Below are 57,671 nucleotides of genomic sequence, written 5' to 3'. Positions count from 1 at the left end.
AGCTTCGACGGGAACGTGCGCCGGGCGGGTGGCCACCCCGACGGGACCTACACCCGGGAGCAGGCGCGCGGCCAGCGCGATACCAGTAGTGACGCGTTCAAGAGGCGGCTGACCGGGGAGGACGAGACTTCGTACTCCTACACCTGGCCGGTCTGGTTCCAGGTCGAGATGTACCGCTCCTGGGTACCGAACGCGGCGCTGAACAGCTTGCTGCTCACGGCCCCGAAACGGGGCATCGAGCTGTGGTCGGCGATGCAGGATTCCGCCCGGACACCGCAGCAGCGGCGGTTCGTCGGAGACGGGACAGCGGTGTTCACGATCCCGGCCGGCCTGACCACCACGGCGCCGCCGGTGCCGCGGCCGGTGCGGATCAGCGGCAAGGCCGTACCGGCGGGCGGCGCGATGGAGATGGGACCGCTGCCGGTGGACCTGCGGGGCCTCGACATCATCCCGGTGGCGTTGCCCGGAAGTGAGCGGTTGTTCCCCTGGCTGGCCGCCACGCTGGCACGCCCGGACCAGCAGCCGGGCGACGACGCCACCGTGGTGGACACGTCGATGCGGGCACCCAGCGGAAACGGCTGGGTCCGTCCGGCCACCCTGCCGGGGCACCTCGTGTGGCAGCTCGGCGGGGAAGAGGGCCTGACCTCGATGATGCCGGAGCTGCTCGACGCTCCGGTGCTGATCCCGGACATGGTCGACAGCGGGATGGTCTGGGATGACGAGCACGGCCTGGCGGTGCGGCTGCGGTTCGCCGACATCGAGTACGTCGGCTCCCTCACCGCGACCGGCGAGCTGACCCACGAGGAACGATCCGAGCACGAACTCAACCACCTGGCCAACAGCACCCTGAGCGCGTCACTGCCCGCGATGGCGCAGTTCATGACCAGCAGCTCCGGTTCGCAGCGTCAGAACCTGATCCTTCCGGGCGAGGTAAGCACGCTCGACCCGTCGGCAGGCGTCGCGGGCGGTAGTACGAAGGTGGACAGCCAGGTCGCCACGGGCAGCGCCGCCAGGGAGGTCACCACCGAGAAGAAGGGGACCTTCCACCTGTACCGGGCGGGCAAGGCGCTCTACACGCTCACCGACCGGACCCTGCATCGCAACTTCTTCCACTCCCTGCGGGGCAAGCCGGCCGAGGTCGAGGTCACCATCGACAACGGCGGCTACTTCATCGTGGAGGCCGACCAGGCGGCGGCGAAGAACCTGCCCCTTCCGCCTTCGGAGCCGTCCCAGCCATCCGCCGTACCGGCTGCGGCCTCGTCGGGGATGCCGGAGGCATGGACGCCTGGCGGCGATGCCGCCGACCAAGCCGCGCTGGCGCTGCTGCCCAAGGTCCCCGGACACCTGGTCGTCGGCCTGACCGCCGATGCGGTTGGCGCCATCTCCGACGGAGCGGGCGGCACGCTCACCATCTCCGAGCTGGCGTTGAGCATCGAGCGACTGCCGGGCTGGGCACGACGGCCGATCGTGCTGGTCGGCTCCTCCGGTCTCGCCGACGCGACCGAGCTGCGTGACACCCTGGGCGTCGACGTCATCGCGGCCGACCACGAGGTCTGGCAGGCGGCTGACGGCCGGGTGGTGTCCGGTGACCTGTCGTTCGTCCGCCGCGGAACGCAGACGTGGGCCCAGTGGGCCGACTCGGTGTTCGGAGGGGACGGGCGGACCGCGACAGCCGGGCATTGGCATTTGCTGCCGTCCACAGGTGGAGCGCGCCGGCTGGCCGGCGCGGATCTCGTATCGGCGCTGGCGAGTTCCGGTGTCAAGGCCCAAGGCGGGCGTGCGCCACGCTCCGACTTCCGCTGGGGCATGCGCAGCGCACCGGTGGCCCTGCCTTTCCACGGGTCTCGCGAAATCGCCGAGTACCCCGCCTGGACCCGGTCACCGCGCCACGCCGCAGCTGCCCCGCAAGCAGCCCGTCCGCTGGTGGTCATCGGCCACGGAGGCACCGTCGTCTCCGCCGAGGCCGTCACCAAGCTTGGGGATACGGGCGCGGACGTGCTGGCGAGGGTGGACCGGGGCCGGGGCGCGAAGTGGATGCTGCACCGCGCGGACGGGAGCCGGCCACGACCGGTCGACCCGCCCACCGAGATGATCCAGGCGCCGCGTGCGGAACCGTTGCTGTTCCGAGGACCGGAGGATGACGAGGGGACCCTGGACCGCGCAGCGGAGCTGGCGCCGGAGCTCCCGCGCACCCAGGTCGTCGGAGTGCACCTGACACTGGACGGGCGGCGTGCGTTGCTGGACGGACGGGAGGTCGCCCCGGAAGAGTTCGCCGAGGAGGTGCGGCGGCACCGGGGTTACGTACCGGGATCGGAAATCGCGTTGCTCGGCTGCGCGGCACACCGGCGGGCGCCGGGTGAACTGACGTTCGCGGAACGGTTCGCCCGCACGCTGCGTACGCGGGTGTGGGTATCGAATGCGACTGTCAGTCAAACGCCGGACGGCGCCGTGCACGCCACGGAGGTGTCGGTGACCGAAGACGGCCGACTGGTGCCGGAATTCGTCGACGGATTGGGTACCGGCCAATGGTTTTTGCTGGATGGCCAGGGGCGGGAGCTGGTGCGGTCCGGTCCGGAGCTGCGGGCCGCGGTGAACCGTTCCGAGCCGTCGAGGTATCCGGACGATGCGCGGATCGAGGCTGTGATCCGGTGGGGTGGTCGTGGCGGACTCAAGATCAGCTCGTATGTCCCGCCCAACGTCGCCAGGCTGTTGTCCGACTGGAAAATCAACATCGAATTCGATGATGCCGGTTTGAAACGACTGGCCGGTGAAATTGGCTATGACGAGGACACCAGCGACCCGGATGAATGGCGGTGGGTGCGCAAGAGGCTCTTCAACACCCTTGCGCTGACCGCGGAACTGGCTGAGAGACCGTCTATCGAGGACGCGTCGGCGGCTCAGGCGCTGGACGACTGGCTCCGCGACACCGATCGAGTGGTGAGGAGGACCGCCTCTGCCGAGGACGCCCATCCGGTGGTTCGGGAATTGACTGGCAGTACCGCGGCGGTTCGTCCGGAGGAGGTGCGGTATCTGGGCGAGTTGCTTTTGGATGCTGAGCGGCGTCTCGGTGGGGGGTGGCCGCCGACGTTGGAGGAGTTGCGTGTGTTGTGGCATGAGCGCACGCGGGCTGTGGCGGTGCGTTTGGGTGGTGGTGTCGAGAACACCGTTGTGTATGCGGTGGATGATGTGTCTGCGCAGTGGTGGGAGGGTTTCCATGGTGGTCGGGTGGATCTGGGTCAGGTGCGGGGCGAGTTGGGTATTGGCCCTGGTTTGGATCCGGTCATCGTGGTGGTTCAGTCGAGGAGGGAGAGTTCCGGGACTGATCGGCTCTTTTTGCTGACTGATGGGGCCAGCGGCGAGCAGTTGACGATCGCTACGCCGCGGGAGCTTGGTCGGCGGGTGGCCAAGACCGCGCAGTATCGGCGGGTTGCGGGTCGTAATGGGTCGGGTCCGGTGGTGCTGGTGGTGATGGGTGGGAGCGCGGGTCTCGGTGCGCTGAGTCGTGAGCAGCTCGTGCGGCGGTTCGCTGAGGGTTTGCGTGAGGGTGGGGACCGTGTTCGGGATGGTCTGCTGGCGTATGGCTACATTTCACATGATCCGCGCGGTTTCGGTCTGGTTGCCGCGCGGGAGCGGACCGAGGTCGAGGGCACGGGACTTGTGCTGAGGTCTGGCTTGGAGCCGAGCGTGCTCCCCCTGCAGCTCGACTCGGCGAAGTTGAACGCTCTGGCTTATCCCACTGACAGCGACAAGGTGGACGAATTCCGAAGAATCGCGGCCGGGATGCATAGCATGAAGGCCGCGCGGGACGCGGTTGGCTCTCGGTCGCCGGCCTTCGTGCTGGCGTGGATCACTCCAGGGGGCAGGTTCACCGTCGCCGACAGCCACCCCTGGAGAACGGAAGACCTGCGCCCGCGTGAGTTCGCTCGTCAGGTGGTCGAGGATCTCCGGTCCCACCGGATCGGCGGACGAGCCAGCAACACTCGTGCTGTCGTTGTCTTCACCTACTTCTGGGGGGGTGCGGAAGCGCTGACGGAGCTGGGCCGGCAGGAGTTGCTCGCGGGTTTCCGGGAGGCGGGACATCGCGGGCCGATCCACGTAGCCGCATACGACGGGCTTTCGCACGGCCCCCAACTGGACAGCGAGAACAACGCCGTTCTGGCTCAGTCCTTCGATCGAGTGGTCCCCTGGTCGCCGGTGCTGGGCATGATCGCGGGCACGGATACGACGACACCGAACCTGGTCGCCTACCCGACGAGCCCCGTACGCGCGCAGAGCTGGCAGCAATGGCTCGATGCGGGTGTCGATCTCCAGGAGGTGCGGACAGCGGTCGGCCATCCGTCACCGATCCTCGTGCTCGCGGCGTGGAAAGGCCGCGAAAGAGTATTTCACACTGTCGATCCGCGCACGTTCGAGGACGACCACCTGAGCCCCGGTGAGCTCGCCCGCAGCGTGGTGGAAGGTGATTTGTTCCGCCAAGCCGCAGCGGGCAATCCCACAAGGCCCGTGGTGCTGTTGACGATTCTGCCGGGCGGTGGGAGTCCCATGGACGAGCGGGCCCGGCAGGAGTTCGCCAGGGCCGTTCGCCGTGCGGGACACGAGGGCCGGGTCTGGGTTTCCAATCAGGTGGAACTGCAGGTCAGCGATGAAGGGCAGGGCCGCAACCGTTTCCGGATCGCGGGAGATCCGGCCTTGCGTCCTGTCGGCGGACTTCCGTACGCCATTGATGAAGATGACGCGCTTCCGGTTAGGGATCTGGGTCTCTTCGGGCAGCAGCGCCTACTAGCGGCGAACGCGACGACGGCGGATCTGGACTGGTGGATGAACTGGTCTCTGGACGGGTTCAACGCACCGGCCACTCTCGGCCTGGGGGCGGCGACCGTAGTGCTCGCGCGGTTGTGGGGAGACGAGTTCGTCACGCACACCGGCAACGTCGACGCCTATGAGTTCGGCCGCCGGCTGGGGCTCAGTGAGCACTACGTCTCGACTGCCATTCAGCAGGGGCGCGGACCTGTCGTGTTGGCGACCATTGGATCGCCAACCGGTCTCAGTGAAGAGGCCGGGCGGCAGTTCGCCCGAGGTTTGCGGTCCAACGACACGAACAGGGATGTCTTCGTCACCGACCGAGACTTCCGACTGCTGAGAGACGATACGGGCGCAGGTCGCCTCGATCTCCGCACGAACCCACCGCGCTTCGTTCCACCCCCGGGATGGACACCGATGGGCGATGAGGCGGACCGCCCAGAAGGCGCCGATCACGCCCACGCGCGGGGAATCGTGGTGCAGTATCGCGCGTCGGCCTCGGTGCGGTCGTTCAACGTGAATGTGGACTGGATCCCCGCGGAGATCGGCGGTGACAAGCCCGCCTTCGTCCTGATGGTGCGCCCAGAGCGCGGGCGCTTCCACGTGGTTGATCCGTCGACTCGTAGAATGTTGGTTGTCGGTCCTTCGGACTTCGGTTTCAGCGTCGCTGGAAGCGCGCGTTTCCAGGAGTTCGTCAACGGCGATAAGACTCGTCCGGTTGTGGTCCTTTTCAGCAGCTGGCCGACCGGTTTGACAGAGCAGGACGTCCGGTCGCTCGCGGCGGGTCTGCGCGGCGACGGTGTCCAACGGCCAGTATTCCTGGCGGTAGGGCCACTCGGCTTCAACGGGGGGCGGTCGCAGGCGCTGGTCGAGGTTCCGTCGGGTGTCGGCCAGCGTGGTGGTTCGGGTTTGAGGCGGCGGCCGCGGCTGGTTTCCTTTGTGCGGGATGCCGATCTGGACGTTGTGGAGCGGATTCGCGAGTTCGGTGTTTCGAGGTTGCTATCGCAGTTGGGGTATGGCGGTGGTCGGCAACCGGTGGTCGTGGTGGTGAGCCAGGCGGGCAACAAGATCGTCGACCCCATCACCGGTGACCTACCCGCCGCACGGTTCGGACGGAACCTGGCGCGGGAACCGGAATACCTGGATGCGATTCGAGGTGACTGGCGGCGGCCGGTGGTGATCGTCAAGGTGGGTGAGGCGGGAGAGCCCGTTGAGAGCGAGGACCTTGACGGGTTGGTGATGGGGCTGTTGGGTACGCCTGATCCTGATCGGGCTGTCTATGTTTCGGAGCACCGTGTTTCGCTCTTGGGGGGCAAACTCTTGGTGCGGGCGGGTCTGAGGGTGCTGGCGCCCAGCGGCATGGTCGCTCCCCGACTGGAGGCGAGGGTCAGGGCTGTGACGTTGCGCGTGGGGGAAGGAGAGGCGGACAACGCCATCGGTTTGACCACCGCCCAGGAGCAAGGAGATCGGTGGGCGAGGTGGGGCAAATGGGATCTCTACGGGGGAATGCTGCGACGCGCGGTCGAGGTTCTGGACCCGGACCCCGTGTTCGTCTTCGTAAACGTCGAGGACGAGGAAGTTCCGGTGCTCAACAGCCAGAACGAGCGGGCGTTGGCGGAGCAGCCCGTCGTGCTCGGCATGGATCTCCTGGCGTCCCCTCAGTTCGCGGCGGTGGGTGGCAACCGTCCGGGGCGCACGGTGGCTATCGTGGCATACGCGCGAGACAACACCTCGCTCCCGGACTGGTATGCCACCGCATTGGCCGAGGGGTTGCGTGAGCTTGGTGGCCCGCCGCGGCCCGTCTTCGTGTACGACGGCTACCGCACCCCGGCTTTCGATATTGACACCGCGTTGGATCAGTTGCGCGGTGTCACGGCGGGGTTGCATTGGCGGCGGGGTGGTGAGGTCGGTGATCCTGAGGCGCTTGGTGAGGTTTTGCCGGGCTATGAGGGTGGTTCGGTGCCGGCTTATGGCGGTGCTGGTGAGGTCGCGTCCGCGGTCTCTTCCGCGGACGGGCAGCGTGCGGAGGCTGGTGGTTTCGTCGCTGGTGAGGGTGTCGGGTCGGATGTGTTGCGGTCGGTGGGTTCTGGCGAACGTCGCATGTTGGTGGCTGAGTTGGGCCGGGAGGCGGCGGTTGCTGGTGTGGAGCGGCGGTGGAGAGGGGAGTTCGAGGAGAGCGAGCGGTATTTGGGGGGCTTGTCGGCTGATCAGGTGGCGGTATTGCAGCAGCGGGCTGAGAGGGTTTTGGAGAGTGTGTGGCCGGGCCCTCCGCGTTCCAGTAGACGGGTTGGGATGGTGTTGCAGGGTGTGTGGGGGCGGATGGTGCAGGTGGTTGCTGCTCGGTTGCACGTGGATGGTTCGTCGGAGTTGGGGGCGTGGCGTGTTGCGGCTGTGATGGCGGCGTCGGTGCCTGTTGAGGTGCGGGGTGGGCGTCCGTCGGAGTATGAGACTGCGGAGTCTGCTGATGCCGGTGGTGGTGTGGATTCGGCGGAGGCGGTGACGGATTCCGACATCGAGATGGTCGATGCCGGGTCGGTTGGTGCGGGCAGTGGGACGGTGATCGACGGTGATACCGAGATGGTGGATGCCGAGTCTGCTCGGTGAGGTCGATGTGGATGTGTCTTCGGCGCCGGCGGATGCGGGCGTTGTCGGCGCTGCGGAGCCGAGGCCGCTTGTGCTGTGGTTGCCGGGACGGTCTGAGCCTGTCGAATACCGGGAGTGGACGAGGTCGTTCAACTTCGCGGTGGCTTCGGATAATCAGGATGGGTTGTTGCTGGTGTTGGGTCATGACGGTGAGGTCGTGTCCGGGGAGTGGGTGGCTCATGTGCGTGGGGTGGGTGTGGATGTTTTGGCGCGGGTTCCTGGTGGGCAGTGGGTGTTGTATCGGGGGGATGGGAGTCGGCCGCGGTTTGTGGATCCGCCGGTGGAGGTGACGTCGGTTCCGGTGCCGGAGCCGCTGATGTTCTTCGGCCCTGAAGACGAGCAGTTGGTGGTTGATCGGGTGCGGGCGTTGGTGCCGGTTCTGGCGGGGACGCAGGTGGTGGGTGTGCATGTGACGGCGGAGGGGCGTGCGGTGTTGCCGGATGGTCGTGAGGTGGGGGCGGAGGGGTTCGCGGAGGTGGTGTTTGGGGATCGGCGGTTTGTTCCGGCGTTTCGGGTGGCGTTGTTGGGGTGTGGTGCGGGGCGTCGGTCGGGGTCGGGTGAGGCGTCGTTCGCGGAGCGGTTGGCGGTGGCGTTGGGGGTGGAGTTGTGGGCGACGGATGCTGGTGGTGTGTGGCAGACGGCTGATGGTGGGGTGCATGCCACGGAGACGGTGGTGACGCGTGATGGCCGGGCGTTGCCGCGGTTCGTCGGCGGGGTTGGTACCGGTCGTTGGTTTTTGCTGGGCAGTCAGGGTCAGGAGCTTGTCCGCTCCGGTCCGGAACTACGGGCGGCCGCCGCCTTGTCGTTCCAACAACGGTACGCGGATGGCGCGCATCCGGCCCCCGTGTTCAGGTGGGCGGGAGCGCGTTCCGAACCGCGGGAAGCGGCCGGTGAACCGCTTGCACATGGTGAAGGCCCGGTCGTTACACCGATGGGATTGGTTCCGCACCCGATGGACTACCCGGCCGGCAAGGACCAGGGGAAGGGTGGGGCCTGGAGGGATCCGCTGCCGGAAGTGCTGCATCGGTGGGAGTCCATCGAGAAGCTGCGGTCCTTGCGGGACGAGCGGAGCGAGAAGTTCTTTACTGAGACGATCAGTCCGCACATCGACAAGGAGCTTTCGCATGCCCGTGACCCTGAAGAGCTCGGAGGTTTCATCTATCTGGCGAACAACGCCGATCTGGTGCGTGCCATCGTGGCGCGGACGACGGAGATCGCTCGTCTGACAGCGCGACGAGACGGGTTGGTCGAGCGCGACGGACGGGCGTGGCGATCCGCGCACATCGATGAGCAGATCGAGCAGTTCACCCGGGAACGGGATGTACTGCGAGAGGAGCTTTCCAAGCGGGAGCTGGTGAACCGGCCGCACCAGTGGATGGTGCCCAGCGCGAAGGATGCGGAGGTCGTGCACTGGCTGCTGAACCGGGACCGCGGGGTTGAATGGCTGGGTGAGCGGTTGCGCGGTGCCAGTGCCGAGCAGCGTGCGGTGTTCGACGCACTGGCGAGCCGCCCGATGAACTGGCGTGACTTGGACGTCTCGCAGGTCGCGGCGCTTGTGCTGGCGGAGCGTAAGGGGCGCATGTACGCACAACGCGATGAGAAGCGACTGCTGGACCGGTTGCGCGATGCGGCCGGGAACATGGCATGGGCGAAGCGCTATGCGGGCGGACTGAAGACGGACCAGGACGCCAAGGAGCTCTTGGCGTCCGTGCGCGCACACATGGAACACGGCATGCTGCTGGCGACCAACATCGACTTCAGCAAGCGGATCGCCGGCGATCAGGGACCGCGCATGCACCGCACCCTTCTGGACGCGCTGATGGCCGACTCGTCCTCGCGCATCAAGAACGCCTGGGAGACCGCGGATTCAGCGCCGGAGTACTACTCGAAACGCGGTGGTGTCGAGGAAAACCTGGGCTACGCGCCGGAGCTGCGGCGGGATCGATACGCGGACGGCGATGGGAAGTTCCTGGATGTCACAAGTCTCGACAACGTGTTCAACCCGACGCGCGACGGGAGTCGCAGGCTGCCGAAGTACGGTGAACTGTCGTCGTCCTACAGGTCTCTTGAAGTCGTACCGCAATACGGTTCCTCTGTGATCTATTGGGATCCGGGTGTGGCTAACCGGAGCACTTTCACGCCTGGCGACAGCATCTATCCGGACGCGGCCGGTGCGAGGGGGGTTACAGGTGCTGGTCACCGTCTGGGGCTACTGGCTGATGCCGATCCGCGTCTGGTGCGCCTGATCTTTGCTGAGGCGACCGGATTCCGGCACGACGAGGAGTTCGGCAACCAGATCCGTGCCAAGGGATATGTGGAGGACCGTTCGTATCTGGAGGTGCAGTTCCACGGGGACATGACCCTGAACGATGCCCGGGTGATCGTCATCAACTATCGCGCCGAAGACGGCAAGCGCTTCGCCAGAGTCCCCGCACTTGAAGAAGCCGAGAAGATCCAGGAAAAGCTGCGAAAGCACGCGCTCAAGCACGGCTACGGCTACAAGGTGCTTCTGCACAGGGACGGTGATGCGCCGCTGGGACCGGAGTTGCTGAAGCTGATCAACGATCAGCGGACCCATCGATAGGGACCCGGGTTCGGATTCGCACGGAGGTCTGCGTTACCGGTCAAGTATGCGCCGCCGCCCACTGGTATGAGCGGCGCCGGAAATGTCTCAATCGACCAGTCGGCGAACCGGGGCGTCGATCACCTTGACGGTTCTCTCGTCGTCCTCACGACAGTCGACCCGTATCGGCGCGGTGATTCCCATTACGCGCGCGAGTGTCTCGCACATCGGCAGAGCCTCGCGAAGCACGTGTTCGTCGCGCTCCGGATCCGCCCCGGCCGTCACCGGCTGCGGCGAGGCCGCACCCGCACCGGATCAGCGCAGGGGCCGCCCAGCGAGAACCTGGAGCCCTGCTTGCCGGCCGTGCGCGATTCGAAACGGAACCGATGCGCCAGCACGGCGAGCATCAGCAGTGCGTGTTCCATGGCCACCAAGGCTCCGGGGCAGTCGTTGCGCCCGATGCCGAAGGGAACGAAAGCCATCGCCGGTCGGCTGTTCTGGGGCGCAGTGTCGAAGCGATCGGGGTCGAACTCGTCCGGTCTCGGCCACACCCGGGGGTTCATGTGCACCGCGCGGATCGCGTAATGGACGACTGTTCCGGCGGGAATCCGGTAGGCGCCGAGAGCGATCCCGTCGGGCGCGCGGCGCGCGATGCCCGGCACCGGCGACGCCAGCCGGACCGACTCGTTCAAGGTCCTCCGCAGGTAGCGAAGGCACGGCAGCTCGTGGAAAGCAGGAGCAGCCTTGCCGCCGAGGACCGTCTTGAGCTCCGCACGCAGCCGCTTCGCCACGTCGCGGTGCCGCATCAACTGCCGCAGCGCGTGCGAGACGACGGTACCCGTCGTGCGATGAGCCCCGATCAGAATCGCGAGGAGGGTGTTCACTAGGTCCTTCGACGATTGCCCCGCCCGCCGGGCTGCGGAGATGAGATCAGACGGTGCGACCTCGTCGACCAGGAAGGTGACGACGTCGCGCAGTGTCGTGAGTGCGGAATCCACAGCCGGCTCCTGGCTCGTGGTGCGCACGCCGTACACCTGGCCGAGGAAGAACTCCGGCAGCCTCTCGAAAGCATCGGTCACCCGCTCGACGATGGCCGCCTGACCCGGCGTGGACCCCAGCACGCTCGTGCACATCAAGCGAAGCGCGAGGGTGTCGAGCTCGCGCTCGAGCGCTACCGGTTCCCCGGTCGACGACCATCGTTGCGCCGACTCCTCGATGATGTCGATGAACCGGGGGTGGTCCGACTCGGCCCGGTGCGGGCAACTCAGCGCGGGGATGACCGTGCGACGCCATCGTGCGCGGTCCTGTTCGCCGCTCAGCAGGACGTTCGCGGCGTCGGCCAGCGGTGTCAGGAACGGTGCGAGCTCCATCGGGCATTCGGGCAGGTCCAGTGTGCTCTCCAGCACTTCCGGCGACGCGACGGACACGACCTGGGCGTTCGGCATGGCGAAGTGCGCGATCTCGCCGTACGTGCGGTGCAGCCGGACCTGGAAGCCGGGCAATCCCCCGGCCTCGGCGATATCGCGCAGGTTGTGCCCTCCAGCGGAGGGGGGCGGACCGGGGATATCGGACGACGACAGCACCGGACCCGCCATGAGCACCCCTGTCTCATTCGATTCAGCAAAGTGCGTCCATGCTCCACCGCGATCCGGTGCGTGTGGCCTCTGGCGGGACGTTCGCTGCACCCGAGTGCCTAGATCAAGGTACGAAGGGGCGGTCTTGTGAGCAGGACGCGTCGCTGGCCAGGCACGTCCCGGTAGCCCTCGTTCCAGCATCCGCGCACAGGTGAACGTTCCCCCGGGGGACAACCGTGACCAGCGGTAGACCGCCAGCACGGCCACCGGGTGACTCGCCATGCGAGTCACCGCGATGCGGCGCCGACCATCCACGTGTTGAGGAGCAGAACATGACCGCACCTGACCGCCAAGCGGCCGCCAGGGCAGGGATGCACGACCTCTTGCTGCGGCAGGCCGGTCTCGCGCCGGACGAGTTGGTGGCCGAGGCGCGTGGGTGGCTGTCCGAAGACCGGTTGGGCGAGGTCGCCCGGGCGGTGGCGTTCAGCGCCACCCGGTACGGCCTTGCGCTCAGCGAAGACGACCTGGGCATGCTCTCGGCGGTCCTCCAGGCCGACGGCGCACCGCTCGACGCGCTGCAAGGCATCGAGCCCGCGGTCGATGACCAGCCGCTGGTGTGGCAGTTCAGCGCCGAGGGGCCGGAGGCGCCGGGCGCCGAGGATGATCCCGCCGCGGCGGCTCTGATCGACCTGCTCGGTGCGGAGCCCGCGGCGCACGGGCTGTGGCGGGCGTGGCGGGCTCCCGCGGACGGGTCGCCCTACCCGCCGCCGAAAGCCATCTACGTCGTCGAGGCCGACGACGACGCCGAACTGCCCGCGCTGACCGCCCGGCTCCAGCAGGCGCTCGCGGCGGCCGGCGAAGTCGCTCCCCAGGTCGAGGTCACTCCGGTGGACGGCGATGTGCCCATCTACCAGCGTATGGCCCGCGCTCACGGTGTGCTCCTGTGGGCCGCCACGGAGGCACCCGACGTCAAGGTTGCGCGCGTGTTCGACGTGGTGCACCCCACGTCCGGACCGGGCTTCCTCCCGGACCACCCCCTGATGGACGACGAGGCCGAGCGCGGTCAGGTGCTGGACTACCTGCGCTCGGGCACCGCGCTGATGATCACGACGGCGACTCTGGGCGATGTCGTCGAGCCCGACCGCGGGTCCGTCGTGCCGATGAGCTTCCGCACTGACGGCAGCTGGATCTGGCCGGACACCGTGACGTACTACCTGGAGCACCACCGGTTGGCGCCGGATCCGGAGCTGCTGGCGCACATCAGGGAGTCGGGCCTGCTCCCTCCGGAACTGGATGCCGTCGCGCTGCATCGCGCGATGGAGGCGTTGCGTCGTCCTCCGGAAGACGAGCCGGTCTGGAGCACCGGAAACGGCTGATGCGAGACGTGAACCCTCAGCGTTGGGCCGAACGTGGAAGAACTGACGGGTTTGGTGCGGAGGTGGGTTGCGGATGGCTGCGATCGTGGTAGAGCGGGCGGGTACATCGGTGTTGGTGCGCGCCGGCGGGGCCCGGGACCCGGGTCTGGCCTTCGCGGACAAGATGGCGGCCGAGGACCATCGCAGAGCTGTCGTCCTGGACCAGTCGGGCTACGCGGCGCTGCACGGACTCGACTCCGGCGTGCTGAGCGATCTTGCCGGTGCGCTCTCGCGCGGTCGCGGCCGACGCCCGGACAACGTGCGGCTGGTGGCCAGCGGCTCTGGCAGGACCAACCCGGACGGCACGCCGTCACTGGCTGCGCGCCTGGCGCAGGAGCTGGGCGTCGAGGTGATCGCACCCGATGGCGAGCTGGTCATCCTGCGCGGCGGCGAGCTTTTCTCCGCGGGCCCCGGTGCCGGGTGGCTGCGTTTCCGCCGCGGGCGCAAGGCCAAGCACGACGGGCCTCGATTTCCCAGTCCGAAGTGGGAGTCGGCCTTGCCGGCGGACCTGGGGGAAAGGGTCGCCGGCCGGGCCGGCGTGGTCGCCATCCCGGCTGGTCTCTGGGTGCGGATCGGGGGTGCCAAGCCCGCGTCGCTCGCCGACACCGGCTTCGGTGTACCGCCGGGCGAACGGCCGCGCATCCTGGTGGGAGCACCGGGCGAGGACCTGCCGGAGGTCGCCGACGTCGCGAAGATCGTCCAGGCCCTGCCGGAGCCGCTCAGGCAGAACTTCGTGCTCACCGTCTACGGACCCGAGCCGGCGTGGGCGGTGCCGTTCGCCCAGCGGCTCGCCGGCTATCTCGGTGTTCCGGTGCGTGCGAGCCATGCCATGCCGTACTACGCCGGTACCGGTGTCCGCAGCATGGTCGCGATCGACCGCGCGGGCCGGCCGACCTGGCGACCGTTCCTGCACGAGAGCATCTACCTCCCGCAGGGGGCTCCGACCCCGTGCAGCGGCGTGGCTCCGGCCCCGGGCCTGCACAGCGCGGGTCCCGGTCGTTACTGGCTCACCGAAGGCTGGTTGGTGAACGCGATCCCGTGCGGGTTGCTGGTGCGCCCGGCCGCGGCCACTCCGGAGTCGGCCGCCACTCGGCTGCCCGTCGACCCGGACCGGGTCAGCATCGTGGTCACCGCGGTCACCCGGTCGCCCGACGAGGTGCCGGCGCGGGTTCTCACCGCGATCGAGAAACTCGCCCGCTCCCTGCCGGCGGACGCCCAGCAGCGGCTGCGCCTGGTGGCTTCGCCCTGGGTCGATCCCGCTTCTCTCGCTGGGGTGGGCGCCGCGCTGCAAGTGCCCGTGCAAGTCCTGACCTCGGCCGGTATCGAGCCCACCCGGCCCGCGGCGAAGGAGCTGCCGGAGAGGACTCGACCGAATCTGGGAACCCCGGCGCGGGGTGGGACGACCGGTGAACGCAAGCCGGGCAACGGCGAGAAGTACGCCGAGGCGTCAACAGTGGAAATCGACCGTGCTGCCACAAGGAGACCGTCCGGCTCAGCGCCGGCCCCGGCCACCATTGGCCGGCCCGACGCCGAGGCACCCTCCGGGGCGGCTGATCCGCGGCCCGTCCCGCCGCCCACGGACACCGAGCGCCCCATCAGCACCCCGGTCGACCGGCCGACCGTAGCGATTCCCACGTCGGCGGGCGAAAATCCGACTACCCGCACGGCGGAGCCGGTGCGTCCCGATACGACCGGCGGGGCGGACGGAAAACGCGCTGAAGCGGCGTCGTCCTCGGATGTCCCGACGCCGTCCACCTCTTCCGCGACCGGGCACCGTGCCGGCCGCACCGCGCCGGTCACAGTGGACGTTCAAGGCCGGATGCGGCCGTTCGGGGAGAACTGGCGCCGCAGAAGCCGGTCCGCTCCGATCGCTTCCGAGCCGGCGACGCCGCCGCCTTCGCAGCCGGTGACCGAGAACTCGCCCGAGCCGCAGGACGCCCCGTCCCCGCCGACTTCGGTGTCCGGGCTGGCGATGCTGGGATCGACCGTCTCGGTCCCGACCGTCATGCGCCCCGGCCGGGGGCCACAAGCCGCGACCACGGCTCGCACGGCAGGCGGACAGGCGCCGGTGCCGCAGTCGCAGTCGGTGCCGCAGTCGCAGCCGCCATCGCACTCGCAGCCGGCGCGGGAGGTACGCCGGCAGCCGTCACAGTCGGCACCGGACCCTGCGCCGGAGCCCAGTACGCCGGGCTCCGGCGGCTACTACGAAGGGCCGACCCTGGTTATGCCGGCGCTGCCCTCGGTCCACGCGGCGCCGGACGCGGCCGGGCGGACGAGGACCCCGCCATCGCCCCCGGCGACGCAGGCGTGGTCCGTTCCGGCGGCACCGCAGCAGCCGATGCCGCCGGTGGCTCCGGGCAACGGTGCCGGCGCCCGAACCCAGCCGGGTGGCCATGCCGCCCCGGCCCCGGCGCAGTCGGTCCCGCCGGAACACACCGGGACACCGGCGCGCGAGGTGCGGGAATCCCAATCCGAGCATGCGGCGGAGCCCGCAGCGAACCCGGGGCCAGCAGCAAGGGCGCAGGAGTCCGCACCGGAGCCTGCTCCAGAACCCGAGCCCGCTCCAGAACCCGAGCCCGCTCCAGCGGCCAGCCCGCTGCGGCTGGCCGACCGCACCAGCACCGACGAGGACCGCAAGCAGTTCCGGCAGGGGCTCGGCTGGCGGTTCGACGCGGCGACGCAGATGGTGAGCCGGATGCTGGCCGAGCGTCCCGGGATGCGGACGTCCTCCGGAGCCGACGACGCGATGATGACCGAGCTGGCCGCCGTGCAGGTGTTCGCCTCCTCCGAACAGACCGACGTGGTGGAGGCCGTGCGCAGCGGTGGCGGACAGATGCACCCGGCGTACTTGTACTGCCTCGCCAGCGGTCTCCGGCGGTTGCCGTCGTTGCAGGGGGTCGTCGTTCGCGGCGGGCCGGCCGACCCCGCTTCGGTGGACGACTACGAGGTCGGCGCCGAGCTCTGCGAGCCCGCCCCGATCGTGGCGAAAGCCGATGCCGAAGCGGTGGTGCCGGGAGCCGTCGAAGTGCTCATCTGGTCGGTCACGGCTCGTCGCCTCGGGGGGCTGGTCGACGGGGCGCGAGAGGCCGACGTCGTGTTCCTGCCGGGCACGGTCTTCCGGGTGATGGGTGTCGACAGCGGCCCGCGCAAGAGCCGGGTCCTGCTGGCCGAGGTCCCGCCCGGCTGGGACATCAGCAGCGAGAGCGGCGAACGGCGCGCCACTCGCATCCGGACGAAGCTGGATGCCGCGGCCACCGCCCGCGAGAGCCTGTACGCGGCGGACCCCGTCGCAGAGGACCAGGAGCGATTCGCCGCTCTGCCCGGCGTGCTCGCCATCCCAACCGCCACGAATACGAGGAGCGCGTCGTGAATCCCGAGACCTCCGTCGTCGAGCGCGACGACCTGCACGACCTCCTGCTGAACCTCGCAGGCCGGGTCCCCGACGACGGCCTGGCCATGATGCGGACCTGCCTGGCCGACGGCGAGGACGACCAGGTCGCATCGATGCTGGTCACCGCTGCCAAGACCGGACGGCTCACATTGACTCGCGAGGAGGCGCAGCTGATCCGCGCGGTGGCCGAGGAGCACGGAGAGGAAGTCAGCGGGGTTGAAGAGGCTCCCCGCGCGGAGGAACTGCCGCCGCCGCCTTTCGAGTTCAGCGCGGAGGACGACGACGCGATGGACGAACAGGACCTGATCGTCGTCGACGCGGCCAACCGCGTCGGCGGCCTTCTTGGCCTGTGGCGGGTGATGCGCATCTCCGAGGCCGAGGAGGTGCGGATCTACCTCGGGGAGACCGAGGAGACGGCCGACGTCGTCGAGCTGGTCGCCGAGGTGCAGCACAGCCTGGCCGAGGCGGGTGCCGAACCTCGGGTGGAGATGTTCACCGAAGGCACGGTCCTGGTTCCCTACCACGAAGCGGCACTCGCGGCGGCCGAGCTGGTGTGGACCGCGGAGCCTCCGTCCCCGATCCGCCTGGCCCGCGTTTTCGACGGTGCGGACCCGGAGACCGGGCCGTTCTTCGAATCCGACCACCCGCGGCTTGATGGTGACCGGTCCCAGCGTGTCCTGGACTACCTGCGAGGCGGCGAGGTCGTGCTGACTACCGACGGGCTGATGGACGACGTGGTGAGCCCCGAGCAGGTCGCCAGCGTGCCGGTCGGCTTCCGCTCCGACGGCACGTGGATCTGGAGCGACTCGACGATCTACTACCTGGACCGGTACCGGCTCGCACCCGAGCCCGCCCTGGTCGAGCACGCGCTGGCCGCCGACGGCCCGCCTTCCGCGCTGAGCTGGCGCGCCTACCACCACGTCCTCGCCGAGCTGTCCGCGCCCGCACCTGAGGAGCCGATGTGGCAGGCAAGCTGATCAACGCGGGCAGCACGCGGTCGATGCTGACCGTCTCGGCCACCGAACCCGACTGCTACCGAACCATCGGCGACGCGGTGGCCGCCGCCAGCACCGGCGACGTCGTCTCGATCCAGCCCGGCACGTACCAGGAGTCGGTGGTACTGCACCGCGATGTGACCCTGTCGGCCGCTGGCCCGCCGGGGGCCGTCCGCATCGAGTCCAGCGGCGACCCGGCGATCCAGATGACCAGCGAGTCGGCCGCGCTGTCCGGCATCGTCGTCGTGCACAGCGGTTCCGAGACCTCGGCGGTCGACGTGCCCACCGGGCGCCTGCGGTTGGACGAGTGCACCGTGGAGGCCCAGTCGGCCACCGCGCTGTTCGTGCGCGGCCAGGGGGAGGTGCTCGCCAACGCCTGCACCTTCGTCAATCCCGCGGGCGCCGGCGTGATCGTCGTGGACCGCGGTAGCGGCGGTTTCGACAACTGCACGCTGCGGGAGATGAAGAACTCCGCCGTGGTGCTGCGCACCGGCGCGAATCCGCAGTTCGTGGGCTGCACGATCACCGAGGTGGAGGGCACCGCCGTGCTGGCCGCGGAACGCTCGCGCGGTACCGTCCGCGGCTGCCGCATCGTGCGGGCCGGCAACCCGGCGGTGGTCGTCGAGAGCGGCAGCACTCTGCAGGTGACCGGCACGGCCGTCGTCGAGAGCACCGGTGTCGGTGTGCTCGTCGCGACCGGCGCCACTCCGCTGCTGGAGGACTGCTCGGTCGACGATGCGGCGGCGCAGGGCATCGTGCTGGTACAGCAGGGCGCTCCGGAGATGCGACGCGTCCGGGTCAACCGTCCCGGCGGATACGGGGTCCACGTGCTGGAAGGGTCGGCCGGAACTTTCAGCGAGTGCGAGGTCAGCGACCCCGGCGACATCGGGGTGTGGATCGCCGAGTCCAGCACGGCGTTCGACGGGCTCCGCGTCGAAGGCAGTGGGGGAACGAGTGTCCTGGTCCGCGACTCCGCCGCCCCGTCCTTCTCCGACCTCCAGATTCAGCGGTCCGGTGGCTGCGGCCTCGAAGTCCGCTCCGGTGCCTCGCCCCGGGTGACCGGAGCGGTCATCGCGACGACGGCTGAGGACGGAGTGCTGGTGGCCGAGCAGGGCCGCCTCACGGTCGAGGACATGTCGGTCACGGGCTCGGAAGCCGTGGGCGTGCGGACCACCGATGGCGGCCACCTCGACCTGCACGGCGTCACGGTGTCCGGCAGCGCCGAGAACAACGTGCTGGTGGCCGACAGCGAGGCGGTGCTGCGCGGATGCGACCTGTCCGGCGCCGGCCAGCAGGGTCTGCTGATCTCCGGCGAGTCGTCGGTGGAACTGTCGCAGACCCGAGCCAGCGGTTCGGAGGGCTCGGGTGTCGAATGGGCGGCCGGCACCTCGGGCACCATGGCCGAGTGCGAGGCGTCCGGCAACGGCGGCGACGGCGTCGTGATCGGCTCCACCGAGCCCATCTCGGTCCGGGACTGCCTGATGGAGGCCAACGGCGGTGTCGGGCTGCGCATCTCGGTGCGCCGGGACAACCTCAAGCTCAACGGTATCGAGAGCAAGCGCAACAAGGACCCGGAAAGCGACACTTCCGGCAGCGGCACGCGGTTGTCCGAACAGCTGAAGCAAACCGGGAGTACCCGGACGGCTCGGCCTCCCAAAGCCGCGGACGGGGAGAACGAGGAAGCACCCAAGGACGTCCCGTCCCGCAGGCGGGAGGGGCCGCTGGGCGAGCTCCTGGACGAGCTCAACTCACTGGTCGGGCTGGCGGACGTCAAGCGGGAAGTGGAGATCCTGACCCGGTTGGAGCAGATGGCCGAACGGCGGGCGGCGGCCGGTCTGCCGATGCCACCGATGAGCAGGCACCTGGTCTTCACCGGTTCGCCGGGTACCGGTAAGACGACGGTGGCGCGGCTCTACGGCAAGATCCTCGCGGAACTGGGAGTGCTGCGCAGCGGGCAGCTCGTCGAGGTGGGCCGGGCCGACCTGGTCGCCAGCATCGTCGGCGGGACGGCCATGAAGACCACCGAGTGCTTCGAACGGGCGCTGGGCGGAGTGCTGTTCATCGACGAGGCGTACACGCTGTCGGCTTCCAGCGGCAGTGGGGCGGACTTCGGCCGCGAGGCGATCGACACGCTGGTGAAGCTCATGGAGGACCACCGCGACGACATCGTGGTGATCGTGGCCGGTTACACCCTGGAGATGCGCAAGTTCCTGGCGTCCAACCCGGGCCTGGGATCCCGGTTCTCCCGCACGATCGAATTCGCCGACTACTCGTCGGCGGACCTGGTAACGATCGTGGAAGGACTGTGCCGGGCCAACGACTACCGGCTGGAGTTCGAGACCCGCGAAGCGGTCCTCAACTACTTCGACAAGCTTCCGCGCGACGAGTCGTTCGGCAACGGCCGTACCGCCCGGAAGGTGTTCGAGGAGATGATCGGGCGCCAGGCGTACCGGCTGGCCGACTCCCCGGACGCCAACGCGGTCGAGATGACCCGCCTGCTGCCCGAGGACATCGGTTCGCTGCCCGGAAGCGGAGTCGGGGCCGGAGCGGCCTCGGCGGACTCGGCGAAGGTGGAGCTGCTACTCAACAAGCTCCAGCAGATGGTCGGGTTGAGCGAGGTCAAGTACGAGGTCAACAACATGGTGGACCTGCTGGCCTCGGCGCGCCAGCGACAGGCGGCCGGGCTTCCCGTGCCGTCGCTGAGCCGGCACCTGATCTTCGGCGGGCCACCCGGTACCGGTAAGACGACGGTGGCGCGACTCTACGGTGAGATCCTCGCCGCGCTGGGCGTGCTCGCCCGCGGTCAGGTGATCGAGGTCGGGCGAGCCAACCTGGTCGGGGAGTACGTCGGGCACACCGCGCAGCGCACGACCGAGGCGTTCGACCGGGCACGAGGCGGGGTGCTGTTCATCGACGAGGCGTACACGTTGTCGTCGCAGCGCGGCTCCGGGACCGACTTCGGCAGGGAGGCGATCGACACCCTGGTCAAGCTGATGGAGGACCACCGCGACGAGGTCGTGGTGGTGGCGGCCGGCTACGAGGAGCAGATGGAGGACTTCCTGGCGGCCAACCCCGGGTTGTCCTCGCGGTTCTCGCACCGGGTCCGGTTCGCCGACTACACCAACGACGAACTCGTCACCATCGTCACCCAGCACGCGGCCTCGGCGGGATACGAGTGCACCGGGCCGACGGTGGCCGCTCTGCGGGCGCACTTCGTGGCCGTGCCGCGCGGAGCGTCGTTCGGCAACGGCCGCTACGCCCGCCAGGTCATGGACGCGGCGGTGACACGGCACGCCAAACGCCTGCGGTTGACGGCTTCACCGACGCTGGAAGACCTGTGCATGCTGCTGCCGGAAGACATCCCGGGACCCGACGAGATCGTCGGTACCTGACAAGCAGTGTCCGCACCGCTCAGTCCGTGGACGGGGACCCGCCGGAAGGGATGGGCTGCCGCAGCACGGCATCCCGCCGGCGGGTCCGGACTCATCCGCGACGCGCTCGCTCGGTGAAGAGCGGAAAGGCAACGACTGTTCCGGCCACCCTTATTTCGCCGTCAGGGTGAGAAAGTCGGTGACGAAGCAGGCAACTTCTCCCCCAGCGGTGTAGCCGATCCAGGTCCCGTAGTATCCGTCGCCGCCCGAACTGAAGATCACGAGGTTGTCGCCCGTCAGCTCGTCGGTGTAGACGGCGACCTTGTCCGGGGCTTCGAGTCCGGTGACGATGTCCATGACGATGTCGGGATCTTCGGCGTTCTTGAGCCCGTCGAACACCTCGGGAGACCCGAACGAGCCGGTAGCACCGTCGACCGGGTACCCGTAGAGTTCGCCGTCCGCGAGTTCGGCGTCGTCCTGCCCTTCGCGCAGTGCGAGTCGCCAGGCGGCGACCGGTTCGGGACGGATGAGCAGACGCGCCGCGGCGACTTCGTCGAACGTCGTATCGCCCCGCGGATCCACCGGGTCGCTGAAGGTGGCCACGACCAACTCGACGGGGTAGACGCCCGGCTGGACTCGCTGGATGAACGCATCGCGGTGCGCTCCGTCGGGGAAGCCGGTCCACGGCTCGCAGGCCAGCACCCTGCCTGTCGGCAGCCGCAGGGCCGCACCGGCCACGACCCTGACCGTCGCGACGCGTCTCTCTCGCAAGCGGCCGCAGTCATGCTTGCTGCCCTCGGCGAAAAGTCGGTCGAAATCGGGGGGATGTGGGCTCACCCTGAGTCTCCAGTTGTCGGCTCTGTCCGAGTACGGGGAGAATTTACCGTCAGGCAGCCAAATGTGAATGGCTCCGTCCGGAGGTATTGTCGTGAGCTGATTGCTCGCGGCGCGACAGCGTCCGCTGCGAGAACGTGCGCCGCAATCGGCCATGACTGGTTGATGCTGAAAACATTTCAACGTTGCGGGCGGCGGCTGCGTTGTGGTTGAGATTCCCTCATTTCCCGGCCGAAGTGCCGAATCCTCTGGAAAGCCGAGGACGGGGTGAGTGAGTGTTCGAGTTCGGAAATGGGGCGGCGAGCGGGGGCGCCTTGTGCCGGTGGTACTGAACGGATCGCCTCTGAAGGGCCGGCACAGAGCGGAAGCCGGTGCAGGCCACCAGGGGGAGCCGCTGGTTCACCAGGAAAAGGATGCCGGTGGCGCCTCGGTATCGGCGCGCGGATGGCCAAAAAGGCAGACTTCGCTTCCCGTTGTGGATACAGCTTCGAGGTTGCGGTAGATGAGGGGATGGGCCTGCGTAATGGTAACCCTGGCGGGGGAGACGAGGAAGTGTGATGACGAGTAGGCGTTTGTCCTGGACCGCCATCGTGGCGGCGGTGTTGTCAGTGGTGCTGGCCGGTTGTTCGGCGACCAGCGGAGCCGGCGACGGCAAGACCCGGATCAAGATCGCTACCTTTGGTGAGTTCGGTTACGAACCGCTGTTCGCCGAGTACGAGGCGCAGCATCCCGGCATCGACCTCGTGCCCGAGGTCTCCGACTTCGAGAGCCATCACAAGGGGCTGGCCACTCAGCTCGCGGGTGGAAGCGGTGCCGCGGACATCGTCGCGATCGAAGAGCAGTACATGCCGCAGTTCATCCAGTCGCGGGACAAGTTCGTCAACCTGGCGGACCTCGGGGCAAAGGACATGCAGGGCCAGTGGGTCCCGTGGAAGTGGGAGCGCGGGGTCAGCAAGGACGGCGGCTTCGTTCTGGGTCTGGGAACGGACATGGGTGGTCTCGCCCTCTGCTACCGACGCGACCTTTTCGAGAAGGCCGGTCTGCCGACCCAGCGCGAGGAGGTCGCCAAGCTGTGGCCGACGTGGGAGGACTTCACCCGGGTCGGCGACAGGTTCAGCGCGGCAGTTCCCGACGTGAAGTTCGCGGACTCCGCCGGCAGCATCTACACCGCGATTCTCAACCAGGCCGAGGAGAACTTCTTCTCCAAGGCGGACGAGTCCTTCATAGCCGACCGCAACCCGAACCTGCGCCGAGCGTTCGACATCGCCGGGACCATGGGGGCCAAGGGGCAGACCGCCAACGTCACCACCTACACCCAGGCGTGGAACGTCGCGGTCAAGCAGGGCTCGTTCGCCGTGATGAACTGCCCGGCCTGGATGCTGGATCAGATCAGGTCCGCCGGCGGCGACGAGAACAAGGGCAAATGGGACGTCACCACTGTTCCCGGTAACAGCGGCAACCAAGGCGGCTCTTACCTGACCCTGCCCAAGCAGGGCGCGCACCACAAGGAGGCCTACGAGGTCGCCAAGTGGCTGACCGCTCCGGAGCAGCAGAAGAGGATCTTCCTGCAGAGCGGCATCCTGCCCAGCGCACCGGCCGCGTATCAGGCTCCCGAGGTGATCAGCAAGACCGACCAGTACTTCAACGACGCGCCCGTCGGCCAGATCTATGCGGCCTCGGCGGACTCCCTGCGCCCGAACTACCGCGGTGCCAAGGACAGCGTCGTGCGGCCCCTGTTCGGCCAGGCGCTCGGCCGTGTCGAAGACGGGAAGCAGGGCGTCGAGGCGGCCTGGGCCGAGGCTGTGCAGCAGGCGCGCGGCGCGATCGGATAGCCGAGGATGTCCCGGAACGCCTTGTCGCCCCTACCCGCGCGGGAGCCGGCGCAGCGCCGTCGTGGGCAGCATCCGGGTTGGCGTCCGGGACTAAGGCTCGCCTGGCTCGACATCCGCCTCACCCCGTTCCTGTTCATCGCGCCCTTCTTCGTCCTGTTCGCGGTGTTCGGGCTGTTCCCGCTGCTCTACACCGCTTGGATGTCACTGCACGACTGGAACCTCGTCGACGGTGACCAGGGGTTCGTCGGGTTCGCCAACTACACCGAGCTGTTCGCCGACCCGAACTTCTACAACGCCCTGTTCAACACCGTCAGCATCTTCGTGGTCTCCACGGTCCCGCAGCTCCTCGCGGCGCTCGGCATCGCTTACCTGCTCGACCGGCCGCTGCGCGCGGCGACCGCGTGGCGGGCCGGGGTCCTGCTGCCCAACGTGGTGTCGGTGGTGGCAGTCGCACTGGTCTTCGGCCAGCTGTTCGGGCGTGACTTCGGAGTGGTCAACTGGGTCCTCGGCCTGGTCGGCGTGGAGCCGGTCGACTGGGGCCAGGAGCGGTGGTCGTCGCATCTGGCCGTCGCCGCCATGGTGATGTGGCGTTGGACCGGCTACAACTCGCTCCTCTACCTGGCGGCGATGCGCAACGTCCCCGCGGAGCTTCACGAGGCCGCCGCGCTCGACGGGGCGTCGCGCTGGCGGACGTTCTGGTCGGTCACGGTGCCGGCCATCCGGCCGACGATCATCTTCACGGTCGTGGTGTCCACGATCGGGGGCTTGCAGCTGTTCGCCGAGCCGCAGCTGTTCGACGCGGCGGGAACGGCCGGTGTCGGGGGAAGCGACCGCCAGTTCCAGACTCTTGCCATGTACCTGTACGAGAAGGGCTTCAACCTGTTCGACGCCGGGTACGCGGCCGCCATCGCGTGGGTGTTGTTCGTCGTATGCCTGCTGTCGGCCCTGGTGAACTTCGTGCTGGTACGCCGGATCCGGGGGCGGGAGTGAGCCCGCGCACCAATCTCGACCGGCGAACGCACCTCCGGCGGCCCGCGGGCGTACGTCCGCGGGCGCGCCGACCAGGGGCCCTCGCCTACGCGCTGCTGGTCGCGGTCATCGTGTCGTCGGCGTTTCCGTTGTACTGGTCCTTCGTGGTGTCCTCGAGCGACAGCTCCGCGATCGGTGAGGCGACACCTCCCCTCGTTCCGGGCGGCTACTTCGTCGACAACGCCCTCCGCGTGTTCGACACCGTGGACTTCTGGCTCGCCATCAAGAACTCGCTGATCGTCTCGGGCACCGTGATGGTGTCGAACGTGGTGCTGTCCAGCCTCGCCGGGTTCGCCTTCGCGCGACTGCGCTTCCCCGGGAGGAACACTCTTTTCCTCGTGGTGATCGGGACCGTGATGGTGCCCGCGCAGCTCGGTGTGGTCCCGCTGTACATGGTGGTCAGCGACTTCGGGTGGTACGGGAAGCTGGAGGCGGTGATCGTGCCCGCACTGGTCAACGCGTTCAGCGTCTTCTGGATGCGCCAGGCGTGCGAGGAGTCGGTACCGGTTGAGCTGGTGGACGCGGCCAGGGTGGACGGATGCTCGTTGTGGGGCACGTTCCGGCACGTCGGCGTCCCCGCGATCCGGCCCCAGGCGGCCGTGCTCGCGATGATGACGTTCATGACGGCGTGGAACGATTTCTTCTGGCCGCTGATCGTGCTGGACCCCAACGACTCCCCGACCGTGCAGGTGGCTCTGTCGAGGCTGGCCAGCGGCTACTTCCTGGACTACTCGCTGATGCTGACCGGCGCGACTCTCGGAGTCCTGCCCGTAATCGCAATCTTTGTTCTCCTGGCAAGGCAGATTGTCAACGGACTCACACGAGTCTCGGTCAATGGATGAGGTAGGACATGACCAACCAGAAAGCGCTCGAGTTCCCACCAGGGTTCGTCTGGGGAGCGGCCACGGCGTCTTACCAGGTGGAAGGAGGTGTGAAGGAGGACGGCCGGGGACCGTCGATCTGGGACACCTTCTGCGCCCTGGAAGGAAAAGTGCTCAACGGGGACACCGGCGAGGTGGCCTGCGATCACTTCCACCGCTACGCCGAGGACGTGGGACTGATGGCCGAGCTCGGCCTGCCGGCGTACCGCTTCTCGGTGTCCTGGCCGCGAGTCATGCCGGACGGGCGGACGGTGCACCCGCCCGGTGTCGGCTTCTACGACCGGCTCGTCGACGAGCTGCTCGACCAGGGCATTTCGCCGATCGTCACGCTCTACCATTGGGACCTGCCCCAGGCGCTGGAGGACGAGGGCGGGTGGCGTGTCCGCGACACCGCCGCGCGCTTCGCCGACTACGCCGCTGTGATGCACGGCGCTCTCGGCGACCGGGTCCAGGACTGGATGACGCTGAACGAGCCGTTCTGCGCGGCGTTCCTCGGCTACGGAAGCGGTGTGCACGCTCCGGGCGTGGCCGATCACGGGACCGCGCTAGTGGCGGCGCACCACCAACTGCTGGCTCACGGGCTGGGAATGGCGGCCCTGCGGTCGGCCGCGGCACCGGGGCAGCGGTTCTCCCTGGCGCTGAACTTCTCGCCGGTGCTGGTCGACGTGGACGACGAGGCCCATCGAGAGGCAGCGCGCAAGTTCGACGGGATGCACAACAGGATGTTCCTGGACCCGGTGCTGGGCAGGGGCTATCCCGCGGACGTCCTCGCCGACGTCGCGCATCTGAACGCGCTGGAGCCCGCGATCCTCGGCGGCGACCTGGAGACGATCGGTACCGGACTCGACTGGCTCGGGGTGAACTACTACGCGCCGACGCGGGTGACTCCACTGGCCGATCCGGCGGTACCGAGCAACTGCGGTCTGCCCGGCCTGCGAGGCTTCGACGTGCTGCCTCCGCGCGGCCCCCTGACCTCGTTCGGGTGGGAACAGGCACCGAGCTCGCTGACGGATCTCCTGTTGTGGCTGCACCGCCATTGCCCGGAGATTCCGCTCGTCGTCGCCGAGAACGGTGCGGCCTTCCCCGACACGATCGACAGCGACGGACGGGTGCGGGATCACGACCGGGCCCTGTACTTCGCCGAACACCTGCGAGCAGTCCACTCGGCCATCCGCCAGGGCGCCGGCGTGCGCGGCTACCTCGCATGGTCGCTGCTGGACAACTTCGAGTGGGCCATGGGTTACACCCAGCGGTTCGGACTGGTCCACGTCGACTTCGAGACCCAGCAGCGCACGATCAAGGACAGCGGGCGCTTCTACTCCCGCATCCTGGCGAACAACGCCGTTCCGGCCGATGACTCGGCCGAGCTCACCACGAGCTGAAGAGCACTCGCCGAATTTCCGTCCAGGTAGCTTGGATGCGAAATCATCACTTCCACGCCGTCGAATCGCGGCGTTCGCGGCGGTGCCGCGGACGCGTGCCGGGCGGTGCCGCTCCGACGGCTGTTGAGCGAGCAGACCACCGTTGACGGTTCTTCAACGCCCCAAGGGCGTCGATGCGGGTACCGAACGCCGGAAATGGGCGGCATTGATGCCCTTCGGGCAGATCGACTACGGCTCGTAGGCGGAAAAACACGTTTCGCGGTGCCTCTACGCGCTGTCGAAGGTGCCCGGAAATCCCGTCCTTGCTCCGAAGGCTTGATGGACCGGGGCGCGCGGGCCAGCATTGCTCTTCATCCGTCATGAGCGGAAACACCTCCGACCAGATCCCGTGCGTCACATTCGTACGTGGAACGACATCCGAAACGAGTGGGCCCAGTGACCGACCGAACTTTGCAGGGCGAACGTCGACCGGAGCCGCGAGAGCATGTCGACGCCGGCGATATCGGGTACAGCAAGGCGTTGAAAGCCCGGCACATCAACATGATCGCGATCGGTGGAGCGATCGGCACCGGGCTTTTCCTCGGCGCGGGCGGGCGGTTGGCGCAGGCCGGTCCGGCGCTGGCCGTCGCCTACGCGGTGTGCGGCGTTTTCGCGTTCTTCGTGGTCCGTGCTCTTGGCGAGTTGATCCTGCATCGGCCTTCGTCCGGTGCCTTCGTGTCCTATGCGCGCGAGTTCATGGGCGAGAAGGGCGCGTTCGTCGCGGGGTGGATGTACTTTTTGAACTGGGCGACCACCGGAATCGCCGACATCACCGCGATCGCGTTGTACGCGCACTACTGGAGCCTGTTCACCCCTGTTCCGCAGTGGGTGCTGGCGCTGGTGGCCCTGGTGGTGGTGCTTTCGCTGAACCTCGTCTCGGTGAAGCTCTTCGGTGAGATGGAGTTCTGGTTCGCGATCATCAAGGTCGGTGCGCTCGTCCTGTTCATGGTCATCGGCATCGGCCTGCTGGTAGTGGCGCATCCCGTCGGGGACACCGTGCCTGGTCCGCAGCTGATCTTCGACCACGGAGGTGTACTGCCCAACGGCCTGGTGCCGCTGGTCCTGGTGGTCCAGGGGGTCGTCTTCGCCTACGCCGCGGTGGAGCTGGTCGGCGTCGCCGCGGGTGAGACCGAGAACCCGGCGAAGATCATGCCCAAGGCGATCAACTCGATCATGTGGCGTATCGGCGTCTTCTACGTCGGCTCGGTGGTCCTGTTGTCGATGCTGCTGCCGTGGAACGCCTACCAGAAGGGCGAAAGCCCCTTCGTCACGGTCCTGTCCCAACTCGGTGTGCCCGCGGCCGGCGACGTGATGAACCTGGTGGTGCTGACCGCGGCGATGTCCAGCCTCAACTCGGGGCTCTACTCCACCGGCCGCATCCTGCGGTCGATGGCGGCCGCCGGTTCGGCTCCGGGCTTCGCGGGCCTGATGAACCGCAGCCAGGTGCCCTACGGCGGCATCCTGCTCACCGGCGCGGTCTGCGTGCTCGGCGTGGTGCTGAACTTCTTGGTGCCCGCCGCGGCGTTCGAGATCGTGCTGAACTTCGCGTCGATCGCGATCGTCACGACCTGGATCATGATCATGATCTCGCACCTCCTGTTCGTTCGCGCGGTCAGCAGCGGCGCCCTCCGGCGCCCGGCCTACCGCCTTCCCGGGTCACCGGTGACCCAGATCGCGACGATCGCGTTCCTGCTCGCCGTCGTGGTCCTGATGTGGTTCGACGTCCCCGCGGGCCGGGTGACCGTGCTGTGCGTCCCGTTGCTCGCCGCCGCACTGGTGATCGGCTGGTTCTGCGTACGCAAGCGAGTGGACACGGCCAAGGCACTGGAGGAGGCCGGCGGGAATCACTGAACGGGTTCAGCCGGATCGCCGGAATCCGGCGGCTCAGAAGAACACTGGTGGGAAACGCGATCACAAACAGTTCGTGATCGCGTTCCCGTCCTGCTCGGATTTATTCATGAACTCCCCGAAAAAGTCCGGTCTTGCTTTCCGAATGGCCGGTGCTAGGCTTGTGGCGTAATTGTTGGTTGCGTGGTCAAGCGGTGTGTTGAGGGGTTGAAGCGGTGAAAACGGGTACGGTAGTCCGATTCGACGGGATCAAGGGTTACGGCTTTATCGCGCCGGACGCCGGTGGCGAAGACGTGTTCCTGCACGCGTCCATCCTCGACGAGGAGCTCAAGGAGGTCCTCCGGGGCGGCATGCGGGTGGAGTTCGAGGCGGTGCCCGGCAACCAGGGCACGAAGGCCATGACAGTGAACCTGCTCGGTGCGGCTACGCGGACGCCTCCGCCTTTGGAGCCGGAGGCGTCGGCGAAGGCGGAGGCGGGGGCCGCCTCGCGGCAGCACGAGGAACGTGCGGACGACGAGATGTGCGACGTTCTGCCGACCGCGGAGTTCGCGCAGAAAATCACTGATGTCCTGATCGAAGCCGCTCCCAGTATGACGGGTGGGCAGATCCTCCAGGCGCGCAAGCAGCTCGTGGCATTCGCCCAGCGCCATGGCTGGGTGGAAGGCTGACGAAGTCCGGTGGGGCGTCACAGGCTGCGGCGCCGCCGAGTCGATCGGCACCGCCGATCGCGCTGAAGTGCATCCTCGTACCCGGTCGGGACGCAACGCGTCCCGGCCGGGTACGAGGCATTCGAGCACCGTTTCGCGGCGGGCGGTATTAGCGCTGCGCCCCGTCATCGTTGATGTTGTGATGGTCGCCCGGTGCCGTGAACTCGGGAATTCAGGACGACTGGGGCGGTTCACTGTCCGAGTGTTCCGGAAAGGCACTCGCTGAGCCTGGGGGCATCTTTTCGCTCAGCGTCGCGCGGATGGGCGAGGTAGGCGGTGGGTTTCCTGGCTCGGCTCGTGTTGACGCGGCCGGACCGCGATCGAGGTCGCCATCGTCGAACGCGACGTAGCGCGGTCGGAGTGCCGCTGTGACGGCCATCTCACTTAGCCCGTGCTGCGTCGAACGGAGGGTGCTACGAGGCAAACCGGGTTAGTAGAAAGGTCAGTACTTGCCATTGGAGCGGTCAGCGCGCAGAGTTCAGGGCATATTTGGATCTGTGTTCCCGACTCGAGGAGGTAACTTTGCTGAAGACCGGTCCGCCCGGGGATGTCAGGCTCGCCCTGCGGGAACTGGAGGCGGAGATGGCGGAAGCTCGAAAGTATGTGTTGCGGTGTCGTGAGTCGGGTGACGAGCCCGCGGCCCGTCTGCACGTCGTGTGGATCGACTTGCTGTTGGAGGAGTGGAGTCGTTGCCGCGTGTCCGGGGAGTCCGGGGCGGGCGCTCAGGCGTAGAGATCGCGTTCAGGCGTAGAGATCGCGTAGAGAACTTGTGAAGACGGCCCTCGCAGACTGGAACCACATCGGCGCAGAGCGTGTGGGAGACCCAGATGGAGCGTGTGCGAGTAGCAGTGCAGGCTGCTGATCCTGTCACTTTGGCCGGCCTGGCGAGTTGCTTGAAGTCACGGGCGGAGTTGCTCGTGGTGCCGACCCAGGCGGAGGCGGATGTGGTCGTCTTTGCCGCGGACAGTGTCACGTCTGAGGTTTTGGCTGATTTGCGGCAGTCGGCGCAGCGGGTGTCGGTGCCGCGGGTGTTGGTGACCAACGAGTTGAACCCGGCCAACGTGCTCGCGGCGGTCGAGTCGCGGGTGGTGGCGGTGTTGCCGCGTACGGCCGCGACTGGGGCGAGGCTGATCAACAGTGTGCTGGCCGCGGCCAGCGGTGGCGGTGTGATGCCGCCGGATTTGCTGGGCGAGTTGCTCAAGCAGGTCGACTATCTGCAGCGTGAGGTGTTGACTCCGCGTGGTTTGAACGCTTCGGGTTTGACCACCCGGGAGATCGACGTGCTGCGGTTGATGGCCGATGGTCTGGACACCGCGGAGATCGCGCAGAAGTTGTGTTATTCGGAGCGGACGGTCAAGAACGTCGTCTATGGGGTGACCAGTCGGCTCAATCTGCGCAACCGGCCGCACGCGGTGGCCTACGCGATGCGAGCCGGAGTGATCTGACAGAGACGGGAGACCGGCCGGCCAAACTGTGGACACGGCAATGGTCGGCCGTTTTCGAAATCTCCTGGCACCGTAATCGTCGTGGATCCGTTGCGCATGCACGGATCGGCCTTTCCGGACCCGCCGCACGTGAAGAGATTCGCCAAGTGCCCGAGCTTTACCCGGGCTACCACGTATAGCAACGTACCGCTTTGAGGGGAGAACCATGTACATCTTCGATGGTGGCACGATCGTTCCCGGCGCTGCGGGCACCATGACCGACGAGCTGGACGAGGTGCTCCTGCACCTCGGCGACAGACTGAGCGACGAAGCGACGAATGACATCTCCGCCCATCTCGATGAAGGGCGGGAGCTCTACGCCGCCGAGACGATGGCGTCGACCGCGGTGGCCAACCACCTCACGCTGTCGGCCACGGATCGCGCGAGACTGCGCCAGGTCATCGAAGCTCACGGCGGCAACCGGAAACACATCGACATGCTTGACTCCAGGGACATCGGCGCCGACGCCACCGTCAGGATGGGGACGTTGCGTTTCCGCGGGCACCTGACGGCCGCGTGGAGTCCGCGGACCGGATACGTCCGCTGATGATCCCGCTGGACCCGTCGCTTCGCGGGGAAACTCGCCAGGACACATCCTGAGACGGCAGGTGGACACCTCCCGCAAAAATGATCCGAGGTGCCGAGTCACTGGTGTGTCGGCAGGTTCGCGAAGCCGCGCCACGGCCGTGTGAGCGTGGCGAGGCAGAGCGGAAGGGCCGAAAGGTCAACTTTGTCCCGCCAACGGCGATTTCGCGAAGGGCCTCGGCCATGATGGGTTGCGGAGACTGGTCGAGGAGGTAGTCCACCAGTGACGGCCGATGAGTGCGCGGATGCCGAGGCCCTCCTGAGGCAGCTGGAGACCGAGATCGGGCAGGCACGTGAGTATGTGTTGCGGTGTCGTGAGTCGGGTGACGAGCCCGCGGCCCGTCTGCACGTCGTGTGGATCGACTTGCTGTTGGAGGAGTGGAGTCGTTGCCGCGTGTCCGGGGAGTCCGGGGCGGGCGCTCAGGCGTAGAGATCGCGTAGAGAACTTGTGAAGACGGCCCTCGCAGACTGGAACCACATCGGCGCAGAGCGTGTGGGAGACCCAGATGGAGCGTGTGCGAGTAGCAGTGCAGGCTGCTGATCCTGTCACTTTGGCCGGCCTGGCGAGTTGCTTGAAGTCACGGGCGGAGTTGCTCGTGGTGCCGACCCAGGCGGAGGCGGATGTGGTCGTCTTTGCCGCGGACAGTGTCACGTCTGAGGTTTTGGCTGATTTGCGGCAGTCGGCGCAGCGGGTGTCGGTGCCGCGGGTGTTGGTGACCAACGAGTTGAACCCGGCCAACGTGCTCGCGGCGGTCGAGTCGCGGGTGGTGGCGGTGTTGCCGCGTACGGCCGCGACTGGGGCGAGGCTGATCAACAGTGTGCTGGCCGCGGCCAGCGGTGGCGGTGTGATGCCGCCGGATTTGCTGGGCGAGTTGCTCAAGCAGGTCGACTATCTGCAGCGTGAGGTGTTGACTCCGCGTGGTTTGAACGCTTCGGGTTTGACCACCCGGGAGATCGACGTGCTGCGGTTGATGGCCGATGGTCTGGACACCGCGGAGATCGCGCAGAAGTTGTGTTATTCGGAGCGGACGGTCAAGAACGTCGTCTATGGGGTGACCAGTCGGCTCAATCTGCGCAACCGGCCGCACGCGGTGGCCTACGCGATGCGAGCCGGAGTGATCTGACCGAGACGGGAGACCGGCCGGAAGTGCTTGCGTACCGCAAGGTTCCTCGCGCTGCCGGCGATCCTGACGCCCGGGAAGCGCAGCGTCGAACCACAGCGGACATGCTCGCACGGTCGAGCGGTCGCGCGCCGCAACGCATGCCTCCCGTTCGAGTCCAGCCCGCGCGACCTCCCATGACCGGTGCGCTACGAAACGGTCGGGAGCCGTTCCCGCACCTCGCCGACGATGGCACTGCGGGAATGGGCGTTGAGCTTGCCGAGTATGCTGGCTACGCGGCCTTGTATAACGCGCCGTGGCAGAGCCAGCAACGCCGCGATCTCGGGGTTCGAGCGTCCTTCGGCGACCAAGGCCGCGATCCGGATCTCCTCGGGCGACAGCGCCTCCCACCCGGCGGCGGGGCAGGTGAAGGTCGTGGTGGTGCCCGGGCGCAACCCGAACTCGCGGAGCCGGGACTCGGCGCGTCGGATGTCCCAGCGTGCGGACAGCTCCGCGTAATGCTTGATCGCCTCGTCGAGCGCACGTTGCCCGTCGCTCAGCATGCCTCGTCGTGCCAACAGCAGTGCGGCATCTTCCAGCGCGGTGGCGAGTTCGACCGGACGGCACACTTCCCGATAGTGCTGCGCCGCGTCCAGAACCGGTTCCGGGTCCCCGGTGAGGAGTCCCTGGCATCGGGCGGCCGCGCAGAAGGCCCGGGCCCGCTTGGTTTCCGCAGCCGCTTCCTCCTGACACACCGCCAGGGCCTGGTGCGCGCGGTCGAGGTCGCCGAACTCGATGGCCAACCGGACGAGGTCTGGCAACCATTGGTGCCGCAGCATGAGGGGCGCGAAGCTGGGATTCAGGATGGGGTCGAGGATGAGCAGGGACTTGTCCTGCTCGCCGCGTTGCTCGGCCGCCAATGCCTGGGCGACGAGCAGGAAGTCGTAGCTTTCCCGCTCCGCGCCGGTGGACGGCGTGTACTCCTCGGCTGCGTCCAAATGGTACGCGACCATGTTCGGGTCACCGCGGCGTGCCGCGATCAACGCGCCGACGCCGTGCGCCAGCAGTGCCGCGGGACCGGGTTCGCGCAACCCGTAGAAGGAGATCGCCGGCCCGTCTTCGGTCAGGGTCTGCAGTTCGAGGTTCGCGTCGTCCCAACGGCCCACCCAGTAGTAGTGCACCGCCTCGGTCACCTGGAGACCGCTGGACGGAAGGTGTTGCGCCGCGACCTTGCGAGCAGCGCGCATGGTTGTTTCCGCCTCGTCGAGGCGGTCGAGGTTCTGCAGCGTGAACGATCGGTTGTCGAGCAGGTCGAACCGGAACTCGGAGAGAGCGGCGTCTTCGCCGACCACTTCGAGCGCATTGTCGATATGCACCAGCGCGCCGTCGTGGTCACGGCGGACCGAGTCCACCAGCCACCGGGTCTGCAACGCATGCGCGATGAGGTAGGGATCACCGGTGGTCAGTGCCTGAGAGTACGCCTCGCGGGCGTTGCGCTCGGTCAAGTCGAGATCGCTGAGGTCGCCGCGCCGGAAGTTCGCGAGCAACGACCTGTGCCTGGCGCGCCAGATCTCCGGCACAGCCGGGTCGTCGGCCGCGTTGCCCAGCGTGTCGATCGCGGCAGGCGTCTCACCTCTGCGGTGCAGCATCGCCGCCACCAGTTGCCGCATCTCCGCGGACCGGTACGGGTCCGTCGCGAGCGCCAACGCCTGCTGCGCCTGCATCAACGGATCGCGGCCCGCCCGGAAGAGCACCTTCACGAGCGCCGCCAGCAGTACTTCCCGGTTGGGTTCACCGACCTGGCCGGTGCGCAACACGCGTTCCAGAAGCTCGATGGCGATCAGCGGGGCGCGGTTGGACAACGCGACATTGTTCTCGGCCAGCCAGTTGACCACCCAGCGGTCGTCAGCCGCGGTCGCGACGACGAGGTGTTCGGCGACCTGCTTTACCGGTGCGCCGATGTTGGCAAGGGTTTCCGCGGCTTGCCGGTGCAGGGCATTGCGCAGGGCCTTCGGGATGCCGTCGTAGAGCGCCTGGCGAAGCAGAGGGTGGCGGAACGCCAGGTGGTCCTCGGCGTTGACAAGGACGCTCGCGCCGACCGCTTCCTCCAAGGTGCCCATCAGCTCCGACACGCGCCGGCCCGCGGCCGCGGCGAGGTCGGTCACAGAGAACTCAAGGCCGAGCAGTGCACCCCAGCGCAGCACCTCCCGGGTCGATGTGGAGAGGAAGTCGAGTCGTCTGGCGACCGCGGCGATGAGCGAATCGGGGGCTTCGGAGACCGACGCCGCGGGAACGTCGGCGACTCCGTCGACCACGCGCACCGCATCGTCGCGGACCAGGGCGTCGGCCAGCTCGCGCACGTACATCGGGTTGCCCGACGCACGGCTGGCGATCTCCCGCAGCACAGGCCCCGGCTTGGCGCCGATGACCTCGCCGAGCAGCCGCTCGATCTCCGGTTCGGTCAGCGGTCCGAGCCGTAAGACCACGCCGTCACGCGCCTCGATCGCTCGGCGCAGCTGCCCGAGCTCGACCCGTTCGGGTGCTGGGCGGGAAGCCGCGACCAGCAGCAGCGGCAGCTGGCGGGTCGCCGCGCAGAGGCGGTGCCACACCATCACGCTGGCCTCGTCGGCCCACTGCAGGTCATCGATGACGAGCATCAGCGGCGCGGTCGCGCACAACTCGTCGACGAGTTCCAGCAACTGGTCCACCGGTTCCGCGGAGCTCTCGCTGTGCAGGGTGGCGGCCAGCCGTGCCCGCCTGGGGTCGGGAGCTTTGGCATCGATGCCGAGGCATTCGGTCATGACCTGCAACGGGAACCGCTGGCTCAGCTCATCGGCCACGGCCCACGCGAGCTGACACCCGCGGCGTCCGGCGTCGGCGAGGGCGAACGTGAGCAGCTCCGATTTCCCGATACCGGGTTCGCCTTCGATCCACACCGAACGGCCTCTTCCGGCGAGCACCTCCGAGACCAGCTCACCCAGTTGCGCGGCCTCCGCCTTGCGCCCGACGTACCGGCTCTCCCCGCGCTGAAGTGCCCGAGCGACCTGTGCTGGGACGACTGAAAGGAGTGCGGTGCGGGGCGAGGGCTTGCTCACCGGAGCCGGGTCCAGGGCCGGATCGTTGGCCAGCACCTGTTCGTGCATGCGGGACAGTTCAGGCCCGGGTTCGATGCCCAGCTCCTCGACCAGCACCCGGCGGGCGTCCCGGAACACCTCCAACGCTTCCGCGTGCCTTCCACCGCGGTAGAGGGCGGTCATCAGCAATACGCGCAGCGACTCGCGCAGGGGGAACTCGTGGACCAGCTCGGCCAGCTCAGCCGCCACTTCCGCGTGGCTTCCCAGGGCCAGCGCCGCGGCTGCCCGGCGCTCGGCGGTCGCCAGCCGCAGATCCGAGAGGCGTTGGCGCTGAAGCTCGGCGAAGGGTCCGGGGACACCCGACAGCACCTCTCCCCGCCACAACTTCAACGCACCGTCCAAGGCCTCGAGCGCGCCTTGGTGGTCGCCGCGGGCGAGCCGTTGACCTCCTTCCTCGCGCAGCCGGTCGAAGACTCTGACGTCCAGGGACTCGTCGGGAAGACGCAACGTATAGCCGGCTGGGTGGGAGGTGAGAAGTCCGTCGGTCGACCTGCGCGAGCGTTGCGGCTCCAAGGCGCGGCGCAGGCCCGAAACGTAGGTGTAGACACTGCCCTCCGCGCTGGCGGGCGGGGACTCGCCCCACAGTGCGTCGACGAGTTCGTGCCGTGACACGACCCGGTTGGCGCGCATCGCCAAGACCGTGAACACGGCACGTTGGCGCGCCGGGCCGAGAGTGACCTCGTTTTCCCCGCTCCACGCGCGCGGCGGTCCCAGCAATTCCACTCTTAGCGGGCCAGTTGCGCCGGTCGGCATAGCGCCTCTTACTCCCCAGGTTCAAGCTGACTCGGAACACTGTCCAAGTTAATGCACCTTCGGGAACCGAACCTTGCCCGAGCTGTTTTCCGCTAGAAAGTTTGCCTGTTTGTACCAGGGGCCCCGGCCCGGGCTTTCGGTCCTCTGGAGGCGAGGTCGATGAGCCGGTTGATTTGTCTCGTATGCTCGGATTATCCTGTGATGCCGAAGTCGTTGAGTATCCGCTCAGATGAGCATTCGTAGGGTGGGTTCGTCGCCGCGAGGTCGCAACCTCGGCGGTCCTGTTCGTGCTATTGGCAGCCGGTGCGGTGCTCCGTAGGCTGGAGTCGGCGAAAGCGGAGATTCCTGCGCGCTGAAGCCGCGGAACCGCCGGCGCGTTGATACGCGCGTGCCATTCTTCGCGAACGCGCGGTGGCCAAATAGCGGAAAGGAGGTGATCGGAGCTGAAGAACGGTGCCTTGGCCCCGGGCGTCGTTGCCCGTGCCTGGCGCGCAGGCGTGGGGAGGGCTGTCGCCCCGGGCTCCTCGGCGGTGAACGACCGCTGGCCTGTCCTGAGCGCGCACCGGCGCGGACTGGTCAGTGCGGTGATGCGGTGTTCGTTCAGATGATCCCGAGCCGAATCGCGTAGGCGACGGCGTGCGCGCGGTTGCGGAGTCCTAGCCGCTTCATGAACTGGTAGAGGATGTTCTTGATGGTGCGCTCCGAGTAAGCGAGCTTCTGCGCGATCTCCTCGAGGCTCAGGCCGTCGGCGACCCCGTGGAGAACATCGACCTCCCGGCTGGTCAGTCCGTGCATCGTGAGGTCTCTGGGTGCGAGCACGTGCTCGCGAATGCGCTCGAACTCTTCCACCAGTGCCCCCTGCAGTGCGGGAGGCAGGACTCCTCCGCCGTTTCCGATGGTGCGGATCGTCTCGAGAAAGGCCTTACGGGAAAAGCGTCCGCGCCAGAGCACGGCGCGGACGCCGTACCGGACTGCCGTGGCCATGTACCGCTTCCATTCGTACTCGCTGATGAGAAGGACGCGTCCGCTCGCGTTGGAGCGCAGGTCGCGCAACGTGTCGAGCGTGGACAATGGTGTGTCTTCCGCGACCGCGACGACATCGGCGTCGGCGATATCGCTCTCCGACATTCGTGGTTCCTGCTGTACCCAGATGGCCAGGCCCTCGCGAATGAGTTTGTCCGAGGCGTGAATGGCTACGCGAAATGTCGCAATTGCTGTATCTTGCTCTTTGTGACCCTTGCTGGCCGTTCTCGTGGAGCTGTGGAAGTGGTCGGCGGTGTGATTTTGCAGGATTGTCACGCGACGAGCTCCTAGCGATGCGGCGGTGGTTTCTGTCACGCGCGGTCCAGGCGGTCGGCCACCAGCTCGCCGACCATGATCGTGGTGAGGTTGGTGTTGGCCCTCGGTACGGACGGGAAGATCGAAGCGTCGGCGACGCGGAGCCCGTCGACGCCGAGGACCCGGCATTGCGGGTCGACCACGGTGGCGGCGTGGTTCGGGTCTCCCATGCGGCAGGTGCTGGTCGCGTGCTGCGCGTCGGCCGCGGTGGCCAGCAGGTGGTCGTCGAGCTCGGCGTCGTCGTCGAGCACGGAAAACAAGGTGGCGTTGACGCGTTCGAACGAACCGTCCGAGATCGCCGACACCTCTTCGCCTCGGGCCATGTCGACCAGCGCCCGGATGCCCGCGCGTAGCCGGGCGAGGTCCCGTTCGTCGGAGAGCATGGCCTCGCGGACTTCAGGCTGCACGCGCGGGTCGCGCGAGGTCAGGGTGACAGATCCGCGCGACCACGTCTGGTTGACCCACACCCCGAACGCGCCGGCGCCGAAGCGCACGTCGGCGCATTCCATCGACAGCACGTTCTGGTTGAGCGACACGAGCATCATGTCGTGCGGCCGGGCATCGGGATGGTCGCTGGTGTAGCGGACGCAGACGTTGGTGTGCCGGTCGTCGGGCGTGCGGAGTGCCGACTCCTCGTTGAGCGGGATCGCCACACCCACCAGGGGATGGTCCTGCAGGCCGTGTCCGACCGGCAGGTCCGCGACGACGTCGATGCCCAGTGCACGCAGCTCTACGGCCGGACCGATGCCCGAACGCATCAGCACCGCCGGGGAGTGCACGGCCCCGGCGCTGAGCACGACGAGGTCCGCCCGCTCCTCGGTCAGGGTGCCGCCGGCGAGGTAGCGCACCCCCACCGCCCGGCCACCGCTGATCAAGACCCTGTCGACGAGGGCGTCGCCGCGGATGGTCAGCGTCGAGGATCCTCGCTCGGGTTCCAGGTAGCCGTCGTTGACCGTGACCCTGCGGCCGCCACGGGAGTTGATCGGGTACGGGGAGACTCCCCGCGCACCCGGCGCGTTGACATCCTCGGCCCAGGCGTGGCCGGCGGAGAGCGCGGCGGTGCACAGGGCGGTGTCCACGGAGCCCCAGTCCTCCCATGGCATTCGGTGGATCGGTGTCGGCCCGCCCCTGCCGTGGTAGGAGGCGTCGCCGAACTCCTCGTCGTCCTCGGCACGGCAGAAGTAGGGCAGCACGTCTTCCGGTGACCAGCCTGCACATCCCCGTCGGACCCAATCCTCGAAGTCCTCCATCGGCGGTCTGATCGCGATCTGTCCGTTGATCGAGCTGCTACCGCCGGTGCCGCGGCCGCGCCAGTACAAGGCGGCCTCCTGCTTTTCGGTCCTGGTCGCCAGCAGGTCCGGCCACACCAAGGACCCGTGCGCTTCCGGGGCCAGCAGCGCACGGAGGGGGTTCGGCGAGCGCCACGCCTCGGACATCTGGTCGGAGCGGTAATCTGGACCCGCCTCCAGGAGTAGAACCCGTCGGCCGGTCGCGGCGAGTCGGCACGCCAACGGTGCCCCGGCGGACCCCGCACCGACTACGATCGCGTCCCAGCCGTTCGTCATCGCAGGAGGCCTCCGTGAGTTGTTGCAGCGTCCGAAGAGCGTCAGCGCTTACCGGTAATATGACCCGCACCCAACTCTCAGTCAATAGTGAAAATTCACCGTACACTGAAATGGGAGCTCGTGTCCGACGACAGTCCCCGGTCTAGCAGGGCCGAACTCTTGATTGATGACTTCGCCACAGTCATCGGCCAGGCGATGGGCTGGCCTCCGACGGCAGGCCGGATGGCGGCCGTGTTGCTGCTGAGCGACCAGCCGATGACCGTCCAACAACTGCAGGACGAACTCGAGGCCAGTGTCGGGACCGTCTCGGAGCTGACCCGGCTGTTGATCACCAACGGCGTGGTCGCGCGTTCCAAACCGGCGGGAGCCCGTCATTTCGTGTATGAATGGCGCCCGGATGCGTGGGTGGGATGTCTCGGGCACATGGTGCGGCAGGCGGAACAACTCCGTGAACTGTCTTATCGCGCCGAGCATCTCGGGGCGGACCTCCCGGCGCTCCAGCAGCGTCGGCTACAGGACATGGTCGGCTATTACGACCTGTTGGTCGCGCGACTGCGCTCAGCGCTCGAGGAATACAACGCGTCTCTCTGAATGTGGGAAGTGCCGCTCTTGAATGCTCTCGGTGGTGGGGTCGTCCGCGTCCTGCCAGTGTTTTCCGGACATGCGCAGTGCTGGTTGCCGGGCTGGTCACGGGGATCCTCCATCGGTGTCAGGCGTGCGGTTGGGTCGGTGTAGCTGACGGCGGTGGCTGGGCCCCGTGGTGTGCTTCTCGCGCGGTCGCGAAGTGCGCGGTATGCCTGTCCATCGCCACGCTTGAAGGCTACACATCTTGAACCGATCGGTTCAAGTAGTATCGTGCGCAACGCAGTCCGAACCATCGACGCATCGGCAAGGAAGTGCCGCGTGGCAGGCAAGAAGCAGTTCGACATGGACACGGCGCTCGACGCCGCGATGATCCAGTTCTGGCGCGACGGCTACGCCGACACCTCACTGGACGATTTGTCTCGGGCAACCGGTCTGAACCGCAGCTCCATCTACTCCTCCCTCGGTGACAAGGACACGCTCTTCCTGCGCTGCCTGGACCTCTACGCCGCGCGCTATGGCGAGCAGTACGACGCCGCCCTGTCGTGTGCGGCCTCGGAACCCGTTGCCGCTCTTCGTGCGTTCTTCGACGTCACCCTGGGGCGCATCGCCGATCCCGAAGTACCTGATGGATGCCTGATTGCCCAGTCGGCCATGACAATCCCAGTGCTGAGTCCGAGCGTCGCGGCCCACGCCAAGCGAATGCTCGGCTTACAGCGCCTGCGCCTGCGCACCGCGCTGAAGGCCGGCCGACTGACCGACCAGGACGCCGAAGCCTTCGCCGTACACGTGGCGGCAGTGAACCAGTCGCTCGCCATCATGAGCAGGGCCGGGGCGAGCCCGGCGCAGCTCCTGGCTATCGTGGGCGTGACCGTGGATGCGCTGTCGAATGCGTTGCGCGCGTAACGAAATCCGATACGGCCGTCGGGGTCGCGGCCTGGTACGCACAGCCATTTCATGAGTTCGAGGCGTGTGCGGTGGTGGTGCCATGACGCTCACGGAGCGGCCCGCGCTCGTTCGCGCCACCGGATGAGCCGAGAATCTCCGCAGCTCAAAGGCGCTGACCCCACGTCAGGAACGAAGTCTCTGACTGCCGTACTAGAAAACGCCGAGGCGCGGAGTCAGTGCTGTCCGGGTGAAAGAGGGGCACTCTCGCCGCTGGTCGATACCGCGCGGTGGGCTGGAGGTTTCACGGCGGCGATGACCGGTCTGTTCGACGATGATGAGGGGTCGAAGGCGCTGGAGATCGCCAGGCTCCTACGAGCTGGTCCGCGGACTCGTCATCCCGGCGCGTGCGGCGGCATGCGAGGTCTCGGCCTGCTGCCGTGCATGATCCGCGTGCTGGCGGCGTTCGGCCGCGTCAACTGCGCTGCCGACGCCACAGAGCGACCGCCGGACCAAACCGATCCCTCGCGTCGAAGCCGCGCTTTCCTCTATACACGGTCGGAGCTCGCGGACTATCCGTAGCCAAACCTGGCCGCCTACATGGACACCATCGCTGAGTCCGTGAGACATCGGCAATGGTGCAGATGACCATTGGTATGGCATGAACCCATCCGACCCGCGCTTCGGTGGACAGATCTTGGGGACTGATCCCAACGCAGGGCACTCATTATTGGGATCGTAAGCAATCGAGTGGCTCAATATCCCAGGTAATCGCAGGCAACAAGGGGGAGATCCCGAGCAATCCTCGATAACACCAGAAGGCCCCCCTATGCATCAAGACCCGCACCAGGCGTGTCGCTCTCTCACCAACGTCCCGGAACAACACGCCTAGTACCTGTGCTGGCCCCGCAACAACAACCGCGGCCGACCCGACAAGCACGAAGGGCACCCCTAGACCGTGTACCTGCGCGAAGACCACGTGCTCGGCGCGGTGTCACGGTTCTTCGCCAAGCGGGTCTTCGGCCTGATCGGTGAGAGCTCCTAACCGCCGACCTTGAGAGCACCGACGACCCCGCATCCCGTCAACGGCATGCCGAGAGCGATCGGTGTCAATGCCAGCTCACGGACATCACGCGTCGGCTCAAGCTGCCAGTCGACTACCTACCCCGCCATTGCCCAAGCAGCGGAAACAATCAACGAGACAATGTCATCCACACACCCCAGGCGCTTGTGTAGATGCTGTACGTGCCCCCGGTGCGATTCGAACGCACACTGGACGGATTTTGAGTCCGCTGCCTCTGCCGTTGGGCTACGGGGGCCTACCTGGTCCGAGCATACGCGAGGGTTGATCAACTGGCGCGGGAGGGTGCCTGGGTGGGGCGGCTTGGTGTCGGGTTTGCCCTGGTTCGGGACTCTGGTGCGGAGATCGTCGCGGGGTTAGGTTCGCAGCCTCCTGTCGGGATTGGATCTACCTTTCGGGGGCTGGGATGGCCGATGGTGCGGGGCGCGGGCGACCGGCGGATGGCGGGGCGGGCGGCTCCGATGCGGCCGGTCCGGTAGGTGGCGGGGCAGCCGACGGTGCGGAGGCGGCGGTCGGTGGTGGGGCCGCCGACGTCGCCCGGACCGCCGGCGTCGCCAGGCCCGACGTCGCCAGGACCGCCGACGTCGCCAAGGCCGACGTCGCCAGGGCCGACGACTCCGGGCTGCGGCGGAGTCTGAAGAGCCGGCATCTGCAGATGATCGCGCTGGGCGGGATCATCGGGGCGAGCCTGTTCATCGGCAGCGGGGCGGTCATCGAGACCGTCGGGCCCGCGGCGGTGCTCTCCTACGCGCTGGGCGGGGCGATCGTCGTCCTCGTCATGCGGATGCTGGGGGAGATGGCCACCGCCGCGCCGGCGCTGGGGTCGTTCATGGAGTACGCGCGAGCGTCGCTGGGCGGCTGGGCGGGCTTCACCATCGGCTGGCTGTACTGGTACTTCTGGGTCGGCGTGGTGGCGTTCGAGGCGGTCGCCGGCGCCAAGCTGCTCCAGCCGCTGCTGCCGTCGGTGCCGCAGTGGGTGTTCTCGCTGCTGCTGATGGTGCTGCTGACCGGTACGAACCTGGTGTCGGTGCGTTCGTTCGGCGAGACGGAGTTCTGGCTGGCCTCGGTCAAGGTCGTCACGATCGTGGTGTTCCTGGCGCTGGGCGCGCTGTTCGTGCTCGGGTTGTGGCCAGGCGCGGACTTCTCCGTCGGCAACATCGCCCTCGACGGGTTCTTCGCGACCGGTGGCTTCTCCGTGGTGCACGGCGTGGTGATCGTGATCTTCTCCTACTTCGGCACCGAGATCGTGACGATCGTCTCCTCCGAGTCCGACGAACCCGAGCGCGCCGTCGCCAAGGCCACCAAGGCGGTGGTGTGGCGGGTGCTGCTGTTCTACGTCGGGTCGGTGGCGCTGCTGGTCATGATCACGCCGTGGGGCGACATCCCGTCCGAGACCAGTCCCTTCGCCGCCGCCTTCGCCCGCTTCGGCATCCCCGCCGCCGGGACCGTGGTCAACGTCGTGGTGTTCACCGCCGTGCTGTCGGTGCTCAACTCCGGCCTCTACACGGCCTCGCGCATGCTGTTCGCCCTGCGCAGGCACGGCTTCGCCCCGAACTGGATCCAGGACGTCAACGCTCGCGGCGTGCCGTGGAAGGCGATCCTGCTGTCGACGCTCGTCGGCTACGTGGCGGTGGCCATGAGCTACGTCGCGCCGGACACGATCTTCTACTTCATCATCAACTCCGCCGGCGCGGTGGCGCTGTTCGTCTACGCCATCATCGCGATGTCGCAGCTGCGGATGCGCCGCCGCCTGGAGCGGGAGTCGCCGGAGTTGCTGAAGTTGCGGATGTGGCTGTTCCCATACCTCACCTGGGCGACGCTGGCGCTGATCGCCGCCGTGGTGCTGACGATGGGCCTCATCGGCGAGACCCGCTCCCAGCTCGGGCTGAGCCTGGTCAGCCTGGCCGCCATCCTGCTGGTCTACGTCGCGTTCGTGCGCCGTAGGGCCGCCGTCTCCTGATCTTCACCTGCCGGAAACCGATGTCGGAAGGCTCACCCCTCCTGCGCGGCTCGCGGCGGTGGCATGGCCTGTAGGCTGCACTTTCCGGTGCGACCGCACCGGGCGGACCCGAGACTGATCCAGGAGGATCCGGTGACCACGCCGGCTGCCGAGGACCCACGCGAGGCCAAGCCCGTCGAACGGCGCGTACTCGTGGCCGAGGACGAGGCGTTGATCAGGCTCGACCTGGTCGAGATGCTTCGCGAGGAGGGCTACCAGGTCGTGGGCGAGGCCGCCGACGGCCAGGAGGCCGTCCGGCTCGCTGACGAGCTGCGCCCGGATCTGGTGATCCTGGACATCAAGATGCCGAAGATGGACGGCATCGAGGCGGCGTCCAACATCGCGGGCGAGCGGATCGCCCCGGTGGTCATCCTCACCGCGTTCAGCCAGCGCGACCTGGTCGAGCGGGCGCGCGACGCCGGGGCGATGGCGTACCTGGTCAAGCCGTTCGCCAAGCGCGACCTGGTGCCCGCGATCGAGCTGGCGGTGTCGAGGTTCACCGAGGTCCAGGCCCTGGAGGCCGAGGTCGCCGACCTCAACGAGCGCCTCGAGGCGCGCAAGACCATCGAGCGGGCCAAGGGCCTGCTGATGAGCAAGCACAGCCTTTCCGAGCCGGAGTCGTTCCGCTGGTTGCAGCGCACCGCGATGGACCGCCGGACGACGATGAAGGCCGTGGCGCAGGCGGTGCTCGACAACCTCTCCTGAGGGCAGGCGGGCACCTGCGAATGCGGGCCTTGACGGCGGCTCCTGACGTCGCGCATCGAGGGCGGCGCTCCCGACGGCGGACCTGGCTACGAGTCGATTCCGCCCGGCGGCGGCCCTGACGACGCGCCCTGGCAGCGGCCAGGCGCCCCCACCTGACGCGCACGGCGGCCGGGCAGCGCCGAGGCCGCCCGGCCGCCGTGGCCGCTCAGCTGTCCGCGGGCCGGTCCCGCAGCACGCAGGTGAGGCGGGCGGTGCAGGTGCGGCGTCCCTGCTCGTCGGTGATCACGATCTCGTAGGTGGCGGTGCCGCGCCCCTGGTGCACGGGCGTCGCGACGCCGGTGACGATGCCCTCGGTCGCCGACCGGTGGTGCGTGCACGACAGCTCCAGGCCGACGGCGATCCGCTCCGGCCCCGCGTGGATGGCCGCGGCGACCGAGCCGATCGTCTCGGCGAGCACCGCGTTGGCGCCGCCGTGCAGGAGACCGTAGGGCTGGCGGTTGCCCTTCACCGGCAGCGTCCCGACCACCCGATCGGGGCCGTGTTCGGTGATCTCCATGCCCATCCGGTCGATGAGCTGCTCGTCGGCGGCGAGGATGTTCCGCACCACGTCGTCGTTCGCGCTGTTCACGGGGCTGTTCCCGTTGGTCGCAGGCACCGTCGTCCGCTCCTTCGCCTCCACGTACCCCCTGTCGGGGGTTAAGCCTAGACTCGCCTGCCGTGATGGATTCCGAAGACCGCCGCCTGCTGCTGATCGACGGCCACTCGATGGCCTACCGCGCCTTCTACGCCCTGCCGAAGGAGAACTTCCAGACCGGCACGGGCCAGCACACCAACGCGGTCTACGGGTTCACGTCCATGCTGATCAACCTGCTCCGCGACGAGCAGCCGACCCACCTCGCGGTCGCCTTCGACGTCTCGCGCAAGACCTTCCGCTCCGAGACCTTCGCCGACTACAAGGCCACCCGCGGCACGACGCCCGACGAGTTCAAGGGCCAGGTCAGCCTGATCCAGGACGTGCTGGCCGCGCTGTGCGTCCCGACGCTGAGCAAGGAGCACTACGAGGCCGACGACGTCATCGCCACGCTGACCACGCAGGCCACCGGCGAGGGCTTCAAGGTCTCCATCTGCACCGGCGACCGCGACGCGCTCCAGCTCGTCACCGACGCGGTCACGGTGCTCTACCCGACCAAGGGCGTTTCGGAACTGACCCGGTTCACGCCGCAGGCGGTGAGCGACAAGTACGGCCTCTCGCCCGAGCAGTACCCCGACTTCGCCGCGCTGCGGGGCGACCCGTCGGACAACCTGCCCAAGATCCCGGGCGTGGGGGAGAAGACCGTCACCAAGTGGATCCAGCAGTTCGGTTCGCTGGCCGGGCTGGTCGACCGCGTCGACGAGGTCAAGGGCAAGGCGGGCGACGCGCTGCGCGCGAACCTGTCGGCGGTGCTGCTCAACCGCCAGCTCACCGAGCTGGTCAAGGACGTGCCGCTGGAGCTGGCCCCCGCCGACCTGGCGGTGCGCCAGTGGGACCGCGACGCCGTCCACCGGCTCTTCGACGACCTGGAGTTCCGGGTGCTGCGGGAGCGGCTGTTCTCGACGCTGTCGGCGGCCGAGCCGGAGGTCGAGGAGGGCTTCGAGGTCAGCGGCGGCGTCCTCGCCCCCGGCGCGGTGGCCGCCTGGCTGGACGAGCACGCCCGCGACGGCCGCCGGGTGGGCCTGTCCTTCACCTGCACCTGGTCGCGCGGCAGCGGCGACCTGGACGGCCTGGCGCTGGTGACCGCCGACGGCGCGGGTGCCTTCGTCGACGCCCGCACGCTGACCGACGACGACGAGCGCGCGCTGTCGGCCTGGCTGGCCGATCCGGCCTTCCCCAAGGCCGCCCACGACGTCAAGGGGCCGCTGCACGCCGTCCGCGACCGCGGGTGGAAGCTGGCGGGCCTGAGCAGCGACACGGCGCTGGCGGCCTACCTGGTGCGGCCGGGGCAGCGCTCCTTCGACCTACCCGACCTGGTGGTGCGCTACCTCCAGCGGGAGCTGCGGGCAGAGCAGGGCGAGGACGACGGCCAGCTCTCCCTGCTGGAGGACGAGGAGCAGACCAAGGCAGGCGCCGCCGCGTCGGAGCTGGTGCGCGCCCGCGCGGTCGCCGAGCTGGCCGACACCCTCGACGACGAGCTGGCCCGCATCGACAGCACCCGGCTGCTGACCGAGCTGGAGCTGCCGCTGCTGCAGGTGCTCTCGGAGCTGGAGGCCGCGGGCATCGCCGTCGACGCCGACCAGCTCGCCGGGCTCGGCGCGCACTTCGCCGCGCGCGTCAAGCAGGCCGCCCAGGACGCCTACGGCGTCATCGGCAAGGAGATCAACCTCGGTTCGCCCAAGCAGCTGCAGGTGGTGCTCTTCGACGAGCTGGGCATGCCCAAGACCAAGCGCACCAAGACCGGCTACACCACCGACGCCGAGGCGCTGCAGAGCCTGTACGAGAAGACCGAGCACCCGTTCCTGCAGCACATGCTGGAGCACCGCGACGCGACCCGGCTCAAGACCACTGTGGACGGACTGGTCAAGTCGATCGCGGACGACGGCCGCATCCACACCACGCTGAACCAGACCATCGCCGCCACCGGCAGGCTGTCCTCGACCGAGCCGAACCTGCAGAACATCCCGATCCGCACCGAGGAGGGCCGCCGGATCCGGGAGGTCTTCGTCGTCGGCGAGGGCTACTCCGAGCTGATGACGGCCGACTACAGCCAGATCGAGATGCGCATCATGGCGCACCTGTCCGGTGACGAAGGGCTCATCGAGGCGTTCCGCACCGGTGAGGATCTGCACAACTACGTCGCCTCCCGGGCGTTCGGGGTGCCGATCGACGAGGTCGACCACGAGCTGCGCAGGCGGGTCAAGGCGATGTCCTACGGCCTGGCCTACGGCCTGTCGGCCTTCGGGCTGGCCCAGCAGCTGCGGATCTCCACCGAGGACGCACGCGAGCAGATGGAGGCCTACTTCGCCCGCTTCGGCTCGGTCCGCGACTACCTGCGCGACGTCGTCGACCAGGCGCGCAAGGACGGCTACACCTCGACCATCCTGGGCAGGCGCCGCTACCTGCCCGACCTGAACAGCGACAACCGCCAGCGGCGCGACATGGCCGAGCGGATGGCGCTCAACGCGCCGATCCAGGGCAGCGCGGCCGACATCATCAAGGTCGCGATGCTCGACGTGCACGAGGCGCTGCGGCCGCTGCGTTCGCGGATGCTGCTGCAGGTCCACGACGAGCTGATCATCGAGGTCGCCGACGGCGAGCGCGAGGAGGTCGAGCGGCTCGTGCGGGAGCGCATGGGCGCCGCCTACGCGCTGGACGTGCCGCTGGAGGTCTCGGTCGGCGTCGGCGGCTCGTGGGACGCCGCGGCGCACTGAGCGCCGCGAGCGACTGTCCGCTGTCGACTGGTGACGGGATGTTGCGTCCTGGTCACGAAATCGCGGTTGCGGAGCGCCGGATCGGCGGCATCCCCTTGGATGGGCGCCACACCGGCGGACCGCGCTCGAACGCGGTGAGCCGGTCCCGATAGCCTTCGTACTTCGCGAACCGTCCCATACAGGAGCAGCATGATCAGCATCGACAGAGTGGACCACCTGGTCCTCACCGTGGCCGATGTCGATCGGGCAGTGGATTTCTACGAGCGGATTCTGGGCATGCGCGCGGTGACCTTCTCCGGTGACCGGCGCGCGGTGAGCTTCGGCCGGCAGACGATCAAGCTGCACGCGGCCAGCGAGCTGGTGGAGCCCACGGCTACGCACCCGGTGCCCGGTTCGGCCAACCTGTGCTTCGTCACGTCCAGCGCGATCAGCGAGGTCCAGGACCAGCTGCGGGCCTGCGACGTCCGCATCGAGGAGGGCCCGGTGAGCCGCACCGGCGCGCTCGGCCCGATCACCTCGCTGTACCTGCGGGACCCGGACGGCAACCTCATCGAGATCGCCCGTTACGACGAGCCCGTCGACGAGCCGGCGGCCGAACCCGCCGGGGAGTCCGCGCTGTAGCGGGCGCGGCTCCACGACGAAAGCCCGAAGGGGTGGGCGGATCCGATCCGCCCACCCCTTCGCGCTGTTGCGGGGGCTGCGCTACAGCGACAGCTCCGGCTTGAGCCGTGCCGGGGTCCAGACCCGCTGCCGCCAGGCGGCGATGGTGCTCAGCAGCAGCCCGGCCACCAGGTAGCACAGCAGCACGCCCGCCGCGTTCGTCACCGCCGCCATGCCGGGTCCGCCGTAGAGCAGGTGCCGCAGGCCGCTGACGACGTAGCTCAGCGGCAGCACCTGGTGCAGCGGGTGCAGCGGTTCGGGGATGGTCTGCCACGGGAACGTGCCGCCCGCGGTGACCAGCTGCAGGACCAGGATGATCAGCGCGATGAACTTGCCCTTCGGCCCGAAGGCCGCGTTGAGGGCGTGCACGACCGCGGTGAACGCGAACGAGGTCAGCACCAGGAACGCCAGCGTCCACCAGGCGTGGGCGGGGTGGACGCCGACGGCGAACACCACGACCGCGTAGAGCAGCACCGCCTGCACCAGCCCGACGATCGCGGCAGGCAGCCAGCCGCCGAGCGCGATCCGCCACGGCGCGACCCCGGCGGCCAGCGCCCGACTGGAGAGCGGGCGCATCAGCAGGAACAGCACGAACCCGCCGATCCACAGCGCCAGCCCCATGAAGAACGGGGCGAGCCCGGCGCCGTAGGTGGAGGCGCTGACCTGGGCGTGGGTGTCGACGGCGACCGGGTCGCCGATGGTGGAGGCGGTGGCCTCCCGCGTCGGGTCGTCCGGGTGCGGGATGTCGTCGGCGCCCTTGCCGAGCTCGTCGGCCAGCGTGTTGGAGCCGTCGGCGAGCTGCCCGGAGCCGTCGGCGAGCTGCTGGGCTCCACCGGCCAGCCGGTCGGCGCCGTCGGTGAGCTCGCTGGTGCCGTTGAGCGCTTCGCGCTCGCCGTCGCGCAGCTGCACGGCACCGTCGTTGAGCTGGTTCGCACCGTCGGAGAGCCGGCCCGCTCCGTCGGTGAGCTGCCCGATGGCACCGGTCATCGCGGGGGTGGCGTCGGCGAGCTTGCGGTTGCCGTCGGCGACCTGCCGGGAGCCGTCGGCCAGCGCGCGCAACTGCCCGACCTGGTCCTGCACCTTGCCGTTGGCGTCGGTGACGGGGCTGTTGAGCTGGTCCAGCCCCGCGGTGACGCGGTCGATGGTGGCCTGGTCGACACCGGCCTGCCGGAGCTGGTCGGCGATGCGGGCCTTGGACTGGTCGAGGTTGTCGACGATGTCCTGCGAGACCCCGCCGAGCACGTCGGCCTTGTCGGCCAGCTTCTCGTTGCCGTCGGCGACCTTGTCGGCACCGTCGGCGAGCTTGGCGGTCTGCTCGGGCAGCGCCGCGGTGGCCTGGCGCAGCTGGGTGAGCCCGCCGTGCAGCCGGTCGGCGCCGTTGGTGAGCCTGCCGGTGCCTTCGGCGAGCTGCTCGGAGCCGTCGGCGAGCCGGTGGTGGCCGTCGAGCAGTTGGTGGGCACCGGAGGAGAGCTGCGCGGTGCCGTCCTTGGCCTGCCCCATGCCGTCGCGCAGGCGGTCCGCGCCGTCGGCGAGCTTGCCCGCGCCGTCGGCGGCCTGCACGGTCTTGTCGTGCACCGTGCTGAAGCCGAGCAGGAACTGCTCGGCGGCCTCGGTGCCCGCGTTCTCGGCGACCGCCTTGCGCACCTCGGAGACGACCTTGTCGGCGATGGTGCCGACCAGGTAGTTGTTGGCGTCGTTGGTGATCAGCCGCAGCCGGGCCTGGCGCGGCTCGAACTCGCCGGGGGAGAGCAGCGCGCCGGAGAAGTCCTTCGGCACCACCAGGGCGAAGGTGTAGCGGCCGCTGGAAACACCTTGCTGCGCCTGGGTTTCGCTGACCCGCTGCCAGTCGAAGGTGCCGGATTCCAGCAGCTCGTCGAAGACGTCCTGACCGGCCTGCAACCGGGTGCCGTCGTCGCGCGCGGCACCCTCGTCGTCGATCACCACGGCGGCGGGCACCGAGCTCAGCCTGCCGTAGGGGTCCCAGTTCGCGTACAGGTACATCGCGCCGTAGAGCAGCGGCACCAGGGTGACCGCCAGCAGCGCGAGCTTCGGGAGCTTGCCCGAGGTCAGCCTGCGCAGCTCGGTGCGGGCGAGGCGGAACGTGGTCATCGGGGAGAACCTTCACTGTGAGCGGGGTTGAGATCCACTTCGGTGTCTTCGGGCCGGTTGTCCTCGCCGATCAGCGCGTGCGGGGCTTGCAGCCGCAGGGCCGAGTGGGTCGAGCAGGCCACGACCACGGCCCGGCCGCGCTCGGCCTCTCGGCGGGCCAGCGAGTACCAGCCGGCGGGGTCGCCGCCGTGGCGGTCGGGGGAGTCCAGGACCAGAGCGCGGGGGTCGGCGGCGCGTGCGAGGTCGACCAGCAGGCGGGTGCGCACCAGGGCGGGCAGGTTCTCGAACCGCTCGCGCTCGTGCTGGTCGGCGTCGTGGGCCGCCAGCCAGGTGCGCACCTGCGACCGGCGCGACGCCAGCCCGGCGAAGCTGAGCCCCTCGGCCACGACCGTGCGCACCGACACCGTCGGCTCGGGCTCGGTGACCTCCGGCGCGTCCACGACCGCGACCGCCTCGCGCAGGCCCGCGGGGGTGATCGTGCCGTCCAGCCGGACCGTGCCCGCGGTGGGGGCGAGCCGGCCGGCCAGCGTCAGCGCCAGTGCGGTCCGCGCGATTTCCGAGTCACCCGCGACCAGCAGGAGCCGGCCGCCGCGCACGCGCAGCGACGTGCGTTGCAGCAGCGGTCCGTGCGCGCCGGTGACCTCGACGCCCTCCGCGACGATCTCCACGCCGTTCCCTCGACTTCTCGCTCCGGTGGCGGTGCGCGGCCACCGGCGAGCGTCAGCGCAGCGCGGTGGCGGGGCGCACCTCCCACATCGTCCACAGTGGCCGGTAGCCCTGACGGGGCCAGAACACCGAGGACAGTGGGTTCGGTGGGTTGTAGTACAGGAAGCTGCCGACCGCTCCGGCGCGGGCGAACTCCTCGTGCGCCACGGCCATCAGCTCCCGGCCGATGCCGGTGCCGCGCGCTTCGTCGCGCACGGACACGCAGTTGACGTAGGCCCAGCGGCCTGGCCTGAGCCGGTGCCCGCCTTCGTGGCGTTCGGTGTCGAACCAGCCGCACTCGGCGACCGCGACCGGCCGCCCGTCCAGCTCCGCGAGCCAGACCGGGTCCCCGGCGTGCAGGCGCACCCCGGCGGAGCCCCGCTTCAGCTCGCGGGCGTTCGGGCGCCGGGTCGAGGCGCCGACCAGGGCGGCGTAGTCCAGCTCTTCCAGCGTGAGCTCGACGACGGCGTCCAGGTCGGCCGGTCCGGCCCGACGAATCTTTACGGTACCAGAGAGTTTCGTATTGGGGACCTCGGGTTCGGGTGACGGCGGTCGCACCGCGAGCACCGACAGCGGGGTGAAACCGTGGTCCAGCAGCGACCTGGTGGCCGGCACGTCCCGGCTCGGCCACATCACCACGCAGGCGGAGTCGGTCGACGGCGCGCCGTGCTGGGCGAGCTGCGCGCGCCAGGCGGTCAGCAGCGCGTCCATCCCGGTGCGCGGGTGATCGCCGACGATCGGGAACAGCTCGAAGGTGTCCAGCGCCTGCCACAGGCTCTGCTGCGAGCCCGGCTCGTGCCGGGTGTGCGCGACAAGGCCGGCGACCGCCTCCCCGCCGGGCACCCGCGCCATGATCGGCTCACCGCGGGGCAGCAGGTAGCGGTCCGGCAGCCACGGGTCCAGCGCCGCGAACCGGGCGGACTGCGCGTCCAGGAGTTCCTGCGCCCTGCTCACGCCTTTCCCCGCCCCCTCGCCGCCGTCGTCAGCCCAGCACGCACCGGAAGATCGCGGTTCCGGGAAACAGCCTGCCGCGCAGCGGGCTCCACTGCCCCCAGACCTGCGTGTGGCCCTCCGGCCACTCCGGCTCCACCAGCTCCACCAGCCGCAGCCCGGCCGCGGCGAGCTGGCCGACGTAGTCGCCGAGCGTGCGGTGGTGCTCGACGTAGGTGGCCCGGCCGTTGCCGTCGACCTCCACGTAAGGAGTGCGGTCGAAGTAGGACTGGATGACGGTGAGACCGTCGGGGCCGGGGTCGTCGGAGAACATCCACCGCATCGGATGGGTCACCGCGAAGACCCAGCGGCCGCCGGGGCGCAGCACTCGCGCCACCTCCCGCATCACCGCGCCGGAGTCGGCGACGAACGGCACCCCGCCGAAGGCCGAGCACGCGATGTCGAAGGAGTCGTCGGCGAAGGGCAGGGCGTCGGCGCTGGCCTGCACCAGCGGGACGTCGATGCCGCTGCGCCCGGCGCCCTCGGCGGCGTGGCGCAGCATCCCGGCCGAGATGTCCAGGCCCACCGGGCGGGCGCCCTGGGCGGCCAGCCACCGCGCGCACGGCGCCGATCCGCAGCCCACCTCGAGCACGTCGGCGCCGCGCACCTCGCCGAGCAGCCCGGCCTCGGACTCGCGCAGGCCCTCCGGGCACCAGACGAAGTCGCTGACGCCGAGGAAGTCGCCGTGCTCGCGGTGGTAGTCGTCGGCGTCGGCGTCCCACCACAGGCGGCTGGCCAGGCGCGACTCGACCACGCCCGCCGTGCGTTTGCTCACACCGACGGTGCCCAGCGTGGCCTCCGCCGCGGCGTGGCCGCCCGCGTTCTGCTGGTCGGGACGCTCCGGACTGCTGGGGCCGGCCAAAGGTGTGCCTCCGACTATCCTGGGTATTGCTCGTTCATGGAGCATTCTCCTCGCGGGGCGGCCCGGGGTGCCCGGGTGCACCGCGGTTTGCCCAGCGATCGAGAAAGCGCGTACGATACCGGCCGCGCCGTGGGTCTCTTTGTTGTCCGGACGTCCACGCCGGGTTCACACCCGGACATCGACGACCGGAGAGCACCGTTCCCCGTCGGATCACCTCGCCGGACCGCCTCGTGCGGAGCCGGGGCCGGTGGCCGCCGGGGCGAGGAACCCAGGGTGCGCCCACAATGCAGATCCAGCGACCACTATCCGTACCGGAGCAACCCACCTGATGTCCACCGACACCACCACCGTCCCGACTGCAGCCGCCACCAAGCCGCAGGTCGCAGTGAACGACGTCGGGACGGAGGAGGACTTCCTCGCCGCCGTCGACCAGACCATCAAGTACTTCAACGATGGGGACATTGTTGAGGGCACCATCGTCAAGGTCGACCGTGACGAGGTGCTGCTCGACATCGGTTACAAGACCGAGGGAGTCATCCCCTCCCGCGAGCTGTCGATCAAGCACGACGTCGACCCGGCAGAGGTCGTCACCGTCGGCGACTTCGTCGAAGCCCTGGTCCTCCAGAAGGAGGACAAGGAAGGCCGGCTGATCCTCTCCAAGAAGCGTGCGCAGTACGAGCGCGCCTGGGGCACCATCGAGGAGCTCAAGGAGAAGGACGAGCCCGTGCGCGGCACCGTCATCGAGGTCGTCAAGGGCGGCCTCATCCTCGACATCGGCCTGCGCGGCTTCCTGCCCGCTTCGCTGGTCGAGATGCGCCGCGTCCGCGACCTGCAGCCCTACGTCGGCCGCGAGCTCGAAGCCAAGATCATCGAGCTGGACAAGAACCGCAACAACGTGGTCCTGTCCCGCCGCGCCTGGCTGGAGCAGACCCAGTCCGAGGTCCGCAGCGAGTTCCTCAACCAGCTGCAGAAGGGCCAGGTCCGCAAGGGCGTCGTGTCCTCCATCGTCAACTTCGGTGCGTTCGTGGACCTCGGTGGTGTCGACGGTCTGGTGCACGTCTCGGAGCTGTCCTGGAAGCACATCGACCACCCGAGCGAGGTCGTCGAGGTCGGCCAGGAGGTCACCGTCGAGGTCCTCGACGTGGACATGGACCGCGAGCGCGTCTCGCTGTCGCTCAAGGCCACCCAGGAAGACCCGTGGCGCCAGTTCGCCCGCACCCACGCGATCGGCCAGATCGTGCCGGGCAAGGTCACCAAGCTGGTGCCGTTCGGTGCGTTCGTCCGCGTCGACGAGGGCATCGAGGGCCTGGTCCACATCTCCGAGCTGGCCGAGCGCCACGTGGAGATCCCGGAGCAGGTCGTGCAGGTCGGCGACGACGTCATGATCAAGGTCATCGACATCGACCTGGAGCGCCGCCGCATCTCGCTGTCGCTCAAGCAGGCCAACGAGGGCTTCACGCCGGACTCGGAGTTCGACCCCACCCAGTACGGGATGGCCGCCGAGTACGACAACGAGGGCAACTACATCTACCCCGAGGGCTTCGACGTCGAGACCCAGGAGTGGCAGGAGGGCTACGAGGCCCAGCGCGAGGAGTGGGAGCGGCAGTACGCCGAGGCCCACGCCCGCTACGAGGCCCACATGAAGCAGGTCGCCAAGGCGGCCGAGGCCGACGCGGAGGCCGCGGCCCAGGCCGCGACCGGCGGCGGCAGCGGTGCCGAGGAGCAGGGCGGGAACTACTCGTCGGCTCCGGCCGAGCAGCAGGAGGACGCCGGCTCCCTGGCCAGCGACGCCCAGCTCGCCGCGCTGCGGGAGAAGCTCTCCGGCGGTGCGTGATCCGGTAACGGCATAGCGCGAGGCGGCCCCGCAGCTCGAAGAGCTGCGGGGCCGCTTGCTGTCCGAGCTGTCTTCGGCTCGCCTTGCGTGGCGGCGCGGGTGGCGGAACCTCAGTGCCTGTTTTTGATCTTGGTTGGTGGGTGAGTTGGCGGGTCATGAGGGTGATGGCGGCCCAGTTGATGACGGTTTCGGAGTGGGCGGGCAGGCGTTCGTAGTCGCGGATGGTGCGGCGGGCTTGGGTGATCCAGGACAGGGTGCGTTCGACGACTCAGCGTCGGGGTAGTACCTGGAAACCGATCTGTCCGGTGATTTTGCGGACGATGTGCAGGGTGATGCCCAGGGCGGTGTCCGCCCAGGTGATCAGGCGGCCCGCGTAGCCCGCGTCGGCCCGCAGCAGGCTGAGCCGCTGCTGGGTTTTACGGAGGTAGCGCAGGAGGAGTTCGGCGCCGCGTCGGTCGGTGACGTGGGCTCCGGTGACACACACGCCCAGCAGCAGGCCCAGTGTGTCGGTGGTGATGTGTCGTTTGCGTCCGTTGACTTTCTTGCCCGCGTCGTAGCCGCGGGTGTCGCGGCCCGCGGTTTCGGCGGCGCGCACGGATTGGGAGTCGATGACGCCCGCGCTGGGCTGGTGGTGGCGTCCGGCGCGGGTGCGGATCTGCTCGCGCGGGCTGTCACGCAGGGCGAGGACGACGTTGTCGCGGCTCCAGCGGTTGTAGAAGCCGTAGACGGTCTGCCACGGAGGGAAGTCCGCGGGCAGTCCGCGCCATTTGCAGCCGTTGTCGATGACGTAGCGGATGGCATCGACCACGTCGCGACGCGGGTGCTGTTCCGGGTGACCGCCGCTGGAGGTCTCACACGCCGGAGTGGGCAGCAGCGGTTCGATCAACGCCCACTCGGCGTCGGTGGTGTCGGTCGGGTAGCGGTGTGGGCGGGCGGTAGAGCTGTCCTGGGCTGTTGTGGTGTACAAACGGATCGGGCCTTTGCTGTGTCGATCTTGATGTGGTGTCACGATCACTAGCAAAGGCCCTCTTCCACCCCACCCCCGGGGATCAAAAACAGGCACTCAGGCGCCCTCTGGCTCCGGGATCTTTTCTCGCGTATCACGCCTCGCCAGAGGACGCCTGAGAACCCGCGGCGGTGCCGGTTGCGGGGGTGGGCCAAGCGGCTTCGCTGCTTCGAGGATCGAAAGGCAGGTCTTGGCGCCTCGCCTCCGGCGCCGGTGCGGAGGGCGGCTGGCAAGATGGGCCGGGTGTTGCGCGTGGGACTCAGCGGCGGGATCGGATCGGGCAAGTCCACGGTGGCGAAGCGGCTGGCCGATCTCGGCGCCGTCGTCATCGACTCCGACGTGCTCGCCAGGGAAGTGGTGGCGCCGGGCAGCGACGGGCTGGCCGCGGTGGTGGAGCGGTTCGGCAGCGACGTCCTGGACGCCGACGGAGCGCTCGACAGGCCCGCGATGGCGCGTCGGGTCTTCGGCGACGACGAGGCCCGCGCGGCGCTGAACGCGATCGTGCACCCGAGGGTCGGTGCCCGGACCGCCGAGCTGATGGAGCAGGCCGCCGAGGACGCGATCGTCGTGCACGACGTGCCGCTGCTGGTGGAGCTCGGTTACGCGCCGAGCTACCACCTGGTGGTCATCGTCGACGCGCCGGTCGAGGACCGGGTGCGGCGGCTGGTCGACCGCGGCCTCGAGGAGTCCGACGCCAGGGCCCGCATCCGCGCGCAGGCCACCGAGGACCAGCGCCGCGAAGCGGCCGACGTGTGGCTGGACAACAGCGGGGCGGTCGACGACGTGCACGCCGCGGTCGACGCGCTGTGGGCGGACCGGCTGGTGCCTTTCGAGGCGAACGTGCGGCTGCGGACCCGGCCGCCCGAGCGGTCGCCGGTCCTGGTCGAGCCGGACCCGGAGTGGCCGCGCACCGCGCGGCGCCTGCTCGCCCGCGTGGAGCGCGCGGCCGGGGACGCCGTGGTGCGGGCCGACCACGTCGGGTCGACGTCGGTGCCGGACCTGCCCGCCAAGGACGTCGTCGACCTCCAGCTCACCGTCCGCTCGATGGCCGCCGCCGACGGGCTCGCCGAGCCGCTGGCGCGGGCCGGTTTCCCGGTGGTGCCCGAGATCCGCGGCGACAACCCCCACCCGGTCGCGCCCGCCCCGGGGCAGTGGGCCAAGCGCGTGCACGTCTCAGCCGACCCCGGCCGCTACGCCAACTTGCACGTGCGTGTCGCGGGCGGCCCCGGCTGGCGCTACGCGCTGCTGTTCCGCGACTGGCTGCGCGCTGACGACGATGCCCGCGAGGAGTACCTGCGGATCAAGCGCGAGGCCGCGCAACGACACGCTTCCAACCCCGATGCCTACACCGAGGCGAAGGAGCCGTGGTTCGCCGACGCGCTGCCGCGGGCGGAGGAATGGGCGTCGCGCACCGGGTGGGAACCGCCCGCGGTGTGATCAGCGCCGGGGCGGCTCCGCGCGTTCGAGGGTGTACTCGGTGGCGATCTTGAGCAGGATGTCCCTCTCGACCCGCAGCAGCCGGTTCTCCCGGCGCAGCCAGTCCAGTTCCTCCCGCTCGTCCACCGAGATCTCGTCGGTGCTCATC

37 protein-coding genes and 1 tRNA gene (2 of these 38 running past the window's edge) are annotated in these 57,671 nt (G+C 68.6%); 24 read left to right on the top strand and 14 right to left on the bottom strand.

Features of this window, described 5'->3' with window-relative positions; all coding sequences use genetic code 11:
• Together SACE_RS26385 and SACE_RS26380 are read left to right on the top strand one after the other, a co-directional pair.
• Positions 1-7,404: the 3' portion of a hypothetical protein gene (locus SACE_RS26385; protein ID WP_143538231.1), read on the top strand. The gene continues 17,790 nt to the left of window position 1, outside the view; only the last 7,404 of its 25,194 coding nucleotides appear in the window; its start codon lies beyond the left edge, outside the window; its stop codon occupies positions 7,402-7,404.
• Complete coding sequence (locus tag SACE_RS26380; RefSeq protein WP_009947473.1) at positions 7,385-10,027, top strand: hypothetical protein; 2,643 nt, start codon at positions 7,385-7,387, stop codon at positions 10,025-10,027. The genes SACE_RS26385 and SACE_RS26380 overlap by 20 nt, the downstream gene beginning before the upstream one ends.
• Positions 10,028-10,287: 260 nt before the next feature.
• Here SACE_RS26380 and SACE_RS26375 read toward each other — a convergent pair whose 3' ends face one another.
• Positions 10,288-11,601 carry a cytochrome P450 gene (locus tag SACE_RS26375; protein ID WP_011874731.1) on the bottom strand — a complete coding sequence of 438 codons (1,314 nt, stop codon included), beginning with the start codon at positions 11,599-11,601 and terminating at the stop codon, positions 10,288-10,290.
• Positions 11,602-11,912: 311 nt separating this feature from the next.
• On the opposite strand from SACE_RS26375, the gene SACE_RS26370 reads away from it, so the two are divergent.
• The 4 genes from SACE_RS26370 to SACE_RS26355 all read left to right on the top strand — a co-directional run bounded on the left by SACE_RS26370 (position 11,913) and on the right by SACE_RS26355 (position 20,773).
• Positions 11,913-12,956 carry a hypothetical protein gene (locus SACE_RS26370; RefSeq protein WP_029621707.1) on the top strand — a complete coding sequence of 348 codons (1,044 nt, stop codon included), beginning with the start codon at positions 11,913-11,915 and terminating at the stop codon, positions 12,954-12,956.
• 73 nt (positions 12,957-13,029) lie between these two features.
• Entirely contained in the window at positions 13,030-16,365 is a 3,336-nt protein-coding gene (locus tag SACE_RS37250) for a hypothetical protein (RefSeq protein WP_011874729.1), read from the top strand.
• Complete coding sequence (locus SACE_RS26360; protein ID WP_009947480.1) at positions 16,362-17,363, top strand: BTB/POZ domain-containing protein; 1,002 nt, start codon at positions 16,362-16,364, stop codon at positions 17,361-17,363. The genes SACE_RS37250 and SACE_RS26360 overlap by 4 nt, the downstream gene beginning before the upstream one ends.
• Complete coding sequence (locus tag SACE_RS26355) at positions 17,348-20,773, top strand: right-handed parallel beta-helix repeat-containing protein (RefSeq protein ID WP_009947482.1); 3,426 nt, start codon at positions 17,348-17,350, stop codon at positions 20,771-20,773. Before SACE_RS26360 ends, SACE_RS26355 begins: the two co-directional genes overlap by 16 nt.
• Positions 20,774-20,923: 150 nt before the next feature.
• Here the strand turns inward: SACE_RS26355 and SACE_RS26350 are convergent, their stop codons facing one another.
• Complete coding sequence (locus tag SACE_RS26350) at positions 20,924-21,490, bottom strand: DUF4241 domain-containing protein (protein WP_009947483.1); 567 nt, start codon at positions 21,488-21,490, stop codon at positions 20,924-20,926.
• 653 nt (positions 21,491-22,143) lie between these two features.
• Here SACE_RS26350 and SACE_RS26345 point away from each other — a divergent pair.
• From SACE_RS26345 to SACE_RS26295, 9 genes are all read left to right on the top strand, one after another.
• Positions 22,144-23,418, top strand: a complete 1,275-nt coding sequence (locus SACE_RS26345) for an ABC transporter substrate-binding protein (protein ID WP_031334280.1) — start codon at positions 22,144-22,146, stop codon at positions 23,416-23,418.
• 6 nt (positions 23,419-23,424) lie between these two features.
• Positions 23,425-24,408 carry a carbohydrate ABC transporter permease gene (locus SACE_RS26340; protein WP_021341496.1) on the top strand — a complete coding sequence of 328 codons (984 nt, stop codon included), beginning with the start codon at positions 23,425-23,427 and terminating at the stop codon, positions 24,406-24,408.
• A gap of 92 nt (positions 24,409-24,500) precedes the next feature.
• Complete coding sequence (locus SACE_RS26335; RefSeq protein WP_044548008.1) at positions 24,501-25,289, top strand: carbohydrate ABC transporter permease; 789 nt, start codon at positions 24,501-24,503, stop codon at positions 25,287-25,289.
• Between the two features lie 8 nt (positions 25,290-25,297).
• Entirely contained in the window at positions 25,298-26,710 is a 1,413-nt protein-coding gene (locus SACE_RS26330; RefSeq protein ID WP_009947487.1) for a GH1 family beta-glucosidase, read from the top strand.
• Positions 26,711-27,145: 435 nt separating this feature from the next.
• A complete protein-coding gene (locus tag SACE_RS26325; RefSeq protein ID WP_009947488.1) occupies positions 27,146-28,600 on the top strand; it encodes an amino acid permease in 1,455 nt (484 codons plus the stop codon).
• Positions 28,601-28,812: 212 nt separating this feature from the next.
• Positions 28,813-29,265, top strand: a complete 453-nt coding sequence (locus SACE_RS26320) for a cold shock domain-containing protein (RefSeq protein WP_009947489.1) — start codon at positions 28,813-28,815, stop codon at positions 29,263-29,265.
• A gap of 866 nt (positions 29,266-30,131) precedes the next feature.
• Complete coding sequence (locus tag SACE_RS26310; RefSeq protein WP_029621710.1) at positions 30,132-30,749, top strand: helix-turn-helix transcriptional regulator; 618 nt, start codon at positions 30,132-30,134, stop codon at positions 30,747-30,749.
• 253 nt (positions 30,750-31,002) lie between these two features.
• Positions 31,003-31,335, top strand: coding sequence for a hypothetical protein (locus tag SACE_RS26305; protein ID WP_143538229.1), 333 nt, complete (start codon positions 31,003-31,005; stop codon positions 31,333-31,335).
• Positions 31,336-31,879: 544 nt separating this feature from the next.
• A complete protein-coding gene (locus SACE_RS26295) occupies positions 31,880-32,497 on the top strand; it encodes a helix-turn-helix transcriptional regulator (RefSeq protein ID WP_029621710.1) in 618 nt (205 codons plus the stop codon).
• A 185-nt stretch (positions 32,498-32,682) separates the two neighbouring features.
• Here the strand turns inward: SACE_RS26295 and SACE_RS26290 are convergent, their stop codons facing one another.
• The 3 genes from SACE_RS26290 to SACE_RS26280 all read right to left on the bottom strand — a co-directional run bounded on the left by SACE_RS26290 (position 32,683) and on the right by SACE_RS26280 (position 39,263).
• On the bottom strand, positions 32,683-36,360 hold the full coding sequence (locus SACE_RS26290) for an ATP-binding protein (protein WP_081468331.1): 3,678 nt from the start codon (positions 36,358-36,360) through the stop codon (positions 32,683-32,685).
• 600 nt (positions 36,361-36,960) lie between these two features.
• Entirely contained in the window at positions 36,961-37,659 is a 699-nt protein-coding gene (locus SACE_RS26285; protein WP_231849792.1) for a helix-turn-helix transcriptional regulator, read from the bottom strand.
• A gap of 35 nt (positions 37,660-37,694) precedes the next feature.
• The gene (locus tag SACE_RS26280) at positions 37,695-39,263 is read right to left on the bottom strand and encodes a GMC family oxidoreductase (RefSeq protein ID WP_029621712.1); all 1,569 of its coding nucleotides are present in this window, start codon (positions 39,261-39,263) and stop codon (positions 37,695-37,697) included.
• Positions 39,264-39,383: 120 nt separating this feature from the next.
• Between SACE_RS26280 and SACE_RS26275 the strand changes: the two genes are divergently transcribed.
• The 3 genes from SACE_RS26275 to SACE_RS37970 all read left to right on the top strand — a co-directional run bounded on the left by SACE_RS26275 (position 39,384) and on the right by SACE_RS37970 (position 41,312).
• Positions 39,384-39,854, top strand: coding sequence for a GbsR/MarR family transcriptional regulator (locus SACE_RS26275; RefSeq protein ID WP_009947497.1), 471 nt, complete (start codon positions 39,384-39,386; stop codon positions 39,852-39,854).
• Between the two features lie 312 nt (positions 39,855-40,166).
• Positions 40,167-40,751, top strand: coding sequence for a TetR/AcrR family transcriptional regulator (locus SACE_RS26270; protein WP_009947498.1), 585 nt, complete (start codon positions 40,167-40,169; stop codon positions 40,749-40,751).
• Between the two features lie 294 nt (positions 40,752-41,045).
• Positions 41,046-41,312 (top strand): hypothetical protein, encoded by a 267-nt coding sequence (locus tag SACE_RS37970; RefSeq protein WP_143538228.1) that lies wholly within the window; start codon positions 41,046-41,048, stop codon positions 41,310-41,312.
• 664 nt (positions 41,313-41,976) lie between these two features.
• Here the strand turns inward: SACE_RS37970 and SACE_RS26265 are convergent.
• Positions 41,977-42,049 (bottom strand) — tRNA-Leu (locus tag SACE_RS26265).
• Positions 42,050-42,217: 168 nt separating this feature from the next.
• Here SACE_RS26265 and SACE_RS26260 point away from each other — a divergent pair.
• Both SACE_RS26260 and SACE_RS26255 read left to right on the top strand, forming a co-directional pair.
• Entirely contained in the window at positions 42,218-43,771 is a 1,554-nt protein-coding gene (locus SACE_RS26260) for an amino acid permease (protein ID WP_009947500.1), read from the top strand.
• Between the two features lie 132 nt (positions 43,772-43,903).
• Positions 43,904-44,515 carry an ANTAR domain-containing response regulator gene (locus tag SACE_RS26255; RefSeq protein WP_009947502.1) on the top strand — a complete coding sequence of 204 codons (612 nt, stop codon included), beginning with the start codon at positions 43,904-43,906 and terminating at the stop codon, positions 44,513-44,515.
• Positions 44,516-44,720: 205 nt separating this feature from the next.
• Here the strand turns inward: SACE_RS26255 and SACE_RS26250 are convergent, their stop codons facing one another.
• The gene (locus SACE_RS26250; RefSeq protein WP_011874720.1) at positions 44,721-45,143 is read right to left on the bottom strand and encodes a PaaI family thioesterase; all 423 of its coding nucleotides are present in this window, start codon (positions 45,141-45,143) and stop codon (positions 44,721-44,723) included.
• Between the two features lie 92 nt (positions 45,144-45,235).
• Here SACE_RS26250 and polA point away from each other — a divergent pair, with 92 nt between their 5' ends.
• Both polA and SACE_RS26240 read left to right on the top strand, forming a co-directional pair.
• Positions 45,236-47,920 carry a DNA polymerase I gene (gene polA / locus SACE_RS26245; protein ID WP_009947505.1) on the top strand — a complete coding sequence of 895 codons (2,685 nt, stop codon included), beginning with the start codon at positions 45,236-45,238 and terminating at the stop codon, positions 47,918-47,920.
• A gap of 189 nt (positions 47,921-48,109) precedes the next feature.
• Positions 48,110-48,541: a VOC family protein gene (locus tag SACE_RS26240; protein WP_009947507.1), complete on the top strand. Its 432-nt coding sequence runs from the start codon at positions 48,110-48,112 to the stop codon at positions 48,539-48,541.
• A gap of 81 nt (positions 48,542-48,622) precedes the next feature.
• Here the strand turns inward: SACE_RS26240 and SACE_RS26235 are convergent, their stop codons facing one another.
• From SACE_RS26235 to SACE_RS26220, 4 genes are read right to left on the bottom strand one after another with little or no spacing between them, the layout of a single operon-like run.
• Positions 48,623-50,689 (bottom strand): YhgE/Pip domain-containing protein, encoded by a 2,067-nt coding sequence (locus SACE_RS26235; protein WP_009947508.1) that lies wholly within the window; start codon positions 50,687-50,689, stop codon positions 48,623-48,625.
• Positions 50,686-51,357 (bottom strand): ATP-binding cassette domain-containing protein, encoded by a 672-nt coding sequence (locus SACE_RS26230; RefSeq protein WP_009947509.1) that lies wholly within the window; start codon positions 51,355-51,357, stop codon positions 50,686-50,688. Before SACE_RS26230 ends, SACE_RS26235 begins: the two co-directional genes overlap by 4 nt.
• A 52-nt stretch (positions 51,358-51,409) precedes the next feature.
• Positions 51,410-52,348: a GNAT family N-acetyltransferase gene (locus SACE_RS26225; RefSeq protein ID WP_009947510.1), complete on the bottom strand. Its 939-nt coding sequence runs from the start codon at positions 52,346-52,348 to the stop codon at positions 51,410-51,412.
• A gap of 28 nt (positions 52,349-52,376) precedes the next feature.
• Positions 52,377-53,246 (bottom strand): class I SAM-dependent methyltransferase, encoded by an 870-nt coding sequence (locus tag SACE_RS26220; RefSeq protein ID WP_009947511.1) that lies wholly within the window; start codon positions 53,244-53,246, stop codon positions 52,377-52,379.
• 328 nt (positions 53,247-53,574) lie between these two features.
• On the opposite strand from SACE_RS26220, the gene rpsA reads away from it, so the two are divergent.
• Positions 53,575-55,080, top strand: a complete 1,506-nt coding sequence (gene rpsA, locus SACE_RS26215) for a 30S ribosomal protein S1 (protein WP_009947512.1) — start codon at positions 53,575-53,577, stop codon at positions 55,078-55,080.
• 268 nt (positions 55,081-55,348) lie between these two features.
• Here rpsA and SACE_RS37245 read toward each other — a convergent pair whose 3' ends face one another.
• Positions 55,349-56,047, bottom strand: coding sequence for an IS5 family transposase (locus SACE_RS37245; RefSeq protein ID WP_011874718.1), 699 nt, complete (start codon positions 56,045-56,047; stop codon positions 55,349-55,351).
• Positions 56,048-56,329: 282 nt separating this feature from the next.
• On the opposite strand from SACE_RS37245, the gene coaE reads away from it, so the two are divergent.
• Positions 56,330-57,523: a dephospho-CoA kinase gene (gene coaE, locus SACE_RS26205; RefSeq protein WP_009950259.1), complete on the top strand. Its 1,194-nt coding sequence runs from the start codon at positions 56,330-56,332 to the stop codon at positions 57,521-57,523.
• Here coaE and SACE_RS38450 read toward each other — a convergent pair whose 3' ends face one another.
• Together SACE_RS38450 and SACE_RS26200 are read right to left on the bottom strand one after the other, a co-directional pair.
• Positions 57,524-57,670 (bottom strand): hypothetical protein, encoded by a 147-nt coding sequence (locus SACE_RS38450; protein WP_009950261.1) that lies wholly within the window; start codon positions 57,668-57,670, stop codon positions 57,524-57,526. It lies immediately after the preceding gene.
• A protein-coding gene (locus SACE_RS26200; RefSeq protein ID WP_011874716.1) for an NAD(P)/FAD-dependent oxidoreductase crosses the window boundary here: on the bottom strand, positions 57,667-57,671 show its end. 1,249 nt of this gene lie beyond the right edge of the window; the window shows 5 of its 1,254 coding nt (coding positions 1,250-1,254); its start codon lies beyond the right edge, outside the window; its stop codon occupies positions 57,667-57,669. Before SACE_RS26200 ends, SACE_RS38450 begins: the two co-directional genes overlap by 4 nt.

The organism is Saccharopolyspora erythraea NRRL 2338 (genome assembly GCF_000062885.1).
In the GTDB taxonomy this organism is placed as follows: Bacteria; Actinomycetota; Actinomycetes; order Mycobacteriales; family Pseudonocardiaceae; genus Saccharopolyspora_D; species Saccharopolyspora_D erythraea.
This window is presented reverse-complemented; position numbering and strand designations above follow the sequence as displayed.

Excerpts from the sequence above, each read along its gene's own strand:
- SACE_RS26310 (WP_029621710.1), top strand. The coding sequence starts at position 30,132 with ATGGAGCGTGTGCGAGTAGCAGTGCAGGCTGCTGATCCTGTCACTTTG.
- rpsA (WP_009947512.1), top strand. The coding sequence starts at position 53,575 with ATGTCCACCGACACCACCACCGTCCCGACTGCAGCCGCCACCAAGCCG.
- SACE_RS37970 (WP_143538228.1), top strand. The coding sequence starts at position 41,046 with ATGACCGGTCTGTTCGACGATGATGAGGGGTCGAAGGCGCTGGAGATC.
- SACE_RS26260 (WP_009947500.1), top strand. The coding sequence starts at position 42,218 with ATGGCCGATGGTGCGGGGCGCGGGCGACCGGCGGATGGCGGGGCGGGC.
- SACE_RS38450 (WP_009950261.1), bottom strand. The coding sequence starts at position 57,670 with ATGAGCACCGACGAGATCTCGGTGGACGAGCGGGAGGAACTGGACTGG.
- SACE_RS26380 (WP_009947473.1), top strand. The coding sequence starts at position 7,385 with ATGCCGAGTCTGCTCGGTGAGGTCGATGTGGATGTGTCTTCGGCGCCG.
- SACE_RS26340 (WP_021341496.1), top strand. The coding sequence starts at position 23,425 with ATGTCCCGGAACGCCTTGTCGCCCCTACCCGCGCGGGAGCCGGCGCAG.
- SACE_RS26330 (WP_009947487.1), top strand. The coding sequence starts at position 25,298 with ATGACCAACCAGAAAGCGCTCGAGTTCCCACCAGGGTTCGTCTGGGGA.
- SACE_RS26240 (WP_009947507.1), top strand. The coding sequence starts at position 48,110 with ATGATCAGCATCGACAGAGTGGACCACCTGGTCCTCACCGTGGCCGAT.
- SACE_RS37250 (WP_011874729.1), top strand. The coding sequence starts at position 13,030 with ATGGCTGCGATCGTGGTAGAGCGGGCGGGTACATCGGTGTTGGTGCGC.
- SACE_RS26290 (WP_081468331.1), bottom strand. The coding sequence starts at position 36,360 with ATGCCGACCGGCGCAACTGGCCCGCTAAGAGTGGAATTGCTGGGACCG.
- SACE_RS26345 (WP_031334280.1), top strand. The coding sequence starts at position 22,144 with ATGACGAGTAGGCGTTTGTCCTGGACCGCCATCGTGGCGGCGGTGTTG.
- SACE_RS26375 (WP_011874731.1), bottom strand. The coding sequence starts at position 11,601 with ATGGCGGGTCCGGTGCTGTCGTCGTCCGATATCCCCGGTCCGCCCCCC.
- SACE_RS26235 (WP_009947508.1), bottom strand. The coding sequence starts at position 50,689 with ATGACCACGTTCCGCCTCGCCCGCACCGAGCTGCGCAGGCTGACCTCG.
- polA (WP_009947505.1), top strand. The coding sequence starts at position 45,236 with ATGGATTCCGAAGACCGCCGCCTGCTGCTGATCGACGGCCACTCGATG.
- SACE_RS26280 (WP_029621712.1), bottom strand. The coding sequence starts at position 39,263 with ATGACGAACGGCTGGGACGCGATCGTAGTCGGTGCGGGGTCCGCCGGG.
- SACE_RS26295 (WP_029621710.1), top strand. The coding sequence starts at position 31,880 with ATGGAGCGTGTGCGAGTAGCAGTGCAGGCTGCTGATCCTGTCACTTTG.
- SACE_RS26370 (WP_029621707.1), top strand. The coding sequence starts at position 11,913 with ATGACCGCACCTGACCGCCAAGCGGCCGCCAGGGCAGGGATGCACGAC.
- SACE_RS26305 (WP_143538229.1), top strand. The coding sequence starts at position 31,003 with ATGACCGACGAGCTGGACGAGGTGCTCCTGCACCTCGGCGACAGACTG.